Consider the following 55,071-nt stretch of genomic DNA (forward strand, 5'->3'; position numbering starts at 1 on the left):
ACCACCTCGTCCATCGAGCGCAGGCCGCTCCAGACCTTGCCTTCGGGGTCCCGGCGGTCGAACCAGCCCAGGTACGTCCAGTCCCACATGCTGCCTTCCTTGAGGTGGCAGTGGCCTTCGACGAGGCCGGGCATCAGAACCTTGGCCGCGAAGCGCTCGTCCAGCGCGAAGGCGCCCCATGCCTGCATGTCCGCCAGCGAGCCGACGGCCAGCACGCGGCCGTCGCGCACCGCCACGTGGGTGGCATGCGGCTGCATCGGGTTCATGGTGATGATCTTGCGGGCGGGGTAGACGGTGGTTTTTGTTGCTTGGCTCATGGCGACTCTGGAATCGAAAGAGGAGGGTGCGGCAGGCCGTCGACGACGTCGACACGCCGGCAGCGTACCCAGTGATCGGGCGCGACTTCGCGCAAGGGCGGCAGCTCGGCCGCGCAGGCCGGCTCCGCCACCGGGCAGCGCCCGGCGAAGCGGCAGCCGGCGGGCGGGTTGATGGGGCTCGGCGGATCGCCGCTCAGCTTGATGCGGTGGGCCGCGCGCCGGCGCCCGCCGCTCACCGTGGGCACCGCCGACATCAGCGCCACGCTGTACGGATGCAACGGCAGCGCGAAGAAGCTGCGCCGCGGCGCGCGCTCGACGATCTGACCGAGGTACATCACGGCGATGTCGTCGCAGATGTGCTCCACCACCGCCATGTCGTGCGAGATGAAGAGGTAGGTCAGCCCCAGCTCGCGCTGCAGCCGCGACAGCAGGTTCAGTATCTGCGCGCGGATCGCGATGTCCAGCGCCGACACCGGCTCGTCGCACACCACCAGTTCCGGGTTGGTGGCCAGCGCCCGCGCGATGTTGATGCGCTGGCGCTGCCCGCCCGAGAACTGGTGCGGAAACAGGTGCTGCTGCTCGGGCCGCAGGCCGACCGCCTCGAACAGCTCCGCCACGCGGCGCGTGCGCTCTTCAGGCGTGCCGACCCGCATCAGGTCCAGCGGCGCGCGCACCGCGGCGCCCGCGCGCTCGCGCGGGTTCAGCGAGGAAAACGGGTCCTGGAAGATGATCTGCATGCGCGTGCGCGCCTGCCGCAGCGCCTCGCCGCGCAGTGCGGCCAGGTCGGTGTCGCCGAGCTGCATGCGCCCCGAAGTGACGGGCGACAGCCGCATCACCGCGAGCGCGGTCGTGGTCTTGCCCGAACCCGATTCGCCCACCACCGCGAGCGTGGTGCCGCGCCGGATCTCGAAGGACACGCCGTCCACCGCCTTCACCACTTCGGGCGCGCGGCCCCAGCCGGCCTTGCCGCGCGGAAAGTGCACCTTCAGGTCATCGACCGAAAGCAGTGTGTCGGTCTTGCCGATGAATGTCATGCGGCCTCCCGTTGGCGCTGGTCGAGGGTCTGCGCATGCAGCCAGCAGGCCGCGCCGTGCGGGATGCCGGGCGCGATGTCGCCGTGCACCACGAACATGGGCGGCACTTCCGTCGCGCAGCGCGCCAGCGCGCGCGGGCAGCGTTCGCGGAAGGCGCAGCCCGTGCCCAGCTCCCAGATCGACGGCACCACGCCCGCGATCTCGGCCAGGTCCTCGCGTGCGCCGTCGCCGTATGCCGCGCTGCTGCCCAGCTCCGGCAGGCAGTCGATCAGCCCGCGCGTGTAAGGGTGGCCGGGTTCCGACAGCACCTGTTCGGTCGTACCCTGTTCGATGACGCGGCCGGCGTACATCACCATCACGCGGTCGGCCATCTCGGCCACCGCGCCCATGTCGTGGGTGATGAGCATGATGGCCGTGCCCTTGTCGCGCTGCAGCTCGCGCAGCAGGTCGAAGATCTGCGCCTGCACCGTCACGTCGAGCGCTGTCGTCGGCTCGTCGGCAATGAGGATGTCGGGCCGGCAGGCCAGCGCCATCGCGATCATCACGCGCTGGCGCATGCCGCCGGAGAGCTGGTGCGGGTACTCGTCCACGCGCCGCTCCGGCGCCGGAATGCCCACCTGCCGCAGCATCTCGATGGCACGCTCGCGCGCCGCGTGCGCGTTCATGCCCGCGTGCAGCCGCAGCGACTCGCCGATCTGGTCGCCCACGCTGAACACCGGGTTCAGCGAGGTCATAGGCTCCTGGAAGATCATCGAGATGCGGTTGCCCCGCACTTCGCGCATGCGGGCATCGCTGGCCTGCACCAGGTCTTCGCCCTGGAACAGCACCTGCCCGCTGCGGATGCGCCCGGGCGGCGAAGGAATGAGCCGCAGCAGTGCCAGCGCCGTCATGCTCTTGCCGCAGCCCGACTCGCCGACCACGCACAGCGTTTCGCCGGCGCGGATCTCGAAGTCGACCCCGTTGAGCACCAGCGCCTGGCCGCGCCGCGTCTTGAATTCGACGTGCAGGTCCTGCACGCGCAGCAATGCGTCGTCTTGCGTGGCCATCAGCGTTCCCTCAGCTTGGGGTTGAGGGCGTCGTTCAGGCCGTCGCCAATGAGGCTCACGGCCAGCACGGTGATGAAGATCGCCGCGCCGGGGAAGGCCACGGCCCACCAGCAGGACAGGACGTATTGCCGGCTGGAGCCGATCATCAGCCCCCAGCTCATCTGGTTGGGGTCGCCCAATCCGAGGAAGGAAAGACCCGCCTCGAACAGGATGGCGGCGCCGATCGCCAGCGTGGCCGACACCACCAGCGGCGGCAGCGCGTTGGGAAGAATCACCTTCCAGATGATGCGCGCGTCGCCGGCTCCGATGGCCCGTTCGGCCCGCACGAACTCCAGTCCGCGGTACTTCATGAACTCGGCGCGTGTGAGCCGCGCCGTGCCGGTCCAGCTCACGATGCCTATGGCCAGCGTCACCGTCACCAGCGTGGGCGAGAACAGCGTGACCACCACCATCGCGAACAGCAGCGCGGGCAGCACCTGGAAGAACTCGGTGAGCTTCATCAGCGCGGCATCGATCTTGCCGCCGTAGTAGCCGGCAAAGGCGCCGAGCGTGATGCCGATCAGCACCGACAGCAGCGCGGCCACCGCGCCCACCAGCAGCGTGGCGCGCCCGCCGTAGATCAGCGCGGTGAGCACGTCGCGGCCCAGGTAGTCGCTGCCGAGCCAGGCGTCCTCGCTGAACGGCGGTGTGAGCGGCGCGGCCCTGATCTCGAACGGGTCGGCCGGGTAGAGCCACGGCCCGGCAACGGCCACCACCAGCACGATCAGCAACATGGCCATGCCGGCAATGGCGGCGGGGTTGCGCAGGAACATGCGCATCGCCTCCATGCCGGGGTGTTCCACGCGCACCGGCGGCTTGGCGGCGGGTTGGGAGGCGGAAGCAACAGGAGGCATCGCGATGACCTTGCTCATGAGGTCTTGATCCGTGGGTCGATGAAGCGGTAGCACAGGTCGGTGAGCTGGTTCATCACCACCACCACGACGGAAGAGAACAGCAGCACGCCCAGGATGGTCGGGTAGTCGCGCCGCAGCACCGACTCGAAGGCCAGCCGGCCGAGGCCCGGCCAGTTGAACACCGTCTCCACCAGGATGGCTCCGGCCAGCACGTTGCCGAACTGCAGCCCAAGCACCGTGACCACCGGCAGCAGCGCATTGCGCAGCGCATGCTTGTAGAGCACCACGCGGTCGGCCAGCCCCTTGGCGCGGGCGGTGCGAATGAAGTCCGAGCCCAGCACGTCGAGCATCGACGAGCGCGCGAGCCGGCTGTACTGCGCGAGATACACCAGGCTCAGCGTGAGCGTGGGCAACACCAGGTGCTGCGCCACGTCGAGCATGTCCGCGAAGCCGCCGGTGCCCGTCGAGTCGATGGACCGCATGCCCGCCACAGGAAGAATCGGGAACACCGAGGCCAGCAGGATCACCAGCATGATCCCCAGCCAGAACACCGGCGCCGCAAAGCCCACCAGCGACAGCACGGTGATGAACTGCGACAGCCACCCGTTGGGCTTGCGTGACGAAAGCACGCCGAGCGCGGTGCCCGCGAAGAACGCCAGCAGCACCGAACTCAGCACCAGCAGGAGGGTGGCGGGAACGCGCTCGGCGATCATCTGCGTGACCGGCAGGTTGAAGAAGTACGAGTAGCCCAGGTCACCGCGCGCCACCTTGCCCAGGTACACGGCCAGCTGCACCGGCAGCGACTTGTCGAGCCCGTACTGCGTGCGCAGCTGCGCCATCAGCTCGGGCGACATGCCGCCGCTGGCGCCGGCAATGGTTTCCACCGGGTCGCCCGGCGCGGCGTGCACCAGCACGAAGTTGAGCACCACCACCGCGATCACCAGGCCCAGGGCCTGGAGAAGTCGCGAGGCGGCATGGCGCAGAAACGGCAGCATGCCCATGACTCGTCCGCCTTACTTGAAGTACACCTCGTCCAGCGGCGACAACGGCCCCCAGATGGTGACCGGCACGTTGCCCAACTTCCTGCTGGCGACGGTGTGATACGGCACCTGGTTGATGAATTCGATCGGCAATTCGTCGGTCACGATCTTCTGGAAGGTGGCGTAGTAGGCCTTGCGCTGCGTCGGGTCGATCAGGCCGCCGGCGGTGTTGAGCAGCTCGTCGACCTTCGGGTTGGCATACGACTGGGTGTTGGTCCAGACGATGGGCTTGATGTTGGTCGAGAGGTAGGTGCGGTGCACGCCGATGATCGGGTCGCCCCAGTTGAACACCGTGTCCATCGACATGTCGAAGTCGTGCGAGGCCAGCCGCTTGGCCCAGGCCGGGAAGTCGGCCGAGGCGCGCACCTCCACCGTGATGCCCACCTTCTTGAGCTGGCCGCGGATGTATTCGGCCACGTTCTTCTGCTGGTCGTCCACGCCGGGCAGGTAGTCGATGGTGAGCTTGAAGCGCTCGCCGCCCGCGCCCGCCTTGTAGCCCGCGGAGTCGAGCATCTCGCCGGCCTTCTTCAGGTCGAGCGGGTAGCGCACCAGGTCGGGCACGGCGAACGGGCTGCTGGCCACCAGCGGGCCGTCGGACACGGTGGCAAAGCCGCCCATCAGCGCCTTGGTGATGAAGTTCTTGTCGATGGCGGTGGCGATGGCCTTGCGCACCTGCACGTCCGACAGCGGCTTCTTCGCCGTGTTGAATGCCAGCCAGTTGAGCGCGCCGATGCCGTCGTAGCCCTTGGGCGTGAGCGACATCTTCGGGTCGTTGGCCAGGCGCTTCAGGTCGGTGGGCAGCGTGGCGAAGGGCACCATCTGGATGTCGCCGCGCTCCAGGCCGAGCATCAGGCTCGCCGAGTCGGGCGTGATGTTGATGATGACCTTGTCGAGGTAGGGACGCCCGGGGATGAAGAACTTGTCGAAGCGTTCCAGCACCACCCGCTGGGCAGGCTTGAACTCGGCCACGCGGAAAGGGCCGGAGCCGATCACGTCGGTGGTGTTGCGCGGGTGGTTCTTCAGGTCTTGTCCGTCGCCGTAGATGTGCTTCGGAAGAATCGGGCACAGCGCGGGCGACATCGCCAGCACGATGGCGGGGTGCGGCACGCTCATGCGCACGACGGCGGTGTAGGGGTCGGGCGTGTCCACCTTCTCGACCGGGCCCATCATGGTGGTGAAGGGGTGGTTGGCCTTGATGGCCAGGATGGAGAAGGCCACGTCGGCTGATGTAACGGGCTTGCCGTCGTGGAACAGCGCGTCCTTGCGCAGCTTGAGCGTGAGCGACTTGCCGTCGTCCGCCAGCTTCCATGACTCGGCCAAATAGGGCTGCGGGGCCCACTTGTCGTCGAAGCGCAGCGGGCTGGCAAAGATCTGCGTCGACGGCATGGCGGTGGCGATGCCCGACTGCACCGCGCCGTTCAGGTGCCGGGGCGTCTGCGTGCTGCCGATCACCAGCGTGCCGCCGCGCCTGGGCTCGTCGGCCGCGAAGACGGACAGCGGCAGCAGGGTGCCTGCCGCCGCGAGGCTGGCGGACAGCAGGGTGGCTCGGCGCGAGAAAACTGGAAGCTCGGGATTGGGGATCGGCATGACAGGACCTCAGGGGAGTTCGACACAGGCAATCGGATTCGGCCCCGGTAAAGCGAAGGCCTTGGTGTCGAAGATAGGCGCTCGCCGCGTGACGGCGAAGAGCCAACGCGGCGCGACTCGCAGGGCCAGAAGGGGCGGGTTTGCCCCGTTGTGCGGCAGGCTGGTGCATCGGCCTGCGCCACTTCGGGGAATGCGCGCCTGCGCCTACTTCTCGTCGCGCAGCCAGTACCACTTGTAGAGCATGCGCTGCCCGATGCGCCGGAACGGCGCGAACGCGCGCGACTCGACCAGCCCCAGCACATTGGGAAAGGGCAGCGGCGAGCGGTAGATGGGCAGCTCGAACACTTCCTTGCCCGTGTCCTTGCCCGCGACGCGCTCGGCCAGCCGCTTGCCGGCCCAGGTCGAGAAGGAAACGCCGTTGCCGCCGTAGCCCACCGCGTACCAGATCTTCTTGCCGGCGTCGGGCTGCGTGATGCGCGGCATCATGTCGTGGCTCATGTCGACCCAGCCCCACCACGAGTAGTCGATGCGGATGCCCGCCAGCGGCGGGAACTTGCGCGCGATGGCGTCGGTGAGCAGCTTCAGGTGCACCGGGTGTTCGGCGTCGGCGCCGCTCACTGAACTGCGGCTGCCGATCTGCAACCGGTTGCCCTTGAGCAGTCGGTAGTAGAAGCGCAGCGTGCGCGTGTCGGTCAGGAAGGTCTGCGACCTGAAGTTGGTGGCCTGCAGTTCGGCGTCGGTGAGGGGGCGCGTGACCACCGAGTTCGACAGGATCGGCATGATCCGGTTCTTCAGCATCGGGTTCAGCGCCTGCCCGGTATAGCCGCCGGTGCACACCGCCACGCGGCGCGCGCGCACCACGCCCGCGGGCGTGCGCAGGTGGTGCACGCCGTCGACGGTGTGCCAGCCCTGCACCGGGCTCGAGGTGTGCACCGTCACGCCCAGCGCGCGAGCCCGCTGCATCAGTCCGAAGGTGAACTTCAAGGGGTGGATGCCGATGCCCTCGGCCTCATACATCGCACCGACCGTCTCGCGTTCGTCGCAGTAGTCGCGGCGCACTTCCTCGGCGCTCATCATGCGGGCGGCGTAGCCGAACTGCTCGCGCATCAGGCGCGCCTCGGCGTCCAGGATCGGCAGCTTCTCGGGCCGGTGCGCCAGGTAGAGATGGCCGCCGTCGAAGGCGTCGCAGTCGATCTGCGTGGTGAGATGGCGGAAGTTCTCGAAGCCGCCGCGGATCTCGGCGTCCAGCCGCCTGGCGGTGTCGATGCCCCAGCGCGCGATCCACTGCGAGCGCTTGAGGCGGCCGCTCGCGTTCTGGCCCTGGCCGCCGCTGCGGCTGGAGCAGCCCCACGCGGCCTGGTTGGCTTCGAGCACGGTAGCGCGAATACCGTGCTCCTGTGCCAGGTAGAGCGCGGTCGACATGCCGGTGGCGCCCGAGCCGATGATGGCCACGTCGACATCGATGTCGCGCACCAGCGGGCCGTCGTCTTCGGGCGGCGTGCCGGCGCTGGCCACCCACCAAGTCGGCGCGTAGGCGCGGCCGGCGCCGGGGTCGGGGGCGTGCAGCGGGTCGTATTGCGGGTCGTAGGGGCGAAACGGTGCCTGCGTCGGCTGCTGTTGCTGCTCGGGCGATGCGCCGTCGACGGTGGCGCTGGCGGTGGCGAACTGCGCCGTGCCTGTCATGGTCATGAAGGGCTCCAGTAGGAGGAGGAAGGTCGGCTCACTTCGCAGCGGGCAGGTTGGGGCGGGCCTTGCGGAACACGTTCTTCAGGTGGATCTTTCCGTCCCTGAATGTGAAGACGTCGATGCCGTCGGTCTCGATGCGGCTGCCGTCGGCGGCGGTGCCGGTGAAGGTCCACTGCGAGGTGCCGAAGTCGCCGTGCACGAAGTGCTGGCCGTTGATCCATTGCGCGTCGGGCACGGTTGCCCAGGCGGCGGCGAAGGCCTTGCGCACCGCCTCGGTGCCCGTGTGGCGCGTGCCGCAGGCGTCGGGGCCGGCGGCGGTCTGGAAGATGCAGTCGGGCGTCATGAAGCCCATCAGCGCGTCGATGTCGTGGCGGTTCCAGGCGTCGCTGAATGCGGCGAGGGTGTCGGTGGTCACGGGGGAAGAAGAGGAAGCAGGCTGGGCGGTCACGCGGGAACTCCGGAAATTGATGCGGCAAGCGTAGGCAGCCGCCTGGCGCCGCGATAGGGCCAGTTCCGGGGATTCGACCGAGCCAGAACGCCGCCGGGGTGCCGCAAATTGCGGCGGCTGCCCTAAACTGCGGCGCACCATGCCCAACCCGCGAGCCACCCAGTGGGCGCAGCTATTCGCGCTGCCCGACCAGCCGGCATTGCCCCTGCAGGCCCGCTTGCGGGCCGCGGTGGTGCAGGCCATTCTTGAAGAGCACCTGAGCCCCGGCGCGCCGCTGCCGTCGTCGCGCGAGCTGGCCGCGCTGCTGGGGCTGAGCCGCAACACCGTCACGTCGGCGTACCTGCAGCTGATCGACGAAGGCTTTCTGGAAGCGCGTCCGCGCAGCGGCGTGTTCGTGGCGCGCAACGCGCGGCCGCTGTCCGCCGCGCACGCGGAGCCGCTGGTGGGACGCAGCGGGCAGGCCAGCCAGCCGCCGGACTGGCAGGGGCGCGTGCTGCGCTCGCTGGTCGACAAGCCCACGCTGTCGAAGCCCGACCGCTGGCGCGACTACCCGTATCCCTTCGTCTACGGCAACTACGACCCGCAGCTGTTTCCCACCGAGGACTTCCGCGAATGCTGCGCGCGCAGCCTGGCGCGTTCGCAGCTGCCGCACTGGACGCCGGACTTCGAGACCGACGACGTGCCCGACCTCATCGAGCAGATCCGCACGCGTCTCCTGCCCAAGCGCGGCGTGTTCGCGCTGAAGGAAGAGATCCTGGTGACCATGGGCGCCCAGCATGCCTACTACCTGCTGGCCGAGGCGCTGTTCGACGAGCAGACGCGCGTGGGGCTCGAGGAGCCCGGCCATCCGCATGCACGCAACAGCTTTTCGTTGCGGCAGCCCAAGTGGGTGGAGGTCGATGTCGACGAGGACGGGCTGGTCGTCGATGCGCTGCCCGCGGCCGACTACCTTTTCGTCACGCCCTCGCACCAGAGCCCGACGACCGCGACCCTGAGCCTGGAGCGGCGCCAGTGGCTGCTGCGAAAGGCGGAGCTGCAGGACTTCGTGATCATCGAGGACGACTACGAGGCGGAGAACCTGTACGAAGGCACGCCGATGCCCGCGCTCAAGAGCCTCGACAAGACAGGCCGGGTGATCTACGTGGGGTCGGTGTCCAAGAGCCTGTCGCCCGCGCTGCGGCTGGGGTTCATCGTGGCGCCGCGGGCGCTCATCAAGGAACTGCGGGTGATACGCCATGCGATGGTGCGGCATCCGAGTGCGTTCCTGCAGCATGCGTATGCGCTGTTTCTTTCGCTGGGGCACCACGAGTCGCATGCGCGGCGGGTCAACCACGCGATGCAGGAGCGGCTCGCTCTGGCCGCCCAGGCGCTGCGCGACCATCTGCCCGATTTCGAGTTCCGGCTGCCTTCGGGTGGAGCCTCGATCTGGGTGCAGGCACCGACCTGGGTGGATGCCACGGAGCTGTCGCTGATGGCGCGCAACCACGGCGTGCTGATCGAGGCCGGCGATGTGTTCTTCGCGCGGCCGCCGTATCCGTGTCCGTTCTTCCGGCTGCGGCTTTCGTCCATTGCGGCCTCGCAGATTCCGGCGGGCATCCGGGCCTTGGGGATGGCCGTGGAGGAACTGGCTCTGGCGCGAGGCGAGAAGAGGCCTGCCGGCGCGCGGACGCACTGAGCCCTTGTCGATGGGGCCCAGGCTCGCGCGCACCGGTGGCGTGCGCGGCGCACCAGAACGAGGGTAAGTCCCGATCCACTGGCTCTATGCCGACTGCCGCGCTGGTACTTCCTGGCGGCGGGCGATCGGTGCAAAGTCCGCTTCGATTCACCTTCAGGAGAAACAGAGATGACCTTGTCCCGACGTCTTTCCCTCCAGTGCGCAGCGGCCCTCGCGACCGCGTTCACGCTCAGCGGCGCGGTGTTCGCGCAAACCAAGGAAGTCACCTTCGCCCACCAGGACATGCTGGTGCCGCTGCGACTGGTGATGGAATCCGGCGAGGTCGAGAAGGCCACGGGCTACAAGATCAACTGGCGCATGTTCGCGGGCGGCGGCGACGTGATCCGCGCGATGGCTTCGGGCGACGTGCAGATGGGCGAAACCGGCTCCAGCCCGCTCACGGCGGCGGCCAGCCAGGGCCAGGACATCAAGCTGTTCTGGATCTCCGCCGACATCGCGAATGCGGAAGCATTGGTGGCGCGCAACGGCACCAACATCAACAGCATCAAGGACCTGGCCGGCAAGAAGGTGGCCACGCCCTTCGTGTCGACGGCGCACTACCAGCTCATGGCCGGCATGAAGATGGACGGCGTCGACGCCAAGAGCGTGAACGTGATGAACATGCGCCCGCCCGAGATCGCGGCGGCCTGGGAGCGCGGCGACATCGACGCGACCTTCATCTGGGACCCGGTGCTGTCGAAGATCAAGGCCAACGGCAAGACCATCGCCACGTCGGGCAGCATCGGCAAGCGCGGCGCGCCGACCTTCGAGGGCATCGTGGTCAACGCCAAGTGGGCAGCGGCCAACGAGCCTTTCATGGTGGCCTTCGTGAAGGCGCTGAACCGCGCGAACGAGGAGTACAAGGCCACCGGCAAGAGCTGGACGCCCGATTCTCCGCAGACCAAGGCCATGGCCAAGTGGACCAAGGCCGACCCGAAGGACGTCGGGGCTGCGATGGCGCTGTACACCTTCCCGACGATGGCGGAGCAGGTTTCGCCGACCTGGCTGGGCGGTGGTGCCGCGAAGGCGATGGCCAACACGGCGGCGTTCCTGAAGGAACAGGGGCGGGTGCAGGAGGTGAAGCCGGACTACAGCGCGTTCGTTACCACTGCCTATGTCGACAAGGCGATGGGGAAATAGTTTTTTGGGGCGCGCTCACGCCGATGGGGTACCTTGCTCCGCGAATGTCCTCCGGGGCTTCGCCCCTCCTCCTTTATTTCGCTGCGCAAGGCACCCCATCGGCGTGATCGTTCAGAGCACTTGTTGATCGGCCAGCACAAGGACCGCGTCCATCGTGCACAGGGCACCGGGTGCTCCCCGCAGCGAAACAAAGGAGGAGCCCGAAGGGCGGGGGACATTCGCGGAGGGGAGTACCCGGTGGCCTTTGCACGCACCCCGAAAGAAAGACAGCAACCCGCATTGGAGAACTGAATGCCCACGCTAGACATCCGCGACATCACGGTCAACTACGCCGTCAAGGGCGGCACGCTGCAGGCGCTGGCCCCCGTCAACCTCACGATGCACGACGGCGACTTCGTCGTCGCGCTCGGTGCCTCGGGCTGCGGCAAGACCACGCTGCTCAACAGCATCGCGGGCTTTCTGCCGCCTTCCACCGGCGAAATCCTGCTTGACGGCAAACCCGTGTCCGGCCCCGGTGCCGACCGTGGCGTGGTGTTCCAGAAACATGCGCTGATGCCCTGGCTCAACGTGCGCGACAACGTGGCGCTCGGCCTTCGCCTGAGCGGTGTGGGAAAGGCCGAGCGCGACCGCATCGCCGAAGAAAAACTCGGCCTCGTCGGCCTGCAGAAATACGCCGACCGCGCCGTGTATGAACTGTCGGGCGGCATGCAGCAACGCGTGGGCATTGCGCGTGCATTGGCCAGCGACCCGGCCGTGCTGCTCATGGACGAGCCCATGGGTGCGCTCGATGCGTTCACGCGCGAGCAGGTACAGGAAATTCTTCTGCAGGCCTGGTCCAAGTCGAACAAGATGGTTTTCTTCATCACCCACTCGGTGGAAGAGGCGCTGTTCCTGGCCACGCGGCTCATCGTGATGAGCCCGAGCCCGGGGCGCATCTCGCACGTCTACGACGACGTGCCGTTCTCCCGCCAGTACCTGTCGCACGGCGATTCGCGCAAGGTGAAGTCGGAACCCGAGTTCATCCGCATGCGCGAAGAAGTGCTGTCCATCATCCATCACCGCGAGGCCGCCCATGCATGAGGTCGTCACCGTTGCATCGCCCAGCGCCGTCATGACGCAACCGCCACCGTCCAAGCCTGCCGCGCCGCCCGCTCCCGCGGCAGCAGGCGCCAAGCTCAAGACCAGCGCCTTCAAGGTGCCGGGCGAGGGCTCGAGCGTGACCATCAGCGTGGTCACGGTCGTGGCGCTGGTGGCGCTGTGGTTCATCGTCACCAACATGGGCTGGGTCAAGCCGCTCTTCCTGCCCACGCCGCAGGCCGTGTTCCAGCAGTTCTACGAATACCTCACCGGACAGGCCAACGACAAGCCGCTGTGGCAGCACTTCCTGGCGAGCATGTTCCGCGTGTTCTCGGCCTTCTTCCTGGCCTGCGCCACGGCCATTCCCGTGGGCATCGCGATGGGCATGAGCCGCTTCTGGCGCGGCATCTTCGATCCCCCGCTGGAGTTCTACAGGCCGTTGCCGCCGCTGGCCTACCTGCCGCTCATCATCATCTGGTTCGGCATCGACGAACTGCCGAAGGTGCTGCTGATCTTCCTGAGCTGCTTCGCGCCGCTGGCACTCGCCGCGCGCTCGGGCATGCGCAGCGCCTCGCAGGAGCAGATCAACGCTGCGTACTCGATGGGTGCGAGCTACATGCAGGTCATCCGCCACGTCATCTTGCCCTCGGCGCTGCCCGACATCCTGGTGGGCATGCGCATTGCCATCGGCTTCGGCTGGACGACGCTGGTGGCGGCCGAGATGGTGGCCGCCAACATGGGGCTGGGTCAGATGGTGCTGAACGCTTCGAACTTCCTGCGCACCGACATCGTCATCATGGGCATCATCGTCATCGGCGTGGTGGCCTATCTGTTCGACTTGCTGATGCGGTGGCTCGAGCGACGCCTTGTGCCCTGGAAAGGGCGCATGTAGGCGGCGACACCGGCGACGGCGCGGGCATGGGCGGCAGCACCGGGTCACTGTCTTCGGTGACCATCGACTGTTCGAGGAAATCCAGCATCGCCCGCATCGCCGCGCTGTTGTGGCGGCGCTGCGAATACGCCGCGTACAGCCAGTGATCGCGCGGCATGTGCTCGCGCAGCACCGGCACCAGCGCACCGCGCTCCAGGTGCGACTGCGCCAGAGGCTCCGGCACGTAGGCCACGCCCACGCCGCGCAACGCCAGCTCGATCAGCGCCACGGCATCGTTGGCCTCCATGCGGCTGTGCACGGCCACCTCGTGCGCCTTCCCGTCGGTCTCGAAGGGCAGGTGCGTGGTCGGCATCGAGGCATAGCTCAGTACGTCGTGCCGGCCCATGTCTTCCGGCACCTGGGGAATTCCGCGCTGTGCCCAGTAGGCGGGCGAGGCGCACACCACCATGTCGAACTGCACCAGCCGGCGGACGATGAGGTTCATGTCGTCGATGCGCCCGCCGGTCAAGTGAATGTCGATGCCTTCGCCGATCAGGTCGACCTCGCCGTTGGTGAAGACCAGGCTCACATACACATCGGGGTAGAGCTTGATGAACTCGGCGATCACGTCGGACATCCACCCCGCGATCAGCCCGTGCGGCGCGCTCATGCGCAGCCTTCCGCGCGGATGCGAGCCGTGCGCCTGCAGGTCGTTGAGCGTGTTCTCGGCCATCGTCACCAGTTCGGTGCTGCGGTCGAGCAACACCTGGCCGGCGTCGGTGAGGCTCAGGGAGCGGGTGGAGCGGTTCAGCAGGCGCACGCCGCTGCGGGTTTCGAGTTCCGCGACGTAGCGGCTGACCGTGGCTTTCGACATGCCCAGAGAAATCGCCGCGCGGGAAAAGCTGCGCCGAAACGCAACTTCGCGAAATGTTTTGATGAGATCGAGGCCGTCCATGGTGGCCGGATTGTTCCAGCTTCCTGATCCGGGGTTTTTCGCGGGGGCATCGTCTGGCTGGGGCTCGCGGCGGCGCTTGTCTGCCTGCGCCATGGATGCGCCTGCCATGTGCGTCTTGTGGTCCGGAGCTTCCTGAATCAGCTGCCAACCGCCGCCAATTCGCCATCCTCCCGCGGCGAATCTTGAAATGCGTTGACCAGAAAGTCGACCATCACCCGCACCTTTGCACTGAGGTGTCGGCGGCTTGCGTAGATCGCCAAGATGTCGATGGGTGGCATGCGATAGCCGGGCATGACCTCGACCAATCGTCCGGCCTGCACATCGTGGCCCACCACGAAGCTCGGCTGCCAGATGACGCCGACGCCTGCGAGTGCCGCGGCTCGAGCAGTATGGCCGTTGTTGGCCCGCATGGCCCAGCGCACGCGCACGGATTCCAGTGTTCCGCCGGGGCCGGCGAACTGCCATTCGTCGGATGTCGCGCCGTACGTGTAGCCCAGGCACAGGTGCCGCGAAAGGTCCGCCGGGACCTTGGGCATGCCATGGGTCGCGAGGTATTCGGGCGAGGCGCAGACCAGGTTCTGCGAGCGGCCGAGGCGGCGCGCGATGTGGTTTCCCGACGTGGTCCGCGAGATGCGTATCGCCAGGTCGTAGCCCTCTTCGACGATGTCGACCACGCGGTCGATGAGCGCGATGTCCAGCTCGACATCGGGATACTTCGCCATGAACTGCGGCCACAGGGGCGCCAGCACGAGGCTGCCGAAACTCAGCGGCGCGTTGATGCGCAGGCGCCCACGCGGCTGGAGCGACGCGGTGGTGGCCAGCGCTTCGGTCTCCGCCACTTCTTCCAGAATCGACTTCGCCCGGTCGAACAATGCTTCACCCCCTTCGGTGAGCGACAGGCGGCGCGACGTGCGGTTGATCAGCCGTGTGCGCAAGTGGGCTTCCAACTCGTTGACGTAGCGCGTCACGTTGGCCGGGGAGGTGTCCAGCGCGTCGGCCGCCTTGGTGAAACTGCCCCGCGCGACCACCGTGACGAACACCTCGTAAGCACGCAATCGGTCCATGGGCGTCGGTTCCAATCATTCATGAAAGCTGAATGAGTAAACCACTTTTGGGGCCTTTGTGGAAGTGAAGCTGAATCATAAATTCTCCTCACCCCAGACACCGACAGAAAGGATCTCAGCATGACCGATACCCATCCCATCCCCACCCGCCGCGCGCTGCTCGCTGGAGCAATGGCTGCTGGTGCCGCGCTGACCATGGGCGCCACGGCGCACGCCGCACCTGTCGTCGACGCGGTGCCAGGCTTCCGCGCAGGCACGGCAGAGGTGAACGGCACCCGCATCCACTACCGCATTGGCGGGATCGGGCCGGCCGTGGTGCTGCTGCACGGCTACGCCGAGACCGGGCACATGTGGAACCCGCTGATGCCGCTGCTGGCGAAAACGCACACCGTGGTCGTGCCCGACCTCCGGGGCGCCGGCAGTTCGTCGAAGCCCGAGACGGGGTACGGCAAGAAGAACATGGCGGTCGACATCCACGAGCTCGTCCGGTCGCTCGGCATTCGAAGCGCCAGCATCGTCGGCCACGACATCGGCCTGATGGTGGCCTACGCGTATGCCGCGCAGTTTCCTTCCGAGACCGACAAGGTGGTGCTCATGGACGCGTTCCTGCCCGGCATCGGCGAATGGCAGAAGGTCTGGCTCCTGCGCGACCTCTGGCATTTCCATTTCCACGGCAAGACGCCGCTGGCGCTTGTGAGCGGGCGAGAACGCATCTACTTCGAGCATTTCTGGAACGACTTTGCGGCCGACCCGAATCACTCGGTGCCGGAAGCCGATCGCCGGTTCTATGCCAAGGCCTACGCGCAGCCGGGCGGCATGCGTGCCGGATTCGAATACTTCAAGGCCTTCGAGCAGGACGCCGCCGAGTTTGCGGAAATGGGCAAGACGCCGCTGCCCATGCCGATGCTGGTCCTCTCCGGCGAAAAGGCCGGCGGGACTTTTCTTATCGAACAGGGCAAGATGGTCGCAACCAACGTGCAGGGCGTGATCGTCAAAGGGTCCGGGCACTGGCTCATGGAAGAGGCGCCGGACCAGGTCATACCGGCATTGATCACCTTCCTCGGCTAGCCTGAGGGCTCGAACAGTGGAACTCAACGGGCACAAACGTCGAATCGACAAAGGAGAATCAACATGGACCTTCAACTCAACGGCAAGCTCGCGCTGGTGAGTGGCAGCACCGCCGGAATCGGTTACGCCATCGCGCGCACGCTGGCCCAGGAGGGCGCAAGCGTGATCGTGAACGGCAGATCGCAGGCGGCGGTCGACGAAGCGGTGGAGCGCATCCGCTCGGAAACGCAAGGCACGGTGCTCGGCCATGCCGGCGACCTCAGCCGGGCCGACGCCGCCGAGGAGGCGGTGCGCCGTCACCCCGGCATCGGCATCCTCGTCAACAACCTGGGCATCTTCGAGGCCAAGGCCTTCGAAGATATTCCGGATGAAGATTGGCAGCGCTTCTTCGACGTGAACGTGCTGAGCGGCGTGCGCCTTGCGCGCCTGGTGCTGCCGGAGATGAAGCGAGCGAACTGGGGAAGGATCATCTTCATCTCGAGCGAGAGCGCAGTGCAGATACCCACCGAGATGATCCATTACGGCATGACCAAGACCGCGCAGCTTGCGGTTTCGCGTGGGCTTGCGGAATCGGTCGCCGGCACGAACATCACGGTCAACAGCGTGCTTCCGGGCCCGACGAAATCGCGCGGCGTCGGCGACTTCGTGGAAGGCATGGCGCGATCGAGCGACAAGAGCTTCGAGCAGGTCGAAGCGGAGTTCTTCGATCACGTCCGCCCGACATCGCTGATCAAGCGCTTCGCTTCGCCGCAGGAGGTGGCCTCGCTGGTGGCCTACGTGGCAAGCCCGCTCGCTTCAGCAACCACGGGCGCGGCACTTCGCGTCGACGGCGGTGTGGTCAAGAGTGCCTTCTGACCCGAGGCATTTGCGACGGCGATCGGAATCTGTCCGAGCTTGGTGCGCAACAGGCACACACTGAAGATGCCGCCGGGAACATTCAACGTTTGCAAGCTTTTGAAGCTGACCTGTTCGCCCAAGTAGTATCGGAGGCTGGTCTCCAGCGAGCGCCTGATCTGACCGCAGCCAGGCTTGGCAACAAGCCTGCGCGACAGGCCCCGTGCGCTCTCGGGAGGATTGCCGATCCGTTCCCCGAGGGGAGAGCGTCAGTCATGGCGCAACCGACGAAATGCGACAAGTCATCTACTACTCGCTGATGCTCCTGCTGGGCTTCTTCTGGTACCGGTATGGGCAGAAGCTTCTTCGCCAGGGGCCTCGAGACGAGAACGACGAACTCGCCAAGGGGCCATTGGGTCCCGTGGGCCTGCTGATGTCCGCCGGCATTGCCTGCACCCTGTTTTTCTTCATGATGCGCGGATTGATCCGCCGCGAGATCCCGTGTGTTGGAAAAGGCTGCCAGAGCCAGCTTTACACCCTGGCTGCGAATGCGGCCGACTACTGGGCCAACATGTTCTTCCTGCTTTGGATGGTGCTCGGCCTCGGCTATGCGGTGTACGTGACGCTCAGGATCTGGTTGCGGCCGTAGCGCCGTTTCGACCAGGACTTCGCAGGCCATGTCATGCCCTGGCGATCGGCAACGTCACGGTGAATACACTGCCATGCCCCTGCGTGCTGCTGACTGCAACGGTGCCACCGTGCCGCTCCACGACCGTCTTGACCAGGCGCAACCCCAGCCCGTGCCCTCTTGCGGCGTCTGATTTCGTATCGCGTGTCCCGAACTGGCTGTAGCGGTCGAACAGATAGGGCAGCGCCGAAGACGGAATGCCTCCGCCCTGGTCGCTGACCGTCACCACGGCCGCGGCATCCCCTGCCGTACAGGCCAGGCCGAGCTCGGTCCGGCTGCCGGCCGCGCTGTACTTGATGGCGTTTTCCATCAGATTGAAGAACGCCCGTCCCAGCAGGCGCGGCTCCATGAGGAGCCAGCATGCGGAGTCTTCGCTCGCGTCGTTGTCGGGCAGGCTCAGCCGCAGTTCGATGCCGCGGTCTTTTGCAAGCGGCCACGCGCGTTCGAAAACTTCGATCAGCAGTTGCGCCAGGTCGACCTCTTCGCAGACATAGCGCTCGCCCTCCGCGCGCAGCTGCAGCACGAAGTCGTCTGCCAGCCAGAGCGTGGTCTGCACCTGAAGCTCGATGCGCTCGTACAGCATCGCGCTGGCGGGCGTGAGCGGCGGCTGCGTGCGCAGCAAGGCCAACACGGCGGACTGCGGCGCTCGCAGGTCGTGCGACAGCAACTGCAGGGCCTCGGTGCGTTGGCGCTGGGCCTGCTTCTCCGCCTGGAAGCCGCGGTCCAGCGCATCGACCACGTTCTGCCATCCATCGCGCGACGGCTTGGACGGCGCCGGTTGCATCGCGTCGGCGCGCTTGTACAAATCCGCCAGCAGCACCATCAGGCGTCGCCAGCTCCAGAGCACATAGCCGAGCAGCGAACCCGCCAGGCAGATGCTTACCGGAAACCACAGATGACCGCCCAACTGCAGGGCGGTCGTGGTCGCGAGGCTTGCCAGCAAAAACACCGGAAGGCCCAGCAGGGATGTCTGCGGCCCCGAGCGCCAGAGCCACGTCATCCAGCCGAGCAGTGCCAGCGCCGTGACGAGGGTCTGAACCCGAACGCTGACCGGCGCAATCAGCTGTCCGCGCAGAAGGCCGTCCAGTGCGGCAGCACCTATTTCCACGCCCGGCATGAGTCCGGAGCCGCCGGAGACGGTGGTCGGGTGCTGGTCTCCGAGGCCGGTTGCGGTCAACCCGACCAGGATGGTCTTTCCCCGGAGCATGGCATCGGGCACCTCGCCGCTCAGCACGCTGGCGTAAGGCACCGACCGGTAGTGCCCCGGTGGGCCCGAGAACGGAATCAGCATGCGAGAAGTGCGCGACCAGCCCGTGCCGTCCGGCGGTGCGTCGACGCCGCTTTTCGGCACGTCGACGCCGCTGGCCCGCGCGAGCGCGACGGATAGCGAAGGCCAGCGTTGCTCGCGGATGCCTTCCTGCATGTAGAGACTTCGCACCACGTTGTCGCGGTCCACCTCCACGTGGATGTGGCCCAGCCCGGTCACCGCGCTCTCGATCAGGGGCAAGGGGTACAACACCTCGGGCGCGCGCCCTTTCACCAGTGGCGAATGAAGGCTCACCGGAAGGAACACCGGGCACACGTCGCGCAGCGCTGAAAACGCACGCGCGAGCCCGGCATCGGATGCAGGACTGCGGGCGGGCTCGCTGAAGATGATGTCTAACGCCACCGCACGCGGCCTGGCCGCGGCCAGCCGCTGCAAGAGCCTGGTGTGCACATCGCGGGGCCAGGGCCAGCGGCCCAGTGCCCGCAGGCTGGCGTTGTCGATCGCAATGATCAGGATGTCGTCGCGCGTGGGTTGTATGTCGGCGCGCACCAGCGCGTCATAGAGCATCAGGTCGAAGCGCTCCAGCATGTTGGTGCGCTGCATGAGCAGCGCAAAGCCCAGCACCACGATCAAGCACATGAGCCACTCCTGGCGCAGGCGACGCAATGTGGAACGTGCGGCCGCTGCAGGCATCAGCGTGCGCCCTCCACCCACAAGGGCAGTGTCGGCCCGAAGCTCACGCTGCGCTGGCCCTGCGCGACGACTGCGGCGCAGGCGCGCCAGTAGTACTGGCCCGGCGGCAGCGCGGCCACGCGCACGGCGTGGGCCTGGAGACCATCGGCTCTGACGATCATGCGCGAAAAGGCCGGGTCCTCGGCAATCTCCAAGCAGTGCAAGGCACGGGGTACCGGCTCCCATTCGAATTCGATGGCGCCGGCCCTGGCCAGCCAGCGAGCGCTGCCGCCGGCCGGCGACTGTGGTGCGACACCCCTGGAGAAGCTGCCGACGGCCGCGCGTCCCTCGACGCCGTCGGAGTTCACGGCTGCGACGCGCGAGAAGTAGCTGCCCGGCGCGATGCCGTCGAACAGCGCAAGTTCACGCCCGCCCGTACGCGCGGTGCGCTGTTCGGCCACGAGGTCCAGGAAGAGCGCGTCGCGCGCGATCTGGGCGCGATAGCCGCTGGCTCCGTCCACCTCGTGCCAGGCGAGCAGCACGCCTGGCTGGTTCTGCGGTTCCCCCGCGTCGGACAACTCTGGTGCCGGCAGGAGCGGCGTGGCGGCCGCGGTCGGGCGATGGCCTCCCACTACCGCGCCTTCGAGTTCGGAAACGAAGATCTCCGGAAGGCCGCCGGTCTGCACCACCACGCGGCTTTCGAGCACGCTCACAGCCACCTCGTCCTTGTCGGTCACGCTAACGCGGAAGCGGGTGCCCCGGACACCCACGGTTGCGATGCGCGTGCGCACTTGGAACACGTCGCGGCCCGAGGGGTGGGCCTGTGGCGGCACGCGCGACTCGACTTCGCCTGCCTGCAGATCCAGCAGGGCGCCCCGCTGGCCTGATGGCATCGCAAAGCGCAGCAGCCTTACCGACGAATTCGATGGCAGCGTGCAGAGCGAACCGTCGGGCAGGCGCAGCGTGACGAAGCCGTCCGGGCCCGTAGTCACCAGCGCGCCTTTGGCGACGCGCATCGCGGCCATGGCGCCGCCTGTGCCTCTTTCGCCGCCGTGTTCCGACACCCGCACATCGCCGCTCGCCGCGACCACCACGGCATCCGCGCCACCCTCGGCAAATTGCAGCACCGTGCCGATCTGCAATTGCCGCGGCTCGCCCACGCCGTTGCTGTCCCGCACCGCGGGCCAGAGTTGCGCGCGGCCCAGGTGCGTGCGCGCAATCTCCCAGAGCGTTTCGCCAGCACGCACCACATGCGGCGCCAGCCGGGGCGCTGCATCTAGCCCGGCATCAGGCGCCGGAGGCTCGGCCTGCGCCGACAGCGTGCCCGCAAGCCCTGCGAGCAACCACCACCAGCGCGCCGTCATTCGAGGCGATCCAGACGGTAGCCGAATCCATAGAGCGCCTGCAACTGGAAGCCCTTGGCGATCGTCAGGCCCAGGCGGGTCCTGACGCGCGATACGTGCGTGTCGATGGTGCGCGAAGCGGCCTGGCCCGACCACAGCAACTGATTCAGATGCTCGCGCGACAGCGGTTCGCCCAGATGGCGAAACAGCAGCCGCGCGACTTCGAACTCCCTGAGCGGCACGCGGAACTCTTCGCTGCCGTTGCGAATGATCTGGCCCGCCGAGCTGAAATGCCAGCCCTCGATTTCCTCGCCGTCGAACTCGATCGTGCGCGGCTTCGCGTTGCGCAGAAGCACCTGGATGCGCGCGAGCAGCTCGAAGGGACGCCAGGGCTTCACCAGGTAGTCGTTGGCGCCGCCGTTGAGCGCCTGAACGATTTCGAACTCCCCGTCGCGCGCCGTCAGCATCAGCACCGGCACGCTCAGGCGCAGGTCGTCGCGGATGCGCCGGAGCACTGTGTAGCCGGGCAGGTCGGGCACGTTCCAGTCGAGGATGAAGATGTCCACGCTCTCGCGGCGAAGCATTTCCAGGAATGCTTCGCCGCGCTTCTGGTGGATGACGTCATGGCCATTGTTCTTCAGCAGTTCGATGACGGCCTGCGCCTCGGCCGGCGAGTCTTCGAGCAGCGCGATGCGCGCGCACACGGCAGACACCTTGCTCGACGTGTACGTCACGGCCGGGCCGCGAATCAGCCCGCTCATGTCAGGTTGCATCTTCTGGACACCTACTGCTCGCCTGCAATTTCAAGTTCGACACGCCGGTTGGGCTGCAGGCACGCAACCAGCTCGCTTCGCGGCAGGCTGTCAGCACACTGCTTCACCGGCTGCGTCTTGCCGACACCGAAGGAACGCAGCGCATTTTGCGGCAAGCCGCGCGCCACCAGGTAGTCACGCACCGTGGCCGCGCGGGCGATGGACAGCGCCTGGTTGTAGGCATCACCGCCCAGGCGATCCGTGTGGCCGATGACAGTGACGGTGTCGAAGCGCTTGTATTGTCCTTTCAGTTGCTCTGCCAGCGCGTCGAGTTGCCTGCGGCCTTCGGGCAGGATGTCGTTGGCGCCCGATCTGTCGAAGGCGAATAGGGCATCGGCCGCGAGCTTGAAGCGCTGCGTGGCGGTCGCGGGAGCGGGGCGCACCACTTCGGTGACGCGGGGCGCCAGATAGTCGGCGCAGGCAGGATCCTTCCAGTACATCGCGTTGGATACGCCGTCCTTGAAGACCACCTTGTACTGGCAGGTGGCGAACTCGTCGCCCCTGCCGGTGCGCAGGTTGAACACGTAGTCCCACGCGTTTGGCCCGAACAGCCCTTCGGAGAAGTGCGGATAGCTGATGAGTTCGCGGACCTGGTTTTTCGTCATGCCACGGCCGATGCGACGCAACTGCTCCACGTCGACGAAAGTGCCGCCCTTGAGCCATGCGCTGTCCACGGCGGGGAAACTGACCTGCTCTTTGTCAGGCGAGCCGGCCTGCGCCTGATTGGCCGCCTCGACGGTGGAACCTGTGGCTGCACAACCGGCGAGTGCAAGCACGACGCAGGCCAGCGCGAGAGAAGCGAAGGAGGTTTGGTTTTTCATTTGGGTTTTCCAGTCGCGAAGCGGTCAGTCGAAGGAGAAGCCGAAGCCCACGCGCACGATGGCCTTGCCCCCGCCGCTGCCCCAGCCCACACCGGCATGCAGCGTGGTCTGGCCGTTGTCGGAGCGCTTGAGAATGTTGAAGCCGATACCGCTTTCGCCGTTGTAGCCGGCGACCGCGCCACTCACGTGGTAACGCCCGGGCTCCACCGGCGTGACGACCGCCATGGCGGCTGAGGCCGCGATGCCGCCCGAAAGCATTTTTGTGTTCCTGTTGACCTGGTCGCTCAGCGCGTTCACGCGGTTGTTGATGCCAGCCGCCGTGCTGTTGAGTTGCTGCACATTGACCGCGTCGTTGGGCGCGACGCCATTGGCCACGTTGTGAACCGCCACGGGGGCCGTGGTGTTGCTGCCGCCCATGGTCACGCTGTTGTAGTTGGTGGAGCCGTCCGCGTTGGTGTCGTACTTGACGGTCGACTGGTCGATGGCGGCCACGGTCCCCTGCACCGCCTTGAGTTGCGACACGTTCACCGCGTCGCTGTTGGCGGTGCCGGCCGCCACGCCCGTGATCTGGCGGTACTGGCCGCCGGCGGCATCACCGACCGACACGGCTGCCTGCGTGCTGGTGGTGGCGCCGATGGCCGCGCGCTGCGCGTCGGTGGCCGTGGCGGGCACATAACCGGCCAGCCCGGCCGCGGTCGATGCCGTGGAGCCTGCGCCGAGGGCAACGCCGCCTGGCTGGGCCACGCTGCTGCCCGTGCCGATGGCCACGCCGCCCGTCGCGCTTTGCTGCACGACTGCGCCGTTGCCGATGCCGACACCGCTGTCGCCGTTGACGACGGTCCGGGGTCCCACCGCCACCGACTCGGCACCGACGGCCAGCGAATCGGCCGCGCTCGATTTGGCGTGGAAGTACTGGATCGGCGTGACGGCGAAAGACTGCAGCGCGCCCGTGAGCTGGCGCACCGTGACGGCGTCCTGCGCCTGCGTGCCGTCGGCCACGTTGGTGATCTGGCGGTAGCTCGTGGCGTTGCCCACCGAGACAGCGCCGAGCAGGGTGCGGTCGGTCGTGTTGTAGCTGACCAGCGCGCTGCCGGCCGGAATGCTGCCGGTGGTGGGCGCGACGGCGCGGTCCGCCGTGCTGCCCGAGCCCAGTGCCACCGACCCGTCCGTGCTCGCGGAACTCAGCGAACCCAGCGCCAGGCTCCGGCTGCCGGCCGAAACAGCGCCGGAGCCGTAGGCCGCGGAAAGCAGGCCCGTGGCCTGTGTGTCGAGCGTCGTCGTGGTTGCGGAAGGGAAGCCGATACCGGGGACATACGCGTCTTCGCGCGGAACCCCGTCGACCAGATAGACGCGGCTGCCGGTGGCCGTGGCGTAGTTGCCCGTTGCCGCCGAATTGCTGCCGACGGCTGTGGCGGCGGTGCCGGAGGCCGTCGAATTGGCACCCAGCGAAGTCGTGCGGACATTGCCCGCATTCGCCTGGCGGCCCATGCTGATGGCGTAGTCGTTGGTGGCCACCGCGCTCTGGCCCAAGGCCACGGTCGAGAAAGCGCTGGAGGTCGTGGCATCGCCGATGGCCACGGCACCGTTACCCGCGGAATTCGATGCGAAGCCGATGGCGATGCCAAGCCGCACCGATGCGGTGCCGCCGATGGCAATGGTGTTCTGCGCCAAAGATTGCGCGCCCATGCCGATGGCCACGAGCCCGCCGTTGCTGGCGTTTGCACCCTGGCCCACAGCCACGCTGTTGTTACTCGCGGCGTTGGCGCCGAGGCCGACTGCAACCGCGCTGGCGCCGGAAGCCGCGGCGTTGGGGCCGACCGCAATGGCGTTCGCGCCCGTTGCACCCGAGTTCGACAACGTCGAGTTGCCGACCAACGTGGAATTGGTGTGGAAATACGGCGTTTCGTCCGCACTGACCCACTGGCCGCCCTTCCAGACCGCCAGGCCCTGCTGGAGACCGTTGACCCCGTTGCCGGCCGTGGTGTTGAAGACCACCATGCCATCGACCGGTTGGTTGCCGCTCAGGCCCCAGACGGTGCGGTCGGTGAGTGCGATGCGGGTTACCAGGAGGCCGCGGTTGGTGCTCTCGAGTTCCAGCACCGAGCCTGGATTGATCGAGACCGGGTTTTCGCCAATCTTGACCTGGGCGTGCGCCGCACATGCTGTCCCCAGCAGCAGCAGAACCGACATCCGGACCGCCGTGAGCCTTGCGGGCCGGCTGCTTTGTGGGCGGAAACTCCTTCGTTTGGCGGGCGGGACTTGTACGGCAACGGACTCCGCGGGCCGGTCGGAAATGCGCATGACTGCTTCCTCAAAATGTAAAAAAAGGTGAAAAGAGATTTTTTCGGTTCACCTTGTTTCACGACAGTCACGTACACAGTTGTTAACTTTTTATTGATAACTAATGCTCAAAATTTGAGTGGCCGCTATATAAAAAGCATTGGTCTCCTCGAAGTTATTGGTTCTTTAGTACTAATAATTGCATTGCCCGCCCTGCAGGCCGCGAAAGCTTCAACCGCCCGAATTCTTCGCAGGCAGCAACGCCTCCAGCACGAAACGCGTCGGGCCGCTGGTGTCCCTGTCACTGACTGCCAGGCCCAGTTGCCGCCAGAGCGCCGGGCTCAGCGGGCGAACGGCGATGCGCGGATCACGCGCGGGCTCGTGCGACTCCTCGGGCAGCAAGGCCGCCCCGTAGCCGGCGGCGACCAGTGTCCTGATCGCGTCGTTGTAGTTGAGCTCGATGCGCGGGCGGCAGTGGACGCCGGCCGCGGAGAACCATTCCGCGGTCAGGCGGTAGAGGCGCGTGGAGGCGTCGTTCATGATCAGCGGCCGCTGGGCCAGCCACTGCGGTGTCAGCCGCCTGGGTGCTTTCCAATCGGCCGGCAGAAAGGCGACCACGGCCTCGCGCCGCAGAGGCGTGACATGAACACCGCGCACGGGCGCCTGGGGCAGGGCCACGACCGCCAGGTCCAGGCTGCCCGCGGCGAGCCGGGCCATGCTGTCATTGGAAGTCAGCACCTGCACGTTGACTTCGATGCCCGGATGGTTGCGCGCAAGGCGTTCGAGCGCGGGCGGCAGCAGGTGCGCGATGGCACCGGTCGAAGCGCCTACGCGCACGCGGCCGGTCTGGCCGGCGAGCTGGCGTCGAACGTCTTCCACCGCATCGTCCGCGTCCGCCAGAAGCCTTCTGGCGCGTGCAATGAACCGCTCCCCCAACGCGGTCGCTTGCGCAGGCCCGCGCCCGCGAACGAGCAATTGGCCACCCAGGCGCGACTCCAGCTCCGCGATCTGCACGGTGACGGTGGGGGCCGCCAGGTGCAGTGCGCGGGCGGCATTGGCCAGGGAGCCGAGGTCGGCAATGGCGACCAGGGTGCGCAGATGGTCAAGGCTCAGTTCCCGCATGTTGCAGATTCAACTTTTCTTAATTTGGGGTTGCATATATTTAGCTGGAGCTATCTTGGACGCCTATCTACGATCGCGCTCCATGGACCTCAATATTTTCATCGACGGTGATCAAGGCACCACTGGCCTCGATCTGCAGAACCGGCTGCGGGGTGGGGAATTTCTCATCCGCACACTGCCCACGGACTTGCGCAAGGATGCAGCGGCGCGCAGGGCTGCGCTCAACGAGTGCGACATCGCGATCCTCTGCCTGCCCGATGCCGCGGCCCGGGATGCGGTGGCGATGATCGACAACCCGGCAGTGCGTGTCATCGACGCCAGCTCTGCGCACCGCACCAGCCCGGGTTGGGTCTACGGCCTTCCGGAGCTCGATGCGGGGCAAGGCGAACGCATCGCGTCGGCATCGCGGGTCACGAATCCGGGCTGCTATCCCACCGCCGCAGTCGCGCTGCTGCGGCCGTTGACGGACGCGGGTCTGCTGCCGGCCGACTATCCGCTCGTCATCCACGCCGTGTCAGGTTATTCGGGCCAGGGGCGGGCGGGCGCGGAAGCTTACGAGGCTGGGACGGGTGCGCATTCGTTGAAGGTCTACGGGCTTGGCTTGGAGCACAAGCATGTGCCGGAGATCGAGACCTATGCCGGCTTGGCGCAGCGGCCCATCTTCGTGCCGGCCTATGGCAGCTACCGGCAGGGCATCGTGCTCACCATCGGACTGCACACGCGGATGCTTGCCGCAGACGCCTCCGGCGCGCGCATCCACGAATGCCTGATGGAGCGATACCGCGACGCGGCGAAGGTGCGTGTGGTGCCGATGTCTCCGGACGCGCCAGTGACGGAGCTGGACCCGCAAGTCCACAACGGCACGAACGACATGAGCCTGGCGGTTGCCTGCAATGAACGCACGGGACAGATTGTCTTGAGCGCGGTTCTCGACAACCTGGGCAAGGGCGCGGCAGGCGCGGCCTTGCAGAACCTGCGCCTGATGGCCGGGGTCAGACCCCTTCGATGATCCGCAGATCGCGCTCGACGCCGTCTCCCAGCGCGTCAAGCGCGGCCTTGTATTCGGGGCTGTCGTGCGTGGCCGTCGCTTGTTCCAGGCTGTCGAACTCGATCAGCACGGTGCGCTCGGACAAGCCGTGTTCGTAGACCTTTGCGGGAAGGCCGCGCGCCAGGAATCGCCCGCCGCCGGCGGAGATCGCAGGACCTGCCAGCTTCGCGTAGGCCGCGAGCTTGTCGGCGTCCTTGACGGCACGGTATGCACTGACCCAATAGGCTTTTGCCATGGTGATTGCTCTTTGGTTGATCAGCCGGAAATATAGCGTGGCGGCGCGGGCGATGCAGGCGCACCCGGTGCTCAGGCCTCCAGCGCCAGCACGGCAAAGCTGGCCAGCCAGTGTTCGCCCATGTAGTCGCCGGCCACATGGGGCAGGCCCAGTGCGAGATGTTCGTCGGCGGCCTGCAGCGCGGCAATGCGGCGCGCATTGCCCTCGGGCAGCGAAGAAGCGATGCTGCGCCAGCACCAGGCGCGGCTGAGGTTCAGGCCGTCGAGGTGTGCGATCTTGCCGTCGGTGCGGTCCGATACCGACGCCGGGCGAAACAGCGTGGCCGGTTCGCGCGATGCGATGCGCGGCAGGAAACGATCGAGCCACGACACGAACTCGTCTGGCGGCAGCAGGCGCCGCATGCATTCGGCTTCGATCAGCGCGGAAGACTGGAAGTCGTCGCCGCTGGGTTCGCCCCAGGCCGGGCAGTCGGTGTCGTCGCCGTACCAGCGGCTGGCGGTGGAAAGCAGCAACTCGGCCAGCGCGGTGTCCGATGTCGCCTGTGCATAGTCGGCTGCCATCCGGAGGCCGAAAGCCGTATTGAAATGGGTGCCGACGCGCACGGGGTAGGTGGCCAGCGGAAGGAAGTCGCGGTAGCGCTGCGCGAAGGTTTCGGCAAGCGGTGCCATCGCGTTCGACCAGCGTGCGTCACTGTGCTGCGCGAGCTCCGACGCCAGCTTGAGCAGCCAGCCCCAGCCGTACGGCCGCTTGAAGCCGCGGGCGGTGGGCTGCGCGAGGTAGGCGCATTCGGCGGCGATCTTCGCCGGCACGTAGTGTTCGTCGAAGAGCTGTTCGATCCTCGCGGCCGGCGCGATGCCGGGGAAACGGCGCAGCAGGTACGCCAGCATCCAGTGGCTGTGCACGCAGGAGTGCCAGTCGTAGCTGCCGTAGAACACCGGATGCAGCTCGCTCGGCGTGCGTGCGTCCTGCGGGCCGGCCAGCACGTGGTCGGGCTTGTTGGGGTATTCGCGCGTGACATGGCCCAGTGCGATGTCGGCAAAGCGCGCGGCCAGATCTTCGTTGAGGGTCGGTTGCATCCGCGGATGTTGGCATATCGCTCGTTGCGGACGAAGAAGAAGCCGCGCGCTATGCGGACCGGATGAGCAACAGCTACCAGTTCAGTCCACAGGTCTACGGCAGCAGGTCATTGGGGATCGACGACATCGAACTCGAACTGCACCGGCGCGGAGCCTTCGACGTAAGCGGTGATCAGGTAGTGGCCGGCAGGATCGCCCTGGGCCACGTCCCAAGACTTCGAAATGGTGCCGTCGTAGACGTTCAGGGTCACGTCCATCGAGATGGTCTTGCGATCCGCCGACATGCCGTGAGGCTGGCCACCGGTGCCCCATGTCTTCGGGGTTTCCGGCAATGTCATGCGTTCGAGAACGCGGACCTTGCCGGACTTCTGGTTGAGTTTCAGGATCCAGCCGTAGTTCTGGCTGACCGTTCGAGGAACGGTGTTCGAAGCCCTGAATTCCAGCACGTTGTTGTTGGGTGCGAGCTTGAAGAGGCCGAAGACCGCGTCGAGGGGACACGCGCCATTCGTTTTCGGCGCGGCGGCGCAGGCTTTGAACACGGCGGCATTGGATTCGGCCATGGACGCATGCGACGTTGTGCCTATCGTTTGAGCGCCGATGTGTATCGACGTGAGCGCGGCGGAAAGAGCAACAAGGTGGCGGAAATGGTTCATGGCAAATGAGGTCCTTCAAGCGGCTGTCGAACAGTCAAGCCTTGGATGTCTTGTGTACGCGGCAGTGGCTGGCTTGCGTCAATCAAGCATACCGGGCGCAATTAATCCCAAGCGTCCGCTTTCGAGAACGTATGGTGGCCGATTCGGGGCTGGTCTCGCAGGCGGTGCTTCGACTAAAGTCGGCCAGAATCGATCTTTCGCCATGCCCGCACAAAGCGACGAAATCCGGCCTTACTGCGGCCCAGCGACTTTATAACCGACCCGGTTCGCATCAAACAGCTTTCAGTGGCTCACGCGCATCTTCGTTCTGCGAAGCGGTACGTCTCCCTGTGCCTGCCATCGAGCCTGCCGGATAGCCGTGCCGCTCTCCTCGAACCAGGCATTGAGTTGGTACGACGATCTAATAAATCCATGCAAAAGGTGCACACGCTCCGACCAGCAGTTCGCGCAGTGCTTTTTGATCTGGACAACACCCTGGTGCATCGCAACCAAAGCATCAGCCGGTACGCGAGCCGCTTTGTGGATGACTTTGCCCACTCACTGGCGTCCGTTTCGCCAGATACGGTGGCGTGGTTGGTCAACCGGCAAGACAACGGCGGCTACCTGCCAAGCGATAGTCCATTTCCAACGGTGCGAGCAGCTATAGCTCACTCGCTGGTCCTTGACTTGCCTTGGCGGCAGATCATTCAACAAGAAGAAATTGCCACTCATTGGGCAAATTGCTTCCCGGAGTGCACTGTTGAAATGGAAGGCGCCGATGCGCTCTGCGATCGATTGGTCGCGCTCGGAATGCGCATCGGCATTGTGTCAAACGGCGCCGAGAAGTCACGGCTGGCAACGGTTGAACGACTTTCCTTTCGCGATCGCTTGTCATCTGTTTTAAGCTCGGAAAGGGCCGGCGTTCGAAAACCGAATGCTGCCATTTTTCAAGCTGCGGCCCGTCAACTCGGTGTTGCCAACGATGAGTGCGTCTATGTTGGCGACCACCCTATCAACGACATTGCTGGTGCTCTGTCCGCAGGAATGGGTGCTATATGGCTTGAAGGCTTTCATCCATGGCCGGGAGAGGTTTCGGTCAACGTACCTTCGGTCACTTCGCTGTCGCAGGTCCTCGACTTTGTTGTCGAAATCAGCGCTAGAGTCACTCGCGGACCGTCGGCGAGAGCGTTCTCGGCCACGACCATACGTACACCCACAGGACCCAGCAATGAGCAATGAGCCGCAGACTTGGCCGTTCGATAGTCCGCCCAATGTGGCCTGCTTCACAGTGCGGTCCATCGTTGACGGACTGAAGCCAGTCCTCATGGCATCGCGCGATGAGGACGATGGAGCGTGGCAATTTCTTACCGGCGATGCGTTCGACAAGGCGGAAGCGATGCTGGTCTCGTTGGAGAGCATGGTTGCGCGGGACTGTAGCCTGCTCCAGCTTGCAGACATTCAACCGGGCTGGATGGCTTGGCGGGAGAGTCCCGACGCTCCCTGGAGCCGGCAGGCTGAAGCTGAGCAAACGAAGGAGTGATGCGGCGGGACGAAAGCGGCCAAGAGCCGACTTCCACCTCGTCCCCTCGATTTCGACCACCAAAAGCAATCCGTGAATTCATCATCGACTGCAGTGAGCTCAACGACGAAGCAGATTCTTGGACGGCCTACCTGTCACTGACGTTATGCGCCCTTGGCGGGACGGCAATTTCTATCGCACGCAGCAAAAAATCGCGCTCCGTTCGAGGACCATCCCCATCCGTATGGACTCGGTTTCAGAGTGCTGCGAGGCATGAGGCCTTGCGGCCAACAGCCGTCGTTGGCGAGGGGCTTGCGACTTAGAGCGCCGCCGGGTGGTCCTCGAGCGGCACGAAGGAATTGCCGGAGGCTGCCAGGGCCACGATGGAGCCGGACTCGATGTCATACACCCATCCGTGTAGCGTCAGCTTTCCTTGCGCCAGCGCGAGCGCCACGGAAGGATGGGTGCGCAGGTTGTTCAACTGTGCGATGACGTTCTCACGCACCATGCTGTCGATGCGCGCTCGCGCGGTGTCGTGGTGCTTCGATTCGTTGATCATGCGGGCCGCGTCCGCATAGCGAAGCCAGTTCTTCACCGCCGGCATGTGGTCCAGGCACGCGCAGGTGGCAACGGCAGTCATCGCACCGCAGTCGGAGTGGCCGCATATGACGATGTCCGTGACCTTCAAGGCGGCGACCGCGTATTCGACCGTTGCCGACACGCCCCCAGGTTCAGGACCGAAGGAGGGAACGATGTTGCCGGCGTTGCGGATGACGAACAAGTCGCCGGGCTCGCGCTGTGTCACCAGCTCAGGGACCATGCGGCTGTCCGAGCAGGAAATGAACAGCGTCGTCGGCTCCTGCTTGTTTGCGAGCTTCTGGAAGAGTTCTCTGCGAGCGGGAAACACCTCTCGCTGGAACCGCAGGAATCCGTCTACAACGTCACGCATCAAATCTCCAACTGATGATGAATTTTACCAATGAGCGGGTGCGGCCCGGCAAGGCGCTGTTTCAGGGAGACCGGGCAGGCTCCTTCGCGATGAAATCGACTGGTTGGATTTCGTCGCCGGAGCAGGTGTGCCCGTGGCCAGCATGCTTCTCGTGCGTCCGGCCTCTTCCAAGTCTTGGCCTCGGGACCACCGCGCCATCCGGTCAGAATGGGAGCCTATGCCGATGCCTATGCAGCCCCTGTTCGACGCAATCGCTTCAATGTCCGCACCGGTGGATGCGCAGCGCATCTTCCACGGGCGCGGCGGGCTTCATCCCGAGTGCGCTCACTTGTCGCTGGACTTCTTCCCGCCGGTTTGGCTGTTGACCAGCTTCAAGCCCGCGACCGACGACGAACTGGCTGCAATCGGCGCCGCGCTGGAGCGCCGCTGGTCGCAGTTGGCACCGGGTGAAACGCTGCAATGGGTGTTTCAGTGCCGGGATGAAGGCCAGAGCAGCACGCAACTCATGAGCGGCTCGCTGCCCGACCCGCATTGGGTCACCGAGGAGGGTGTTCGCTATCGCGTCAACGTGGCCCGGGGCCAGAACCACGGGCTGTTTCTCGACATGGCCGAAGGGCGGCGCTGGGTTCGTGCGTTTGTGAAGGCGCGCCCGGACGCCCGGTCGCGCGTCAAGGTGCTCAACCTGTTTGCCTACACCTGCGCATTTTCCGTGGTCGCATTGCAGGCAGGAGCCCGCCACGTCACCAACCTGGACATGAGCAAGGGCGCACTGGCCGTGGGGCAGCAGAACCACCGCGCCAACGGCGTGCTCGAAGGCGCGAGCTTCCTCCCCCATGACCTTTTCAGTTCGTGGGGAAAAATCACGCGCGCAGGCCCTTACGGGCTGGTCATCGTCGACCCACCGAGCTATCAAAAGGGGAGTTTCGTTGCGACCAAGGACTACGCCCGGCTGATCAAGCGCTTGCCTGACCTGCTCGCGCCCGATGGCCATGTCCTGCTATGCCTCAATGCGCCAGAACTGGGACCCAAATTCCTGCAGGAGCAAATGGGCGAACTGGCGCCGGAACTGGATTTCGTGGAGAGACTGGCGAATCCGAGCAGCTTTCCCGACGTGTCCGACGAGCGGTCGCTGAAGGTGCTGGTGTACCGGGCGCCGCCGGATGTCCGGACCTGAGGTCTGAAGCGACCGGCCTGCTTTTTCTTCCCTATCTTTCCTCGCTCGTAGTGCCACTTGATGGCGATGAACATGCCCGTGCCGGACACGATCGCGCTGGTGCGAACCGGCGTCGCTGCTCGGCGGTGATGCACTGGAAATTACAAAGCACCTTTTCATGCCTTGATGCATGCCGCGAAGCGTGCGCTCCTAAACTGGGAAAAAGCATTCCGCATCCCATTCAGGAGACATCCCATGCCAGTCCGGAAGCGCCTTGGCGGCTTTCTGCTCGGTCTCGTCCTCGCCGTCGGTGCGGCGCAGGCCCAACAACCCTTGCGCATCGTCGTTCCCTTCGCGGCCGGCGGCGGAACCGATCAGTACGCGCGGCTGCTGGCCTCCGAACTCACCAGCCGCGGCACCCAGACGATCGTGGAGAACAAGCCGGGCGCCAGCGGCATCGTGGCGGCGGACAACGTGGCGCGTTCCAAGCCCGACGGCACCACGTTGCTGATGAGTTCGCTGAGCATTCTGGCCAGCAACACCGTGATGTACGACAAGCTGCCCTACGACCCGGTGACCAGCTTCACGCCGGTCACGCAGATCGCCTACCAGCCGACCATCATCGTGGGGCGCTCGGACCTGCCCTACAAGAACATCAAGGAAATGGTGGCCTATGCCAAGGCGCATCCGGACAAGATCAACCGCGGCTCGCCCGGCGCATCCATCCTGACCAACCTGGCGCCCCTGGCCTTCGAGAGCATGGCGGGCATCCGCACGATGCACATTCCCTTCAATGGCGATTCGCCCGGCCTGCAGGCCATGCTCGGCAGCCAGATCGACATCCAGGGAACCTCCATCACCGGCCCGCTGCAGCATGTCAAGGCGGGCAAGATGCGTGTGCTGGGCGTGATGGACGTCAAGCGCCTGCCGCAGGTGCCCGATGCGCCCACCTTCAAGGAGCAGGGCTACGACATCGAGGCGCTGCTGTGGTACGCGCTTTCCGCACCCGCCGCCACGCCCAAGGACATCGTCGACAAGCTCAACCGCGCGGTCAACCAGGTGCTGGTCGATCCCGCCTTCATCGCGCGCGCCCAGACCATAGGGATGGAGCCGCGAGGCGGCACACCGCAGGCGCTGGCCGACTACGTGAAGGCCGAGACGCAGCGCTGGATCCCGCTGCTGCAGCGCCTGGACCTGCCCAAGCAGGGGCACTGAATGAGCCCCTTGTTCGACGACACCGTGGCCCTGGTCAGCGGTGCGAGCCAGGGCATCGGCTTCGCGATTGCCACCCGCCTGCTCGAGGCGGGCTGCCGCGTGGCACTGACAGACCTCGACGCCGACAGCACCCGGGAAGCGGCCCGTCGCACAGGCCGCGCGGCGGACCGCGTCCGGCCCTATGCGCTGGACGTGCGCGATGCCGCGCAATGCGAAGCCGTGGTCGCCGATCTGCAGGAAGCCTGGGGGCCCGTGGGCGTGCTCGTGAACAACGCGGGGGTGAGCGGCCGCAGCGCCGTGTTCGAGGCACAGGCACTCTCGCAGGACATCGACCACGTGATGGCGGTGAACGTCAAGGGCGTGCTCAACCTGTCCGTGGCCTGCACACGGGGCCTGCACCGGACCCGTGGCGCCATCGTCAACGTGGCATCCATCACCTCGCTGGTGGCGACCTCGGCGCACATCGCCTATGGCGCCTCCAAGGGGGCCGTCGCCCAGCTGACCAAGTTCCTGGCGCGAGACTTCGGGCCGCACGGCGTGCGCGTCAACGCCGTCGCACCCGGACTGGTGATGACGCCCATGACCGCCCACATCGCGGATGACGCCGAACGCCGCGAGCGGATGGTGCGCCGTACGTATCTGCGCCGCGCGGCGGATCCGCAGGACATCGCGGGCCCCGTGGTGTTCCTGGCTTCGGAGCAGGCGCGCTACGTCACCGGCACCATCCTGCCGGTGGATGGCGGCTACACAGCCAACTGATGCCTTCATTGCGGGAAGACCACATGATCCGAGATCCCTCTGCATTCGACGAAACCCTGGCCGCCTTGCGGCGCTATGTGCGGGAGCAGCTGATTCCACGCGAGGCGGAGGTCGAGCAGCGGGACGAGGTTCCGGCCGACCTCGTCGACGACATGGCGGCGCGCGGCTTCTTCGGCTGGTCCATTCCGCAGGAATGGAACGGCGCCGGAATGACGACCGAAGAACTGGTGCTTGCCGCGATGGAGCTGTCCCAGGCCTCGGTCGCGTTCCGGGCGCGGGTGGGCACGAACACCGGCATCGGCTCCGAGGCGCTGGTGGCCGACGGCACGCCGCAGCAGAAGGCGCGCTACCTGCCGCTGCTGGCCAGCGGCGCCTTGACCGGCGCGTTCGCATTGACGGAGCCCGATGCCGGCTCGGATGCGACCGCGCTGAAGACGAGCGCCGCACGCGACGGCGAGCACTACGTGCTCAACGGAACCAAGTGCTTCATCACCAATGCGCCGATCGCGGGGCTGTTCACCGTGCTGGCGCGCACCGATCCGCAGGACCGCTCCGCCCGTGGCATCTCGGCCTTCCTGGTCGAGCGCGGCACGCCCGGGCTTTCGACGGGAGATGCCTACCGCAAGATGGGGCAGGCCGGATCGCCCGTGTCCGAGGTGCTTCTGAGCGACTGCCGCGTGCCAGCCGACAGCCTCATCGGCGGCGTGGAGGGCATGGGTTTCAAGACGGCGATGAAGGTGCTCAACAAGCAGCGCATCCACCTGGCGGCGCTGTGCACGGGCCCGGCCATCCGCATGCTGGATGAAGCCGTCGCGTGGACCTGCGAGCGCCGCCAGTTCGGCCAGCCGGTGGCCGGCTTCCAGCTGGTGCAGGCCCTGATCGCCGACTGCCAGACCGAAATCCAGGCGGCGCGCGCGCTGATCCTGCAGACCGCGCGCCAGCGCGACGCCGGCGAGGACGTGACCATGCAGGCGTCGATCTGCAAGTACTTCGCCTCGGAGATGTGCGGGCGCGTGGCGGACCGCTGCGTGCAGATGCTGGGCGGCACGGGCTTCATCCAGGGCCATCCGGTCGAGCGCTTTTACCGCGACGTCCGGCTGTTCCGCCTCTACGAAGGCACGAGCCAGATCCATCAACTGAACATTGCCAGGCGCACCATCGCGGCGGCGGGCTACCGGCTGGGCGACTGAGCGAGCGGTATCAAAGAAAGCAAGATCCGGGAATATCGAATGAACCACTCTTCTTCCATGCAGCCGCTTGCCGGCGTGCGTGTGCTGGACCTCTCCAGGGTCATGGCGGGCCCGCTGTGCGGCATGGCGCTGGCCGACCTGGGCGCCGACGTGATCAAGGTCGAGCACCCGGAGCGCGGCGACGACACGCGGGACTGGGGCGTGCGCATCGGCAGCCACAACACGTCCTACTTCAACAGCTGCAACCGCAACAAGCGTTCGATCTGCGTGGACCTGCAGGACAAGGACGGCCAGGAACTCGTGCGCAAGCTCGCGGCGCAATGCGACGTGGTGATCCAGAACTTCAAGTACGGCGGCGCGCAGAAGATGGGGCTGGGCTATGAAGACCTGCGCAGCATCAACCCGGAGATCATCTACTGCTCGATCTCGGGCTATTCGGTGCTGAGCGACGAGAAGGCGCGGCCGGGCTACGACCTGGTGATCCAGGGCGAGACCGGCTTGATGGCCATGAATGGCGAAGAAGGGCAGGGGCCGCTGAAGTTCGGCATTGCCGCGGTCGACATGTTCACCGGCATGTACTCGGCCCAGGCCATCCTGGCCGTGCTGTACGAGCGCACGCGCACCGGCGAAGGCCGCCACATCCAGATGTCGCTGTACGACAGCGGGATGATGATCACGTCCTACTACGGCCTGACCGCCTGGCTCAACCGGGGGGACCCGGCGAAGTTCGGCAACTCGCATCCGTCGATCGTGCCGTACGGCGTGTTCGAGGCCGCGGACGGACCGCTGGTGATAGCGGTCGGAAACAACGGCCAGTTCAAAAAGTTCTGCGACGAGGTGATCTTCTGCCCGGAACTGCCTGTCGATCCGAAGTTCGCCACCAACACCGAACGCTCCAGGCACCGGCACGAACTGCTGCCCATCCTGCTCGGCAAGATCGGGCGGTTCTCGCGCGCCGATCTCATCGGCCGCATGAACAAGGCCGGCATTCCCTGCGGCGAGGTGCTCGGCCTCTACGAGGCGCTGCAGTCGGAGCGCACGGCGCAGACGCAGGTCTGGCACCGCTTCGAGGACACGCAGGCGGGAGCGCAGGCCGTCCACGCGCCGCCCTACATCATCGACGGCGCGCGCGCCGGTGTGCGCCATCCTCCGCCGCACCTGGGGGAGCACACGGCCGAAGTGCTGCGCGAGCTGCTCGACATGGGCGAGGCGCAGCTCGAAGCCCTGGGCAGCAGGAGCATCATCAAGTAGGCGGGCAGGGCCCGAGGGCCCTGCCGCCTACTGCGCCTGCTTGGGCAGGTTGAGGCTTTGCAGCAGCGGAACCCAGCGGTCCGCCTCGGCCTTGATGAACTTGCCCAGCTCTTCGGGCGTGCCGCCCTGGGGCTCCATGCCGATCGCATGGGCCCGGGCCACGAACTCGGGGTCGGCGATCACCTTGTTCACGGCCTTGTTCAGGCGGTCGATCGCCGGCTTGGGCGTGCCGGCAGGCACCGAAAGGGAATACCAGAGCCTGGCTTCCATGTCGAAGCCCTGCTCCTTGAAGGTGGGCGCATCGGGCACCTGCGGCAGGCGCTGCGAGTCCATCACGCCCAGCACGCGCAACTTGCCCGACTTCACATAGGGCAGCGATCCGGTGATGGAGGTGCCGTGGATGTCGATCTGGTTGCCCAGCAGGGCCTGGAGCGCAGGGGCGTCGCCGTTGAACGGAATGTGCAGCGTGCTGAAGCCCTGTTCCTTCTCGAAGGCGAGGGGAGCCAGGTTCGTCAGGATCGCCGCCCCCGGCGAACCCCGGTTGATCTTGCCCGGGTTCTGCTTGGCGTAGGCCACCATTTCCTTGATGTTCTTGTACGGCAGGTCGGTGCGGCCCACGACGATGGCGGGTTGGTAGGCGATCTGCGTGACCGGCGAGAAATCCTTCGCGGGGTCGTAGGGCAGCTTGTCGTAGAGAACGCTGTTGTTCGCGAGCGTGCCGAGCGAGGACACAAGCACCGTCTGTCCGTCCGGCTTCGCGCGGGCGACGTAGTCGGCCGCGAGGATGCCGCTGGCGCCGGGCTTGTTCTCGATGATGACGTTGAGCCCCTGCTTGTTGAGCTCCTGGGCCAAAATGCGGCAGTACTGGTCGGTGCCGCCGCCGGCCGCGAAGGGCACGACGATGCGGGTCACCTGCTGTGCGAGGGCGAGGGTGGGGGCGATGGCGCACGCACACAGTGCCAGCCCCATGACGAGTTTGCGATAGCTCATTTTGTCTCCAGCTTCGGTCCGGATCCGGACTCTCGAATCAGTCTAGATGGCCGCCCGGCGTGTGGATCGGCAGGGAATGAAAAGCAGCTTTGCGCGATCCGCAGCCGGGACCCCCCGGCCCGCCCACACACTTGGCCGATGACCGTGAAGATCACCAGAGTCGGGACGACCAAAGACCAATTGGGCGAGAGCCCCTGCTGGGATGCCGACGCCCAGGCCCTGACCTGGATCGACGCACTGCCCGGCACGCTCTGGAGGCTGCCCCTGGATGCCGTGCAGGCCGAACGCCACCAGCTGCCCGCGCCCGTGGGCTCGATCGCGCCCTGCCGCAGCGCGGCCGTCGTGGTGGCCCTGCGCAACAGCTTCGCGCGCTATGACTTCGCCACGCGCAGGCTGGAGCACCTGGCCGGCATTCCCGTGGACCATCCGAAGGTTCGCTTCAACGACGGCAAATGCGATGCGGCCGGCAACTTCCTGGCGGGCACCATGCACATCGACCGCCAGGCCGGCGAGCCCGTGAAGGGCGGGCTCTACCGGCTGCGCACCGACTGCCGGGTGGAACAACTGGCCGACGACATCGGCTTTGCCAACGGGCCTTGCTTCAGCCCCGACGGCGCCGTGCTGTACCTGGCCGACAGCCTGGAGCGGATCATCTGGGCCTACGACTACGACCCGGACGGTCCCCTGCGCAACAAGCGCGTCTTTGCTCGCACGCAGGCCTTCGACTCCGGTCCCGACGGCGCAACGACCGATTCGCAAGGGTTTCTCTGGACCGTGCTGACCCGCGCCGCCAGGCTCGCGCGCTACGCGCCGGACGGCGAACTGGACCGCGTGATCGAGCTGCCGGTGAGCTATCCGACGAGCATCTGCTTTGGCGGGCCGCGCCTTGAACACCTGTACCTCACGAGCATTTCGCGCAGCACGCGGCTGGAGGGCACGCTGGCGCAGGACGGCGGCCTGTTCCAGCTTGAGGGTCTTCCCGCGGCGGGACGACTGCCCCATCACTTCGGAGATTGCTAGCCGGTCTCGCTTCTCATCGCGTCCGCCACGTAGTCCACGAAGGCCCGCACCTTCAGCGGAAGCACACGGCTTTGCCGGAAGACGGCGAAGATGCCGTTCGAGAAGGCCCGCACCGCGAATCGGTATTCGGGCAGCAGCCGCACCAGGGCGCCTTCGCGCAAGTCGTCCCGAACGGTGGCCTCGGACAGCAGCGCCACGCCCATGCCGCCGATGGCGGCCAGCCGCAGCACCTCGCCGTTGTTGGCGCTCAGCACGCCCTGGATGAGCAGCTCCTGCTGCTCTCCGGCCTGGTCGATGTACTTCCAGGTGGTGATCTCGCGGTCGCGCCGATAGGTGAGGCAGCGCACCTGCGGCAAGTCGGAGGGATGCCGGATGCGGGAGTAGGTCTTCAGGAAGGCCGGGCTGGCCACCAGCACCTCGTCGCTCGACAGCAGCCGCTTGATGACGAATCCCGAATCGTTGGACTCACCGGTGCGGATGTCGACATCGAAGTCCTGGTCCACCAGGTTGATCGGATGCTCCGAGAGTTCCAGCTCGACTCGGATGTCCGGATAGAGCTCCGCGAAACGCGGCAGCAGCGGTGCCAGCACCCGCAGGGCGATGTGTGTCCGGGAGTGCACGCGCAGGCGGCCTTCCGGCCGTTCGCGCGCGCTGTGCACGGCCTGCTCGGCCTCGTTCATGAGCTCCAGCATCGCCTCGGCCCGTTCCAGGAAGGCCTGGCCCGCTTCGGTCACCTTGAGGTTGCGGCTGGTGCGGTCCACCAGCTGCACGCCCAGTTCTTCTTCCATCGCACTGATGCGCCGCGAGATGGTCGCCGGCGAAAGACTGAGGCTGCGGGCCGCGGCCGAGAGGCTCCCCTTGCGCTGGGTGGCGACAAAGATGCGCAGCGAATCGAGCGCTTTCATTTCGAAAGACGCAAAGAAGCTGTGCATGCGCTGGTGATCCAGCGAGGGCTCGTGTTCCTACGATTGGCCTCGATCAGAACCAGCCAACCAGGAGCAACAGCGATGGACTTCGGAATCTTCATTTTGATGCAGCAACGGAACAAGCATAAGACGTCCCACCAGATTCTGCGCGACGCCGTCGAGCAGACGCGCCTGGCGGACGAACTGGGCTTCGGTGCCGCTTGGTACGCCGAGCACCACTTCAGCAACTACGGCATGTGCTCGTCGCCGCTGACCATGATCGCGCACTGCGCCGCGGTCACGCGCAACATCCGCCTGGGGACGGGCATTGTCGTCGCTCCGCTGTACACGCCGGCGCGCCTGATCGCGGACGTGGCGATGGTCGACCAGCTGTCCAACGGCCGCCTGAACCTGGGCATCGGCTCTGGCTACCAGCACTTCGAGTTCGAGCGCTTCGGCGTGTCGCTGGAGTCGGCCAAGGGCCGCACCTTCGAGATGCTCGACATGCTCGAAGCCGGCCTGCGGCAGCCCAAGTTCAGCTATGACGGCGAGTACTACCAGCAGCCCATGAGCGCGATCAGCCAGCGCGCGGTGCAGCGGCCGATGCCGCCGATGTGGATCACCAGCGTCGACCCGGCCTTCCTGTCGCGCGCCGTGAAGTCCGGTCACCACGTGTTCGTCTCCGGCGGCGACGGCGGGCTGGAGAAGCTGGCGAGCACCCGTGGCCTCATCGACAAGGTGGCCGCGGCCGAGGGCAAGGACCCCGCGGGCGTGCAGGTCGGCCTGCTGCGCGCGGCCTTTGCGAGCAACGACAAGGCCGAGGTGGAAAGCTACCTCGAGTGCGCGCGCTACCAGCGCCGCATCGCCGTCAGCCTGAAGCGCCGCACCGCGCAGATCGCCGACGACTACCAGGTCGAGGAAGGCATCGTCGAAGGCGAACCCTCGCTGGACGAGATGCGCGCGCTGCTGCCCGTGGGCGACATCGACACCGTGATCGAACGCGTGGTCAACGAGATCCGCACGCTCAAGCCGGTGCACTACTGCTTCCAGACCCAGATGGGCGACTTCGACCACCCGACCATGCTGCGCCAGCTCGAGGTGTGGGGCAAGGTCATCATTCCGACGGTGCAGCAGGAGATCGCCAACGATCCGCCGCACCGGCCGGCGGCCAAGGCCGAACTCGCAGCGGCCTGAGCCCGCGTGCCTGGAGACGCCATGTCCGAAGCCGCCGAAGGCATCCGCTCCCTCATCGAGCCTGCCCAGTTCCGCCAGCTGCTCGGTTGCTTTCCGACCGGCGTGGCCGTCATCACCACGCGCGCACCCGACGGGCAGCCCGCGGGCCTGACCTGCAACTCGTTCAGCTCGGTGTCGCTGGATCCGCCGCTGGTGCTGTTCAGCCTGCGCAATGCCAGCCGCCTGCTGTCCACCTTCCAGGCTGCGGACGGCTTTGCCATCAACATCCTGTCCGAGCAGCAGGACGCGCTGTCGGGCCGCTTCGCGTCGAGCAAGATCGAGGACAAGTTCGACGGCGTGCCTTGGCGCGCCGGCTCGCTGGGCATGCCGTTGATCGACGACTGCCTGGTGGGCTTCGAGTGCAGCGTGCATGCCGCGCACGAGGCGGGCGACCACACCATCTTCATCGGCGAGGTGCGCCACCTGAGCGCCGGGGCGTCCGAGCAGGCGCTGGTGTTCTACAAGGGCGCCTACATGAAGCTGGCCGAGTCGCTGCGCAAGCTGGTCGTGGAAGGGCGGCTGGGAGACGCCGACATCGACGAGGCCTACCGCACGCTCTACGGCACGCTGCTGCGCCTGGCCAGCGAACGCGCCACCGGGGCCGAGCTGGACGCGGTGCACGAGGCCGCCGACACCATCGAGGCGCACCCCGACGACGCACCGCTGAAGGAGCGCATTGCCTCCGCCAGCGCGTTCTTCGCCTCGATCGCGGCCGCAGGCCACAACGAGGCGCTGACGCTGATGGCGCAGACCATGACCAGCGTGCTGCGCGAGCGCATGACGCACGTGCTCTCGGTGCGTCCGCGCCCCGACCTTTTTCCGCTGCGCCGCAAGGTGGCGCACAACCTGCGCCGGCGCGATGCCGACGGCGCCGCGGCCGCCCTGGACGAGCTGATCACGCAGTTGCGCAGGGGCTGAGCCTTTCCGTCATTCCACAGGAGACAAGATGTCCATCGACTACGCCGGCTTCCGGCGCGAACTCGAATCGTTCGCGCGCGATGCCTGCCCACCCGAGATCCGCGCCGTCGTCGCGGCCGGGCAGAAGATCACCAAGCGCGAGTACCAGGCCTGGCAGAAGATCCTCGCCACCCGTGGCTGGGGCGCGCCGAGCTGGCCGGTCGAAGCCGGCGGCACCGGATGGGACATCCGCCAGCGCCTCATCTTCGAGGAGGTGATGGCCGAGAACGACTGTCCGCCTCTCTATCACCACGGGCTGGGGCACATCGGCCCGGTGATCATCCGTTTCGGCACGCCCGAGCAGAAAGCCCGGTTCCTGCCGCGCATCCTCGACGGCTCGGACTGGTGGTGCCAGGGCTATTCGGAGCCGGGCTCGGGCTCCGACCTCGCCTCGCTGTCGACCAGTGCGCGGCTCGACGGCGGCGAGTGGGTCGTCAACGGCCAGAAGATCTGGACCTCGCATGCGCACGAGGCCAGCATGATCTACATGCTGGTTCGCACCTCGAAGGAGGCGAAGAAGCAGGAAGGCATCTCGCTGCTGCTGGTGCCCATGGACAGCCCGGGCATCACCGTGCGCCCCATCAAGACCATCGACGGCTGGCACCACCTGAACGAGGTGTTCTTCGACGAAGTGCGCGTGCGCGCCGACAACCTCGTGGGCGAGGTCGGCAAGGGCTGGACCTGCGCGAAGTTCCTGCTCGAGCGCGAACGCCTGCCGCCGGCCAACGTGGCGCGGCTGGAGCTCATGCGCCGCCAGGTCACGCAACTGGTCGAGGAGGCGAGCCGCGCCGCCGCGGGCCGGCGCGACTTCGGCGGGCTGCACCACAAACTGTTGCTGTGCGAGGCCGACGTGAAAGGCGCCCGCGTGATGATGGCGCAGGCCACCGACGACCTGATCCACCAGCGCCCGCTGGGCGTGCAGCCCTCCGTCATCAAGATGACCTGCGCCGACGTCGCGCAGCGCCTGACGACCATCGCGCTGGACGCGGTCGGCCCCGATGCGGCCCATCGCTTCCTTGCCGATGCGGGGGATGACGTGCCCGACGCCACCTGGATACAGAACTACATGTTCACGCGCGCCCGCACCATCGCCGGCGGCACCTCCGAGGTGCAGCGCAACGTCGTCGCCAACGAACTGCTGGGAGCCTGAGCCATGTCCACATCTTTCCCATCGCTCTTTCCCGGCATGCTGCTGGATTCGGCGAGCCGTTATGCCCAGGATCACGCGGACCGGGCGCTGCAGGGCGACCCCGTGCGCGAACTGGGCTGGACGGCCACCCTCGTGCCCGAAGAGGCCGGCGGCGTCGGCGGCGGGCTGAGCGATCTCGCGTCCATCGTCGAGGGGCTGGCCACGCATGGCCTGCAGCTTCCGGTGGTCGAGACCTGCGCCGTCGTGCCGCTGCTGTTGCAGGCGGCGGGTGCAGAGACGGCCGGGCGCTGGCTGGAGGCCGTGGCCGAGGGCAGCGCGCAGGTGGCGCCGCTGACCGCGCTGTCCGGCATGCGCGACGACAGCGCCCTGGCGGCCAGGCACCTGGACATCGGCTACGAGCTGGCCGGCACGGTGCAGGGCGTCGACGTCACGCTGCCTGCCTCGCACTACCTCGTGCCCGCGCGGGTCGATGGCGAGGACGCCATCTTCCTGGTCGACGCCGAGCGCGTCGGCGCACCGAAGGCCCGCTACAGGACCATGGAAGGCCGAGAGGGCGCGGACTTCGTGCTGCAGGGGCTCGCCGTGCCCGAGGGCGCGTGCATCGCGCGTGGCGCTGCCGCCCGCGAGGCGCTGGAGAAGGCCACCGATGCCGCCTTGCTGCTGACCGCCGCCGACACGGTGGCCGCGATGGCCACGCTCATACGCGAGACCGTCAGTCACCTGAAGGAGCGGCGCCAGTTCGGTGTGGCGCTTTCCACTTTCCAGGTGCTGCGCCATCGCGTGGCCGACATGTACGTGAAGTACCTGGGCGCCAAGGGCCTGGTGATCCATTGCTTCCACGAACACGAGCAGCACGCGGCCGGCCTGCGCCGCACGCTGCGCCTGGCCAAGGTGTCGCTGGCCGAGTCGGCGCGCGCCTGCGCCGAATCGGCCATCCAGATGCACGGCGGCATGGGCGTGAGCGAGGAGGTGCTGGCCACCCGCACCGCGCAGCGCCTCATCGCCTCGGAGTTCCGCTACGGCGACCGGCTCCTGCATGTCGCCCGGTTGCTGGCGCCGCAGGCGTGCGCCACGCCGATCCCTTCTCTTTCCAACCAAACCGGGAGTGTGCGATGAGCATCAATCTGGAAGTTTCCGACCACATCGCCGTCATCCGGCTGGACAAGCCGCCGGTCAATGCGCTCGACCGCGCCACCCGCCGCCGCCTGATCGAGATCTTCGACGAGGTGTCCGAGCGCGCCGACGTGCGCGTGGCGATCCTCACGGGCACCGGCAAGTTCTTCTGCTCCGGCGCGGACCTCAAGGACCGCCCCGACGCCGGGAAGGCGGGCGACTTTCTCGACCACAACCGCTGGACGCGCGAGACCGGCAACGCCATCCGCGAATGCGCCAAGCCGGTGATCGCCGCGGTCAACGGTCCCGCGCTGGGGGCGGGCTTCGGCCTCATGGCCGCCTGCGACATCTTCCTGGCGAGCGACGACGCCACCTTCGCCATGCCGGAGATCAACGTGGGGCTCGCGGGCGGTGTCTCGATGCTCAGGACCATGTTCGGGCGTTCGTTCACGCGCCGCATGTTCTTCACCGGCATGAAGGTGTCCGCGGCCGAGCTGTACCGCCGTGGCGTGCTCGACGAGGTGGTGCCCGCCGGGGAGCTGATGCCGCTGGCCATGGAGATCGCGCAGGAGATCGCCTCCAAGGCACCGATGGCCGTGGCCTATGCCAAGCAGGCCGCCAACATGATGGACCTGATGCCGCAGCGCGACGGCTACCGCTTCGAGCAGAACATCACCATGGCCCTGTCGCGGACCGAGGATGCGCAGGAGGCCCGCAAGGCCTTCCTGGAGAAGCGCAAGCCCGTCTACAAGGGGCGCTGAGATGCGGGCCGTGGAAGTGGGGCGCGGCATGGACGCGCTGTTCAGCCCGCGCTCGATCGCCATCTTCGGTGCGTCGGACGACGTCACCAAGATCGGCGGCCGTCCGCTGCAGTTCCTGCTGAAGTATGGCTACGCGGGCGGCATCTACCCGATCAACCGCAAGGGCGGCCTGGTGCAGTCCCTGCCGGCCTATGCGGGCGTGGACGACGTGCCTGAAGTACCCGAGCTGGCCGTGGTCGCCGTGCCGCCCGCGGGCGTGCTCGACGCGGTGCGCGGCTGCGCCCGGCGCGGCGTGAAGGCCGCGGTGATCCTGTCCGCCGGATTCTCCGAGATGGGCGACGAGGGCCGCCAACTGCAGGAGCAGATCGGCGAGGTGGCCCGCGCCGCCGGCATGCGCGTGGTAGGCCCGAACTGCCTGGGCGCGATCGGCGTGCCCGACAGGAGCATCGCCACCTTCTCGGTGGCGCTGGAGTCGTCGTTTCCCGTGGCCGGCTCCGTGGGCATCGTCTCGCAGAGCGGCAACCTGGGCAGCTTCACGCTGCGCCTGGCCGGCGAGCGCGGCCTGGGCGTCAGCCGCATGCTGACCACGGGCAACGAATGCGACGTGGACATCGCCGACGCCATCGCGTCTCTGGCGGGCGACCCCGGCACCCGCGTGATCCTGTGCTGCATGGAAACCTGCCGCGACGGCGACAAGCTGATCCGGGCCATGGCCATGGCCCGCGAGGCCGGCAAGCCGCTGGTGGTGCTGAAGGTCGGGGTCTCCGAGGCAGGCAGCGAGGCCGCGGCCTCGCACACCGGCGCGCTGGCCTGCTCCGACGCCGTGTTCGACGCCGTGCTGCGCAAGGGCGGCGCCATTCGCGTGCCCAGCATCGAGCAGTTGCTCGAAGTGGGCCACGCGCTGTCCGTCGTCGGGCCGGCGCATGTGCCGGGCGGCAACCGCGTGGCCGTGCTCACCGCCTCTGGCGGCTTCGGCGTGCTGCTGGCCGATGCGGCCAGCGCGCAGGGCCTGGCTTTGCCCAAGCTGGCCGCGCACACGCAGGAGCGCATCCTGTCGGTGGTGCCCTTCGCTTCGCCCTCCAATCCGGTGGACATGACGGCGCAGGTGTCGAGCCGGCCCGAAGTCCTGGCGCAGATGCTCGATGCCGTGGCGCGGGATGCCAGTTGCGACGCGCTGATCCTGCAGTCGGCCAACGCCTTCCACCTGCCCCGCCTGCGCGATGTGTTTCTTTCCGCGCTGGAACAGGTGCGCAAGGACCATCCCTCGCGCCTGATCCTGCTGTGTGCCCGCGCGCCCCAGGAGGTGCGGGCCACGCTCAACGGCATGGGCTTCCCCGTGGTGGAGGGCATCGATGCCGCTTGCGCGACCCTGGCCGCGCTGTTGCGCTTCGGCGCGCGAGGCACCACGGAGACCGCCACGGCGGCCATTGAGCGCATGCCGCTGGCGGCGGAAGCCTTCGCCACCGAGGCAAGCGCCAAGGCCGTGCTGTCGCAAGCCGGCCTGCCCGTGCCGCAGGAGGTGATCGCAGCCAACCGTGACGAGGCGCTGGCTGCGGCTCGTGCGCTGGGCTTTCCCCTGGTGCTGAAGATCGTCTCGCCCGACATCGCCCACAAGACCGAGGTCGGCGGCGTGTTCGTCGGCGTGCGGTCCGAGGCGCAACTGCTCGAGGAATACGCGAACCTGCTGGCGCGCGTGGCGCAGAAGGCGCCCGAAGCCCGCATCGCCGGCGTGCTGGTCGCGCAGATGGTGCAGGGGGGTGTCGAGCTGATCCTGGGCACCAAGAAAGACCCGGTGTTCGGTCCGATGGTGATGGTCGGGCTGGGCGGCATCTTCGCCGAGATCTTCAAGGACGTGGCGCTGCAGCCGGCCCCCGTCGACGAGGCGCAGGCCACCGCCATGCTGCGCTCGCTCAAGGCCTTCGCGCTGCTCGACGGCGCGCGCGGGCGGCCCCGGGCCGACGTGCAGTCGGCCGCCAGGGCCGTCGCGGCGCTGTCGCGATTCGCCATGCGCCATGCCCATGACGTGTCGGAGATCGATATCAACCCCTTGATGGTGCTGGAGCAGGGGCGCGGCGCCCATGCGCTGGATGCGCTGCTCGTGCCCGAGGAACAAGCCATGAAAGCCAAGCCATGAACATGTCTCTTTCAGGCCGTGCGGCCTTCATCAGCGGCGCCGGCCACGGCATCGGCCGCGCCACCGCGCGCGCCATGGCGCGCCTGGGCGCGACCGTCGGCATCAACGACCTGAAGCCGGAATTCGTGGAAGAGGCCGTGGCCGAGATCCGCGCCCTGGGCGGCCAGGCCATCGGGCTCCCGTGCGACGTGTCGACGCGCGAAGGGATGCGCGAGGCGGTGGCGCAGTTCGCCAGCGACGCGGGGCGGCTGGACATCATGGTCAACAACGCCGCCTGGGTGCGCTACCAGCCGCTTGCCGAAATCACCCCGGAGGTGATGGACCGCATGGTGGAGATCGGCTTCAAGTCGGTGATCTGGGGCATCCAGGCCGCAGCGGAGGCGATGGACCCGCAGCGCGGCGGCTCCATCGTCAACGTGGCATCCATCGCGGCTTTCAAGTCGCCCATGCGCTCGGTGGTCTACAGCGGCATCAAGGCCGGCGTCCTTGGCATTACACGGGCTTCGGCCGCCGACCTGGGCGCCCGCAACATCCGCGTGAACGCGGTGGCGCCCGGCGCCATCCCCACCGAGGGAACGGCCAAGCATCGCAATGCGGAGCTCGACGCCAAGCGCATCGGCCGCACGCCGCTGGGCCGCCTGGGCACGGTGGAAGACATTGCGGACGCCATCTGCTTCCTGGCCGGCGACGAATCGCGCTTCTTCAATGCGGACGTGCTGCGCCTGGACGGCGGCGCCTCGGAGACCTCGCTGTGAGCGGCGCGGTGCGACCGCCCAAGCGGGTGCAGAACGTGTTCGTCGCGGCAAGGGATCCCGCCAGCCTGCATGGCTTCTACGAAGGCGCGCTCGGCCTGCCGACGAAGTTCCGCGATGGCGACCGCTGGATCCAGTACGGCGCGGGCAATACCAACGTGGCGCTGGCCTCCCTCGAGGAGGCCGCGCCTGCCACCGGCGGGCTGGTGATGGTGCTGGAGGTGGACGACTTCGAGGGGGCGCCGGAGCGCATTGCGGCCGCCGGTGGACAGGTGCTGGGCCTGCGCGACATGGGCGCCCACGGCGCCGTGCTGTCGCTGCGCGACCCGGAAGGCAACCTGCTGCAGCTGTTCCGGCGCGCCGCGCCTGCCGCCGCATGAGCGAGCCGCAGACCCTGCCGGCAGCCTTGCAGTCGTTGCTGGACCGCGAAGCGATCCGCGACTGCCTGCTGCGCTATTGCCGGGGCATCGACCGTTGCGACGAGGATGCCTTGCGTTCGGCCTACTGGGAGGACGCCACCGATTGCCACGGGGCCTGGAACGGCAGCGCCGCCGGCTTCATCGCGCAGGCGCTGCCCAGGCTGCGGCAGGGCGGGCGCCGCGTCCACCAGATCACCAATGTGCTGATCGAACTGCACGGCGACGTGGCCGCCGTGGAAAGCAGCTTTATTGCATTGCAGTCCACGGCCGCGCAGCCGGATCGCGAGACTTTTCTTTGCGGCCGCTATGCGGATCGCTTCGAGCGTCGCGGCGGCGAATGGCGCGTGGCCGCGCGAACCGTGGTCTATGACTGGATCGAGGAGCGCACGCGGCCCGAACTGGCGCAGGACGACGCGGCCCTGTTCGGCGCGCGCCAGCCCGTCGGCGGCCGTGCACCGCACGATGCGGTGTATGCGCTGCTGCACAACGTGCGAGGCGGCTGATGGCTGGATCTTCCAGCGCGCTGATCACCGGCGCAGGCGCCGGCATCGGCCGCGCCGCGGCGCTGGGCCTGGCGCGCGCGGGATGGCGCTGCGTGCTGGTCGACGCCGACGCGGCCGCATTGGAACGCACCGAAGCGCTCTGGCCGGCCGGAGCCCGGCGGCCGCTGGGCCTGGTGGCAGACCTGACGGACGCGGCCCGCATCGAACGCCTGCGCCAGGAGGTTCCGCCGCTCGATGCGCTGATCAACAACGCGGGCATGTCGGCCGGCGGCGCCGAGGCGACATCCGGCCATGACGACGGCGGCGCGGCGCGCCTGCTGGCGCTCAACCTGGCGGCACCGGCGCGCGTGGTGCAGGCGTGCGCCCCGCATTTGCGGCCAGGGGCGCGCATCGTCAACGTGGCTTCCGGGGCGGGCCTGCGGGCCATTCCCTGGCGCGGCCTCTACAGCCCGAGCAAGGCCGGATTGATCGGGCAGGGCCGCGCGCTGGCGCACGCCAGGCCCGACTGGACGGTGACCACCCTCGCACCGGGTTTCGTGAGAACCGAACTCGTGCAACGCCTGATCGACGGTGGACGGCTGGACCCCACGCAGGCGGCGTCGAAGATTCCCATGGGCCGCATGGCCGAGCCCGAGGAGATGGCCGACGCCTTGTGCTTCCTGGCCAGTCCGGGCGCGCGCGTGCTCACCGGCCGGCTGCTGGTGCTGGACGGCGGCTCGTCCGTGTGCGGGGGCAGCCAGCCGTTGCCGCCTTGCGAACGTCCGCCCCTGGCGTTCGATGCGCCCTTGCGCCCGAGCTGCGAGGCGGTGCGCGAACCGCTGTGGCGCGCCGCCCTGGACAAATGGGTTCGCTCGCATTCGAGCCATGCGGGCCATGCGGGCTCCTCGGACTACGCGGGTGTTGCCGATGCGCGCGCGCTGGATGCGCCGCCGGGCTCTCGGCTCGATGCGGTGCTCGATGCGGCGCGCTGCTTCCGCGCGCGCCATGCAGCGCTCGCCAGCCTCACGCTGCTGATGCCTGCGCCCGAACCGGGGCTCGACTGGCAGATGGCCGGCGATGCCGATGCGGCACGGATGCTGGTCGCCACGCTGGCCGCCGAATGGGGCTCGCACGCGCTGCGCATCAACGCGCTGGAGCTGCCGCGCGATCTTGCGCCCGACGCCTGCCTGCCGCTGCTCGACTACATGGCCGGCCCCCGGGCGCAGTTCCTGACCGGCCAGGTGCTTCGCCTCGGCGCCGCCGCGGCCCGAGATCACAACAAGGAGACTCCTGCATGATTCCACCGACCATTTCGCGCCGCCACCTGCTGGCGGGCGCGGGGCTGCTCGCCCTTCAGGGCCAACCATGGGCCAGCGAAGCCGGCGCCTGGCCGGCGCGCCCGATCCGCCTAGTGGTGCCCGGCCCTCCGGGTGCCGGCTCGGACATCTTCGCGCGCCTGCTGTCCGTGCCGCTGCAGCAGGCCCTCGGGCAGCCGGTGGTCGTGGACAACAAGCCCGGCGCGAACGGCCTGATCGGCAATGACACCGTCGCCAAGGCGGCGCCCGATGGCTACACCATCCTGCTGTCGCCGTCCTCGGCGATTGCGATCAACCCGGTCATCCAGCCGAAGATGCCCTACGACACGCAGAAAGACCTTCTGCCCATCGCGCAGGTCGGCGCCGCCGGCATTCTGCTGGTGGCGAACCCGGCGACGGGTATCCGCTCGCTGGCAGACCTGGTTCGCCAGGCCAGGGCCAACCCCGACAAGCTGGCCTGCGGCTCCTGGGGCAACGGCTCGACCGGCCACCTGGTGCTGGAGGGCATCAAGGCCCAGTACGGCATCAGCATCGCGCATGTGCCCTACAAGGGCGTCTCGCCGCTGGTGACCGACCTGCTGGGCAACATCATCGGCGTGGGCTTCGTCGACATCGCATCGCCGGTTCCGCACATCCGCAGCGGCAGGCTGATCGCACTCGGCAGCACCGGCTCCGCCCGCGGACCCGCGCTGCCGGAAGTGCCCACGCTGACCGAGCAGGGCTACCGCTCCGACGTGGACGGCTGGTACGGCATCTTTGCGCCGGCGGCCACGCCGCGCGAGGTGGTCGCGCGCCTGAACCAGGAGATCAACCGCATCCTGTCGACCGAAGAGATCATCCAGAAGTTCGCCGCGCAGAACATGCCGCGCCCGCCGATCAAGAACGCGGAGCAGTTCGGCGCCACCGTCCACCGGGACCTCGCGGTCTGGCAGTCGCTGGCGAAAGTCGCCAGGTTGCGGGTGGACTGACCTGGGCCGGCTCAGCCTGCCGGGCGCTTCATGCGCAGCGCGGTCTGGACCACCGCGCCGCGCAGCGATTGCACCGTGGGGTGCGCTTCGAGCTCTTTCAGCGTGAAGAAGCTCACCGGCGGCAGGTTCCAGCTCAGCCGGTAGGGCAGCGCGGCGCAGTGGCCCGCGTCCTCCATGCCGGCTAGCACGTCGCGCGCGAAGATGGTGATGACGTTGGGCTCCTGGCGCAGCACGGTCTGGATGCTCCGGATCGCGGTGGTCTCCAGGATGGGCAGCGGCGGCTGGACGCCGGCGCCGACGAAGATGGCGTTGTAGGTCCTGCGCATGGGTGTGTTGGGCGGCGGCAGGATCCAGTCAAGCTGGGCGAGCCGGGCCCAGTCCAGCGGCCCTCGCGACAGCCGCTTGACGTTCTTCGCACCTACCACGAGGCAGGGCTCCTGCTCGTGGATGGCCTCCTGCACCAGCCCGCTCGCGTCGCCGTCGTAGGAGCGGCCGATGGCGCAGTCGAGCTCGCGCGCGACGAGGCCGGCGACCAGTTCGTCCGTGGTGCCTTCGCGCACCATCACCGAAATGCGCGGCGAACGGTCGAGCAGATGCGTCAACGCGGCCGACATGAGCTGCTGCGGCACCTGCTGCGTGAAGCCCAGCCGCAGGCGGCCGCTGCGGCCCGCCTCCAGCGAGGTGAGCACGCGCGTGGTCGCCTCGAGCTCGGCAAGCCAGCGCCGCGCGTAGTGCAGCACCGCGTCACCCGCGGCGGTGGGCACCAGCCCTCTGCTGGAGCGCTCGAAAAGCGTGCTGCCGAAGATGTCCTCGACCTCGTGCAGCGCCTTGGTGATCGCTGGCTGGCTGAGCTGCATTTCGGCGGCGACGCGGCTGAGGGTGCGATGCCGGTCGATGGCCTGCAGCAGCGAGAGTTGCCGCAGCTTGAGGCGGGAGAGCAGTGTGCGGTGCAACTCGGCGGCGGGGTCTCGGGCGGTGGGCAAGGCCATAACTCCTGGGTTATCGAGCTATCAGAAATTATTTCACTTTGGTGAATTGCTGGTCCTAGACTTTTCCCCATGGACACGCCCACTGCACCGAAGACCACCGCCATCACCGCCGGGTTTCTGGACTCGCTGGCCGAGGCGCCGAACGCTGTCGAGGCGCTGCGCCGCATCGACAGCCGTCGTTTGCTGATCGCCCCGGGCAGCATCTTCAGCATCCAGCAGAACGTGACGACCGGGCACGATGCGGCCGGCCAGGTCCTGTTGCGCCGCTTCTATTCGTCGGAGGCGTCGAGCTTTCCCGTGAACGGCGCCAAGCGAAAGACCATGACGCGCTGGACCGAATGCCTCTTCGTGCAGGGGCGTGTGTTCGTCGGCGAGGGCGAGCATGTGCTTGCGCAGACCTTCGACGATTTCGAGCAGATGCAGGCCTACGCGTTGCGCAGCGTAATCAACGTGCCGCTGATGCAGGGGACGCTCTGCTACGCCACCTTCAACGTCTTCGGCACCCGCACCCGCTGGCAGCCGGAGGAGGTGCTTGGCATCCGCTTGCTGGCGCTGGCCGCCGCGCGCTGGGTGCCTTCCGTGCCCGGGCTCGCCTACAGCTTCGAGGAAACGCCATGCCTGTGACTGCCTTGCACCACTTCACCATCCGCTGCACGCCGGACGAACTGCCGCCGCTGGTGGACTTCTACACCCGGGTGATGCGACTCACGGTCGGCGCGCGGCCGGAGATCCCGGCGCCCGGCGCATGGCTGTATGCCGACGGCCAGCCCATCGTGCACCTGTACGCGCACCTGTCGGCTCCGGACCGGCCGGGCGAGCCGGGCGGCCCTGTCACGGGCCACGTCGACCACATCTCGTTCCGCTCACGCGGCCTGGCCGAAATGCGCGCGCACCTTCGCGCACTGAGCGTTCCCTTCGTGGAGGCGCCGATCCCGGGCTGGGCGATTCACCAGCTCTTCCTGCAGGATCCTCGCGGTCTCAAGATCGAGATGACGTTCTGGATGGATCAGGAAGAAGGAGGCGTCGCATGACGCACTTCGTCCAGGTCGGCGACCAGCGCATCGCCTTCGACCGTGAAGGCGAAGGCTCGCCGCTGGTGCTGATGCACGGCGCGGAGGCGTCGCGGCAGATGTTCGCGGCGCTGGTGCCGCGGCTGTCGGGGCAGTTCACAGTGATCGCCTATGACCAGCGCGACTGCGGCGAGACCGAGGGGCCCGAGCACGCCTCGACGCTCGCGGACCTGGCGGACGATGCGCAGCAGTTCATCAAGGCCCTCGGCTTCAAGCGCGCCCATGTCTTTGGCTCGTCCTTCGGCGGGCGGGTTGCGCAGGCGCTGGCGGTGCTGCACCCGCGCTCGGTCGACCAGCTCGTGCTGGGCAGTACCTGGCCGCTGCCCAGGCCCTACGAGGAGCTGTGTCCGGATGCACGGCGCCTGGCTGAATTGCGACGCGGACTGCCCGGCACCGCACAGGAGCTGGCGACCTGGTTCTTCCCCGAGGCCTTTCTCGATCAGCACCCGGATCTGCGTCGCATGTTCGCGAAGGCGCGGCCGGAGTCGCCACGGTCCGCGCGGCGCGCAGCGACCGTGCAGACCGCGCTCGAGCGAGGCGTGGCAGACATCGTCGCGCCCACGCTGGTGCTGGCCGGCGAGCTCGACCGCGTGGTGCCGCCGAGCGTGACGCTGTCGATGGCCGGCCGCATTCGCGGCGCCGATGCGGTGCTGCTGCCCGGCATCGGCCATGTCACCGCGATGCAGGCGCCGCAGGTCCTGGCGCATCACATCGTCCGTTTCCTGAGTCCCGAAGGAGCCAAGCCATGAGCATGAGCAGCACGAACCATCAGCGCGCGCGCGGGCGCCCCGACTACATCCGCATCGAAGGGCTTTCGAAGCACTTCGGCGATGGCGGCGAAGGCGTGCTCGCGCTGAAGGACATCGACTGCGCCATCGAGGAGGGCAGCTTCGTGACCATCGTGGGCCCCAGCGGCTGCGGCAAGAGCACGCTGCTGCGCATCCTCGCGGGGCTGCTCGACTACGGCACCGGCCGCGTGGTGCTCGACGGGCAGCCGATTCAGGGCACGCGGCGCGATGTGGGCGTGGTGTTCCAGAGCTCCATCCTGCTGCCCTGGCGCACCATCCTCGAGAACGTCATGCTGCCGGCCGAGGTGCTGGGCATTCCGGCGAAGCAGGCGCGCGAGCGCGCCATGCAGCTGCTGCACATGGTCCGGCTCGACGGCTTCGAGCACAAGCTGCCGCGCCAGCTGAGCGGCGGCATGCAGCAGCGTGCCTCGATCGCGCGGGCGCTGCTGCACGACCCGAAGATCCTGCTGATGGATGAGCCCTTCGGTGCGCTCGATGCGATGACGCGCGAGCGCATGAACCTTGAACTGCAGCGCATCTGGATGGAAAGCGGCAAGACGGTGGTGCTGATCACGCACTCGATTCCGGAGGCGGTGTTCCTCGGCGACAGGGTGTTCGTGATGTCGCCACGCCCCGGCACGCTCGAACGCGTGCTGCCCATCGACCTGCCGCGTCCGCGGGCCATGGACGTGATGTCGCACCCCGCTTTCGCCGCCGCGTCGCTCTCTATCCGCGAACGCTTCTCGCACGCCGCCTCGTTCGACTGACAGGAAGTTCCAGATGACCACCGCCATGCTCGCCAAGACCGATTCCGTTGCATCGCCCGACGACCGCGCCCCGCTTGCCGCCACTGCGGCGATCAAGGCGAACCCGAAGCGCCGTGCGAACCCGCTCGCCTCGACGCGGGTGCAGTCGATCCTTCTGCTGGCTGCGCTGCTCGGCGCTTGGGAGGCGGGCGTGCGCCTGTTCAAGGTGCCGCAGCACCTCGTGCCGCCGGTGAGCGACATCGCGGTCGCGCTGTGGCGTGGCCTGGCCACCGGGCCGCTCGCGAAGGACGGCTTCTGGTACCACGGCGGCGTGACGGTGACCGAGATCCTGCTGGGGTTCCTCATCGGCAGCGGCATCGGCCTTGCGATCGGCATCGTGGTGTCGCAGATGCCGAAGGTCGAAGCGCTGCTGGCGCCCTACGTCGCCGCGTTGCAGAGCGTGCCCAAGGTG

The 55,071-nt window shown here is 67.3% G+C and carries 55 protein-coding genes (2 of these 55 running past the window's edge); 32 read left to right on the plus strand and 23 right to left on the minus strand.

Features of this window, described 5'->3' with window-relative positions:
* From QRN67_RS06975 to QRN67_RS07010, 8 genes are all read right to left on the minus strand, one after another.
* A protein-coding gene (locus QRN67_RS06975) for an amidohydrolase (protein WP_285411220.1) crosses the window boundary here: on the minus strand, nt 1-317 show its 5' portion. 1,363 nt of this gene lie to the left of the window's left edge; only the first 317 of its 1,680 coding nucleotides appear in the window; the start codon lies at nt 315-317; its stop codon lies off the left edge, out of view.
* Entirely contained in the window at nt 314-1,351 is a 1,038-nt protein-coding gene (locus tag QRN67_RS06980; RefSeq protein ID WP_285411221.1) for an ABC transporter ATP-binding protein, read from the minus strand. Before QRN67_RS06980 ends, QRN67_RS06975 begins: the two co-directional genes overlap by 4 nt.
* On the minus strand, nt 1,348-2,397 hold the full coding sequence (locus tag QRN67_RS06985) for an ABC transporter ATP-binding protein (RefSeq protein ID WP_285411222.1): 1,050 nt from the start codon (nt 2,395-2,397) through the stop codon (nt 1,348-1,350). Before QRN67_RS06985 ends, QRN67_RS06980 begins: the two co-directional genes overlap by 4 nt.
* A complete protein-coding gene (locus QRN67_RS06990; protein ID WP_285411409.1) occupies nt 2,397-3,290 on the minus strand; it encodes an ABC transporter permease in 894 nt (297 codons plus the stop codon). Before QRN67_RS06990 ends, QRN67_RS06985 begins: the two co-directional genes overlap by 1 nt.
* A gap of 14 nt (nt 3,291-3,304) precedes the next feature.
* Nucleotides 3,305-4,291: an ABC transporter permease gene (locus QRN67_RS06995; RefSeq protein WP_253819827.1), complete on the minus strand. Its 987-nt coding sequence runs from the start codon at nt 4,289-4,291 to the stop codon at nt 3,305-3,307.
* A gap of 12 nt (nt 4,292-4,303) precedes the next feature.
* Nucleotides 4,304-5,917 carry an ABC transporter substrate-binding protein gene (locus tag QRN67_RS07000; protein ID WP_285411223.1) on the minus strand — a complete coding sequence of 538 codons (1,614 nt, stop codon included), beginning with the start codon at nt 5,915-5,917 and terminating at the stop codon, nt 4,304-4,306.
* 204 nt (nt 5,918-6,121) lie between these two features.
* On the minus strand, nt 6,122-7,606 hold the full coding sequence (locus tag QRN67_RS07005; protein ID WP_285411224.1) for an NAD(P)/FAD-dependent oxidoreductase: 1,485 nt from the start codon (nt 7,604-7,606) through the stop codon (nt 6,122-6,124).
* 31 nt (nt 7,607-7,637) lie between these two features.
* A complete protein-coding gene (locus QRN67_RS07010; RefSeq protein WP_285411225.1) occupies nt 7,638-8,051 on the minus strand; it encodes a nuclear transport factor 2 family protein in 414 nt (137 codons plus the stop codon).
* A gap of 139 nt (nt 8,052-8,190) precedes the next feature.
* On the opposite strand from QRN67_RS07010, the gene pdxR reads away from it, so the two are divergent.
* From pdxR to QRN67_RS07030, 4 genes are all read left to right on the plus strand, one after another.
* Complete coding sequence (pdxR, locus tag QRN67_RS07015; RefSeq protein WP_285411226.1) at nt 8,191-9,726, plus strand: MocR-like pyridoxine biosynthesis transcription factor PdxR; 1,536 nt, start codon at nt 8,191-8,193, stop codon at nt 9,724-9,726.
* 168 nt (nt 9,727-9,894) lie between these two features.
* Entirely contained in the window at nt 9,895-10,905 is a 1,011-nt protein-coding gene (gene tauA, locus QRN67_RS07020; RefSeq protein WP_081267582.1) for a taurine ABC transporter substrate-binding protein, read from the plus strand.
* Between the two features lie 291 nt (nt 10,906-11,196).
* Entirely contained in the window at nt 11,197-11,985 is a 789-nt protein-coding gene (locus tag QRN67_RS07025) for a taurine ABC transporter ATP-binding protein (protein ID WP_285411227.1), read from the plus strand.
* 31 nt (nt 11,986-12,016) lie between these two features.
* Nucleotides 12,017-12,874, plus strand: coding sequence for an ABC transporter permease subunit (locus QRN67_RS07030; RefSeq protein WP_285411410.1), 858 nt, complete (start codon nt 12,017-12,019; stop codon nt 12,872-12,874).
* Here the strand turns inward: QRN67_RS07030 and QRN67_RS07035 are convergent.
* Both QRN67_RS07035 and QRN67_RS07040 read right to left on the minus strand, forming a co-directional pair.
* Nucleotides 12,792-13,808, minus strand: coding sequence for a LysR family transcriptional regulator (locus QRN67_RS07035; protein ID WP_285411411.1), 1,017 nt, complete (start codon nt 13,806-13,808; stop codon nt 12,792-12,794). The two genes, QRN67_RS07030 and QRN67_RS07035, sit on opposite strands and share 83 nt — an antisense overlap.
* A gap of 137 nt (nt 13,809-13,945) precedes the next feature.
* Nucleotides 13,946-14,872 (minus strand): LysR family transcriptional regulator, encoded by a 927-nt coding sequence (locus tag QRN67_RS07040; protein WP_285411228.1) that lies wholly within the window; start codon nt 14,870-14,872, stop codon nt 13,946-13,948.
* A 120-nt stretch (nt 14,873-14,992) separates the two neighbouring features.
* On the opposite strand from QRN67_RS07040, the gene QRN67_RS07045 reads away from it, so the two are divergent.
* The 3 genes from QRN67_RS07045 (at nt 14,993) to QRN67_RS07055 (ending at nt 17,423) form a co-directional block, all read left to right on the plus strand.
* Complete coding sequence (locus QRN67_RS07045; RefSeq protein ID WP_106938250.1) at nt 14,993-15,940, plus strand: alpha/beta fold hydrolase; 948 nt, start codon at nt 14,993-14,995, stop codon at nt 15,938-15,940.
* Between the two features lie 63 nt (nt 15,941-16,003).
* A complete protein-coding gene (locus QRN67_RS07050) occupies nt 16,004-16,795 on the plus strand; it encodes an SDR family NAD(P)-dependent oxidoreductase (protein WP_081267585.1) in 792 nt (263 codons plus the stop codon).
* 271 nt (nt 16,796-17,066) lie between these two features.
* A complete protein-coding gene (locus QRN67_RS07055; protein WP_106938251.1) occupies nt 17,067-17,423 on the plus strand; it encodes a hypothetical protein in 357 nt (118 codons plus the stop codon).
* Nucleotides 17,424-17,454: 31 nt separating this feature from the next.
* Here QRN67_RS07055 and QRN67_RS07060 read toward each other — a convergent pair whose 3' ends face one another.
* From QRN67_RS07060 to QRN67_RS07085, 6 genes are all read right to left on the minus strand, one after another.
* Nucleotides 17,455-19,368, minus strand: coding sequence for a CHASE2 domain-containing protein (locus QRN67_RS07060; RefSeq protein ID WP_285411229.1), 1,914 nt, complete (start codon nt 19,366-19,368; stop codon nt 17,455-17,457).
* Nucleotides 19,369-19,421: 53 nt separating this feature from the next.
* A complete protein-coding gene (locus tag QRN67_RS07065; RefSeq protein ID WP_285411230.1) occupies nt 19,422-20,765 on the minus strand; it encodes a FecR domain-containing protein in 1,344 nt (447 codons plus the stop codon).
* Entirely contained in the window at nt 20,762-21,505 is a 744-nt protein-coding gene (locus tag QRN67_RS07070) for a response regulator transcription factor (protein ID WP_159053788.1), read from the minus strand. The genes QRN67_RS07065 and QRN67_RS07070 overlap by 4 nt, the downstream gene beginning before the upstream one ends.
* Nucleotides 21,506-21,528: 23 nt before the next feature.
* Nucleotides 21,529-22,377, minus strand: a complete 849-nt coding sequence (locus QRN67_RS07075) for an OmpA family protein (RefSeq protein ID WP_285411231.1) — start codon at nt 22,375-22,377, stop codon at nt 21,529-21,531.
* Between the two features lie 24 nt (nt 22,378-22,401).
* Nucleotides 22,402-24,567, minus strand: coding sequence for a YadA family autotransporter adhesin (locus tag QRN67_RS07080; protein ID WP_285411232.1), 2,166 nt, complete (start codon nt 24,565-24,567; stop codon nt 22,402-22,404).
* 321 nt (nt 24,568-24,888) lie between these two features.
* Nucleotides 24,889-25,779 carry a LysR family transcriptional regulator gene (locus tag QRN67_RS07085; RefSeq protein ID WP_285411233.1) on the minus strand — a complete coding sequence of 297 codons (891 nt, stop codon included), beginning with the start codon at nt 25,777-25,779 and terminating at the stop codon, nt 24,889-24,891.
* Nucleotides 25,780-25,861: 82 nt separating this feature from the next.
* Between QRN67_RS07085 and argC the strand changes: the two genes are divergently transcribed.
* A complete protein-coding gene (gene argC, locus QRN67_RS07090; protein WP_285411234.1) occupies nt 25,862-26,788 on the plus strand; it encodes an N-acetyl-gamma-glutamyl-phosphate reductase in 927 nt (308 codons plus the stop codon).
* Here the strand turns inward: argC and QRN67_RS07095 are convergent.
* From QRN67_RS07095 to QRN67_RS07105, 3 genes are all read right to left on the minus strand, one after another.
* On the minus strand, nt 26,772-27,062 hold the full coding sequence (locus tag QRN67_RS07095) for a DUF1330 domain-containing protein (RefSeq protein WP_081267589.1): 291 nt from the start codon (nt 27,060-27,062) through the stop codon (nt 26,772-26,774). The two genes, argC and QRN67_RS07095, sit on opposite strands and share 17 nt — an antisense overlap.
* Before the next feature lie 71 nt (nt 27,063-27,133).
* The gene (locus QRN67_RS07100; RefSeq protein WP_285411235.1) at nt 27,134-28,138 is read right to left on the minus strand and encodes a DUF2891 domain-containing protein; all 1,005 of its coding nucleotides are present in this window, start codon (nt 28,136-28,138) and stop codon (nt 27,134-27,136) included.
* Between the two features lie 107 nt (nt 28,139-28,245).
* Complete coding sequence (locus QRN67_RS07105; protein WP_285411236.1) at nt 28,246-28,791, minus strand: PM0630 family protein; 546 nt, start codon at nt 28,789-28,791, stop codon at nt 28,246-28,248.
* Between the two features lie 411 nt (nt 28,792-29,202).
* On the opposite strand from QRN67_RS07105, the gene QRN67_RS07110 reads away from it, so the two are divergent.
* Both QRN67_RS07110 and QRN67_RS07115 read left to right on the plus strand, forming a co-directional pair.
* Nucleotides 29,203-30,009, plus strand: a complete 807-nt coding sequence (locus QRN67_RS07110; RefSeq protein WP_285411237.1) for an HAD family hydrolase — start codon at nt 29,203-29,205, stop codon at nt 30,007-30,009.
* Nucleotides 29,999-30,310 (plus strand): hypothetical protein, encoded by a 312-nt coding sequence (locus QRN67_RS07115; RefSeq protein ID WP_285411238.1) that lies wholly within the window; start codon nt 29,999-30,001, stop codon nt 30,308-30,310. The genes QRN67_RS07110 and QRN67_RS07115 overlap by 11 nt, the downstream gene beginning before the upstream one ends.
* A gap of 298 nt (nt 30,311-30,608) precedes the next feature.
* Here QRN67_RS07115 and QRN67_RS07120 read toward each other — a convergent pair whose 3' ends face one another.
* The gene (locus tag QRN67_RS07120; protein WP_285411239.1) at nt 30,609-31,238 is read right to left on the minus strand and encodes a carbonic anhydrase; all 630 of its coding nucleotides are present in this window, start codon (nt 31,236-31,238) and stop codon (nt 30,609-30,611) included.
* Nucleotides 31,239-31,467: 229 nt separating this feature from the next.
* Here QRN67_RS07120 and QRN67_RS07125 point away from each other — a divergent pair, with 229 nt between their 5' ends.
* From QRN67_RS07125 to QRN67_RS07145, 5 genes are all read left to right on the plus strand, one after another.
* Entirely contained in the window at nt 31,468-32,412 is a 945-nt protein-coding gene (locus QRN67_RS07125) for a class I SAM-dependent methyltransferase (RefSeq protein ID WP_285411240.1), read from the plus strand.
* A 234-nt stretch (nt 32,413-32,646) separates the two neighbouring features.
* Complete coding sequence (locus QRN67_RS07130; protein ID WP_285411241.1) at nt 32,647-33,606, plus strand: Bug family tripartite tricarboxylate transporter substrate binding protein; 960 nt, start codon at nt 32,647-32,649, stop codon at nt 33,604-33,606.
* Entirely contained in the window at nt 33,607-34,365 is a 759-nt protein-coding gene (locus QRN67_RS07135; protein ID WP_285411242.1) for an SDR family NAD(P)-dependent oxidoreductase, read from the plus strand.
* Between the two features lie 23 nt (nt 34,366-34,388).
* Nucleotides 34,389-35,555, plus strand: coding sequence for an acyl-CoA dehydrogenase family protein (locus QRN67_RS07140; RefSeq protein ID WP_285411243.1), 1,167 nt, complete (start codon nt 34,389-34,391; stop codon nt 35,553-35,555).
* A gap of 39 nt (nt 35,556-35,594) precedes the next feature.
* Nucleotides 35,595-36,806: a CaiB/BaiF CoA transferase family protein gene (locus QRN67_RS07145; RefSeq protein WP_285411244.1), complete on the plus strand. Its 1,212-nt coding sequence runs from the start codon at nt 35,595-35,597 to the stop codon at nt 36,804-36,806.
* A 27-nt stretch (nt 36,807-36,833) separates the two neighbouring features.
* Here QRN67_RS07145 and QRN67_RS07150 read toward each other — a convergent pair whose 3' ends face one another.
* A complete protein-coding gene (locus tag QRN67_RS07150) occupies nt 36,834-37,796 on the minus strand; it encodes a Bug family tripartite tricarboxylate transporter substrate binding protein (RefSeq protein WP_285411245.1) in 963 nt (320 codons plus the stop codon).
* Between the two features lie 138 nt (nt 37,797-37,934).
* Here QRN67_RS07150 and QRN67_RS07155 point away from each other — a divergent pair, with 138 nt between their 5' ends.
* Nucleotides 37,935-38,816: an SMP-30/gluconolactonase/LRE family protein gene (locus tag QRN67_RS07155; protein ID WP_285411246.1), complete on the plus strand. Its 882-nt coding sequence runs from the start codon at nt 37,935-37,937 to the stop codon at nt 38,814-38,816.
* Here the strand turns inward: QRN67_RS07155 and QRN67_RS07160 are convergent.
* On the minus strand, nt 38,813-39,748 hold the full coding sequence (locus QRN67_RS07160; protein WP_234383057.1) for a LysR family transcriptional regulator: 936 nt from the start codon (nt 39,746-39,748) through the stop codon (nt 38,813-38,815). The two genes, QRN67_RS07155 and QRN67_RS07160, sit on opposite strands and share 4 nt — an antisense overlap.
* 75 nt (nt 39,749-39,823) lie before the next feature.
* Here QRN67_RS07160 and QRN67_RS07165 point away from each other — a divergent pair, with 75 nt between their 5' ends.
* From QRN67_RS07165 to QRN67_RS07215, 11 genes are read left to right on the plus strand one after another with little or no spacing between them, the layout of a single operon-like run.
* A complete protein-coding gene (locus QRN67_RS07165) occupies nt 39,824-40,915 on the plus strand; it encodes an LLM class flavin-dependent oxidoreductase (RefSeq protein ID WP_081267615.1) in 1,092 nt (363 codons plus the stop codon).
* Nucleotides 40,916-40,936: 21 nt separating this feature from the next.
* Nucleotides 40,937-41,872 carry a flavin reductase family protein gene (locus tag QRN67_RS07170; RefSeq protein ID WP_285411247.1) on the plus strand — a complete coding sequence of 312 codons (936 nt, stop codon included), beginning with the start codon at nt 40,937-40,939 and terminating at the stop codon, nt 41,870-41,872.
* Between the two features lie 28 nt (nt 41,873-41,900).
* Nucleotides 41,901-43,061, plus strand: a complete 1,161-nt coding sequence (locus tag QRN67_RS07175) for an acyl-CoA dehydrogenase family protein (protein WP_081267617.1) — start codon at nt 41,901-41,903, stop codon at nt 43,059-43,061.
* Between the two features lie 3 nt (nt 43,062-43,064).
* Nucleotides 43,065-44,177, plus strand: coding sequence for an acyl-CoA dehydrogenase family protein (locus tag QRN67_RS07180; protein ID WP_285411248.1), 1,113 nt, complete (start codon nt 43,065-43,067; stop codon nt 44,175-44,177).
* Nucleotides 44,174-44,935 (plus strand): enoyl-CoA hydratase/isomerase family protein, encoded by a 762-nt coding sequence (locus tag QRN67_RS07185; protein ID WP_081267619.1) that lies wholly within the window; start codon nt 44,174-44,176, stop codon nt 44,933-44,935. Before QRN67_RS07180 ends, QRN67_RS07185 begins: the two co-directional genes overlap by 4 nt.
* A gap of 1 nt (nt 44,936) precedes the next feature.
* The gene (locus QRN67_RS07190; protein WP_285411249.1) at nt 44,937-47,069 is read left to right on the plus strand and encodes an acetate--CoA ligase family protein; all 2,133 of its coding nucleotides are present in this window, start codon (nt 44,937-44,939) and stop codon (nt 47,067-47,069) included.
* Nucleotides 47,066-47,824 carry an SDR family NAD(P)-dependent oxidoreductase gene (locus tag QRN67_RS07195; RefSeq protein ID WP_081267621.1) on the plus strand — a complete coding sequence of 253 codons (759 nt, stop codon included), beginning with the start codon at nt 47,066-47,068 and terminating at the stop codon, nt 47,822-47,824. The genes QRN67_RS07190 and QRN67_RS07195 overlap by 4 nt, the downstream gene beginning before the upstream one ends.
* Nucleotides 47,821-48,201 carry a VOC family protein gene (locus QRN67_RS07200; protein ID WP_285411250.1) on the plus strand — a complete coding sequence of 127 codons (381 nt, stop codon included), beginning with the start codon at nt 47,821-47,823 and terminating at the stop codon, nt 48,199-48,201. Before QRN67_RS07195 ends, QRN67_RS07200 begins: the two co-directional genes overlap by 4 nt.
* Complete coding sequence (locus QRN67_RS07205; protein ID WP_285411251.1) at nt 48,198-48,743, plus strand: nuclear transport factor 2 family protein; 546 nt, start codon at nt 48,198-48,200, stop codon at nt 48,741-48,743. The genes QRN67_RS07200 and QRN67_RS07205 overlap by 4 nt, the downstream gene beginning before the upstream one ends.
* Nucleotides 48,743-50,020 carry an SDR family oxidoreductase gene (locus tag QRN67_RS07210; RefSeq protein ID WP_285411252.1) on the plus strand — a complete coding sequence of 426 codons (1,278 nt, stop codon included), beginning with the start codon at nt 48,743-48,745 and terminating at the stop codon, nt 50,018-50,020. Before QRN67_RS07205 ends, QRN67_RS07210 begins: the two co-directional genes overlap by 1 nt.
* A complete protein-coding gene (locus QRN67_RS07215) occupies nt 50,017-51,006 on the plus strand; it encodes a Bug family tripartite tricarboxylate transporter substrate binding protein (RefSeq protein ID WP_285411253.1) in 990 nt (329 codons plus the stop codon). The genes QRN67_RS07210 and QRN67_RS07215 overlap by 4 nt, the downstream gene beginning before the upstream one ends.
* A gap of 11 nt (nt 51,007-51,017) precedes the next feature.
* Here the strand turns inward: QRN67_RS07215 and QRN67_RS07220 are convergent, their stop codons facing one another.
* Entirely contained in the window at nt 51,018-51,989 is a 972-nt protein-coding gene (locus QRN67_RS07220) for a LysR family transcriptional regulator (protein ID WP_285411254.1), read from the minus strand.
* A 75-nt stretch (nt 51,990-52,064) separates the two neighbouring features.
* Between QRN67_RS07220 and QRN67_RS07225 the strand changes: the two genes are divergently transcribed.
* The 5 genes in view from QRN67_RS07225 to QRN67_RS07245 are tightly spaced (at most 13 nt apart) and all read left to right on the plus strand, a layout consistent with a single transcriptional unit that may run on beyond the window.
* Entirely contained in the window at nt 52,065-52,619 is a 555-nt protein-coding gene (locus QRN67_RS07225; RefSeq protein WP_106938274.1) for a GAF domain-containing protein, read from the plus strand.
* Nucleotides 52,610-53,026 carry a VOC family protein gene (locus tag QRN67_RS07230; protein WP_285411255.1) on the plus strand — a complete coding sequence of 139 codons (417 nt, stop codon included), beginning with the start codon at nt 52,610-52,612 and terminating at the stop codon, nt 53,024-53,026. The genes QRN67_RS07225 and QRN67_RS07230 overlap by 10 nt, the downstream gene beginning before the upstream one ends.
* The gene (locus QRN67_RS07235) at nt 53,023-53,814 is read left to right on the plus strand and encodes an alpha/beta fold hydrolase (protein WP_285411256.1); all 792 of its coding nucleotides are present in this window, start codon (nt 53,023-53,025) and stop codon (nt 53,812-53,814) included. The genes QRN67_RS07230 and QRN67_RS07235 overlap by 4 nt, the downstream gene beginning before the upstream one ends.
* Nucleotides 53,811-54,620, plus strand: coding sequence for an ABC transporter ATP-binding protein (locus tag QRN67_RS07240; RefSeq protein WP_285411257.1), 810 nt, complete (start codon nt 53,811-53,813; stop codon nt 54,618-54,620). Before QRN67_RS07235 ends, QRN67_RS07240 begins: the two co-directional genes overlap by 4 nt.
* Before the next feature lie 13 nt (nt 54,621-54,633).
* Nucleotides 54,634-55,071 carry the start of an ABC transporter permease gene (locus tag QRN67_RS07245; RefSeq protein ID WP_106938277.1) on the plus strand. The gene runs 465 nt beyond the window's last position, so the window shows 438 of its 903 coding nt (coding positions 1-438); it begins with the start codon at nt 54,634-54,636; its stop codon lies off the right edge, out of view.

Source organism: Variovorax sp. efr-133-TYG-130, from assembly GCF_030208835.1.
Taxonomy (GTDB): Bacteria; Pseudomonadota; Gammaproteobacteria; order Burkholderiales; family Burkholderiaceae_C; genus Variovorax.

What these genes read in the sequence shown, in the direction of transcription:
- QRN67_RS06980 (WP_285411221.1), bottom strand. Translation starts at nt 1,351, where the DNA reads ATGACATTCATCGGCAAGACCGACACACTGCTTTCGGTCGATGACCTG.
- QRN67_RS06985 (WP_285411222.1), bottom strand. Translation starts at nt 2,397, where the DNA reads ATGGCCACGCAAGACGACGCATTGCTGCGCGTGCAGGACCTGCACGTC.
- QRN67_RS06990 (WP_285411409.1), bottom strand. Translation starts at nt 3,290, where the DNA reads ATGCCTCCTGTTGCTTCCGCCTCCCAACCCGCCGCCAAGCCGCCGGTG.
- QRN67_RS06995 (WP_253819827.1), bottom strand. Translation starts at nt 4,291, where the DNA reads ATGGGCATGCTGCCGTTTCTGCGCCATGCCGCCTCGCGACTTCTCCAG.
- QRN67_RS07000 (WP_285411223.1), bottom strand. Translation starts at nt 5,917, where the DNA reads ATGCCGATCCCCAATCCCGAGCTTCCAGTTTTCTCGCGCCGAGCCACC.
- QRN67_RS07005 (WP_285411224.1), bottom strand. Translation starts at nt 7,606, where the DNA reads ATGACCATGACAGGCACGGCGCAGTTCGCCACCGCCAGCGCCACCGTC.
- pdxR (WP_285411226.1), top strand. Translation starts at nt 8,191, where the DNA reads ATGCCCAACCCGCGAGCCACCCAGTGGGCGCAGCTATTCGCGCTGCCC.
- tauA (WP_081267582.1), top strand. Translation starts at nt 9,895, where the DNA reads ATGACCTTGTCCCGACGTCTTTCCCTCCAGTGCGCAGCGGCCCTCGCG.
- QRN67_RS07025 (WP_285411227.1), top strand. Translation starts at nt 11,197, where the DNA reads ATGCCCACGCTAGACATCCGCGACATCACGGTCAACTACGCCGTCAAG.
- QRN67_RS07030 (WP_285411410.1), top strand. Translation starts at nt 12,017, where the DNA reads ATGACGCAACCGCCACCGTCCAAGCCTGCCGCGCCGCCCGCTCCCGCG.
- QRN67_RS07035 (WP_285411411.1), bottom strand. Translation starts at nt 13,808, where the DNA reads ATGGACGGCCTCGATCTCATCAAAACATTTCGCGAAGTTGCGTTTCGG.
- QRN67_RS07040 (WP_285411228.1), bottom strand. Translation starts at nt 14,872, where the DNA reads ATGGACCGATTGCGTGCTTACGAGGTGTTCGTCACGGTGGTCGCGCGG.
- QRN67_RS07045 (WP_106938250.1), top strand. Translation starts at nt 14,993, where the DNA reads ATGACCGATACCCATCCCATCCCCACCCGCCGCGCGCTGCTCGCTGGA.
- QRN67_RS07050 (WP_081267585.1), top strand. Translation starts at nt 16,004, where the DNA reads ATGGACCTTCAACTCAACGGCAAGCTCGCGCTGGTGAGTGGCAGCACC.
- QRN67_RS07055 (WP_106938251.1), top strand. Translation starts at nt 17,067, where the DNA reads ATGCGACAAGTCATCTACTACTCGCTGATGCTCCTGCTGGGCTTCTTC.
- QRN67_RS07060 (WP_285411229.1), bottom strand. Translation starts at nt 19,368, where the DNA reads ATGTGCTTGATCGTGGTGCTGGGCTTTGCGCTGCTCATGCAGCGCACC.
- QRN67_RS07065 (WP_285411230.1), bottom strand. Translation starts at nt 20,765, where the DNA reads ATGACGGCGCGCTGGTGGTGGTTGCTCGCAGGGCTTGCGGGCACGCTG.
- QRN67_RS07070 (WP_159053788.1), bottom strand. Translation starts at nt 21,505, where the DNA reads ATGAGCGGGCTGATTCGCGGCCCGGCCGTGACGTACACGTCGAGCAAG.
- QRN67_RS07075 (WP_285411231.1), bottom strand. Translation starts at nt 22,377, where the DNA reads ATGAAAAACCAAACCTCCTTCGCTTCTCTCGCGCTGGCCTGCGTCGTG.
- QRN67_RS07080 (WP_285411232.1), bottom strand. Translation starts at nt 24,567, where the DNA reads ATGTCGGTTCTGCTGCTGCTGGGGACAGCATGTGCGGCGCACGCCCAG.
- QRN67_RS07085 (WP_285411233.1), bottom strand. Translation starts at nt 25,779, where the DNA reads ATGCGGGAACTGAGCCTTGACCATCTGCGCACCCTGGTCGCCATTGCC.
- argC (WP_285411234.1), top strand. Translation starts at nt 25,862, where the DNA reads ATGGACCTCAATATTTTCATCGACGGTGATCAAGGCACCACTGGCCTC.
- QRN67_RS07095 (WP_081267589.1), bottom strand. Translation starts at nt 27,062, where the DNA reads ATGGCAAAAGCCTATTGGGTCAGTGCATACCGTGCCGTCAAGGACGCC.
- QRN67_RS07100 (WP_285411235.1), bottom strand. Translation starts at nt 28,138, where the DNA reads ATGCAACCGACCCTCAACGAAGATCTGGCCGCGCGCTTTGCCGACATC.
- QRN67_RS07105 (WP_285411236.1), bottom strand. Translation starts at nt 28,791, where the DNA reads ATGAACCATTTCCGCCACCTTGTTGCTCTTTCCGCCGCGCTCACGTCG.
- QRN67_RS07110 (WP_285411237.1), top strand. Translation starts at nt 29,203, where the DNA reads ATGCAAAAGGTGCACACGCTCCGACCAGCAGTTCGCGCAGTGCTTTTT.
- QRN67_RS07115 (WP_285411238.1), top strand. Translation starts at nt 29,999, where the DNA reads ATGAGCAATGAGCCGCAGACTTGGCCGTTCGATAGTCCGCCCAATGTG.
- QRN67_RS07120 (WP_285411239.1), bottom strand. Translation starts at nt 31,238, where the DNA reads ATGCGTGACGTTGTAGACGGATTCCTGCGGTTCCAGCGAGAGGTGTTT.
- QRN67_RS07125 (WP_285411240.1), top strand. Translation starts at nt 31,468, where the DNA reads ATGCAGCCCCTGTTCGACGCAATCGCTTCAATGTCCGCACCGGTGGAT.
- QRN67_RS07130 (WP_285411241.1), top strand. Translation starts at nt 32,647, where the DNA reads ATGCCAGTCCGGAAGCGCCTTGGCGGCTTTCTGCTCGGTCTCGTCCTC.
- QRN67_RS07135 (WP_285411242.1), top strand. Translation starts at nt 33,607, where the DNA reads ATGAGCCCCTTGTTCGACGACACCGTGGCCCTGGTCAGCGGTGCGAGC.
- QRN67_RS07140 (WP_285411243.1), top strand. Translation starts at nt 34,389, where the DNA reads ATGATCCGAGATCCCTCTGCATTCGACGAAACCCTGGCCGCCTTGCGG.
- QRN67_RS07145 (WP_285411244.1), top strand. Translation starts at nt 35,595, where the DNA reads ATGAACCACTCTTCTTCCATGCAGCCGCTTGCCGGCGTGCGTGTGCTG.
- QRN67_RS07150 (WP_285411245.1), bottom strand. Translation starts at nt 37,796, where the DNA reads ATGAGCTATCGCAAACTCGTCATGGGGCTGGCACTGTGTGCGTGCGCC.
- QRN67_RS07155 (WP_285411246.1), top strand. Translation starts at nt 37,935, where the DNA reads ATGACCGTGAAGATCACCAGAGTCGGGACGACCAAAGACCAATTGGGC.
- QRN67_RS07160 (WP_234383057.1), bottom strand. Translation starts at nt 39,748, where the DNA reads ATGCACAGCTTCTTTGCGTCTTTCGAAATGAAAGCGCTCGATTCGCTG.
- QRN67_RS07165 (WP_081267615.1), top strand. Translation starts at nt 39,824, where the DNA reads ATGGACTTCGGAATCTTCATTTTGATGCAGCAACGGAACAAGCATAAG.
- QRN67_RS07170 (WP_285411247.1), top strand. Translation starts at nt 40,937, where the DNA reads ATGTCCGAAGCCGCCGAAGGCATCCGCTCCCTCATCGAGCCTGCCCAG.
- QRN67_RS07175 (WP_081267617.1), top strand. Translation starts at nt 41,901, where the DNA reads ATGTCCATCGACTACGCCGGCTTCCGGCGCGAACTCGAATCGTTCGCG.
- QRN67_RS07180 (WP_285411248.1), top strand. Translation starts at nt 43,065, where the DNA reads ATGTCCACATCTTTCCCATCGCTCTTTCCCGGCATGCTGCTGGATTCG.
- QRN67_RS07185 (WP_081267619.1), top strand. Translation starts at nt 44,174, where the DNA reads ATGAGCATCAATCTGGAAGTTTCCGACCACATCGCCGTCATCCGGCTG.
- QRN67_RS07190 (WP_285411249.1), top strand. Translation starts at nt 44,937, where the DNA reads ATGCGGGCCGTGGAAGTGGGGCGCGGCATGGACGCGCTGTTCAGCCCG.
- QRN67_RS07195 (WP_081267621.1), top strand. Translation starts at nt 47,066, where the DNA reads ATGAACATGTCTCTTTCAGGCCGTGCGGCCTTCATCAGCGGCGCCGGC.
- QRN67_RS07205 (WP_285411251.1), top strand. Translation starts at nt 48,198, where the DNA reads ATGAGCGAGCCGCAGACCCTGCCGGCAGCCTTGCAGTCGTTGCTGGAC.
- QRN67_RS07210 (WP_285411252.1), top strand. Translation starts at nt 48,743, where the DNA reads ATGGCTGGATCTTCCAGCGCGCTGATCACCGGCGCAGGCGCCGGCATC.
- QRN67_RS07215 (WP_285411253.1), top strand. Translation starts at nt 50,017, where the DNA reads ATGATTCCACCGACCATTTCGCGCCGCCACCTGCTGGCGGGCGCGGGG.
- QRN67_RS07225 (WP_106938274.1), top strand. Translation starts at nt 52,065, where the DNA reads ATGGACACGCCCACTGCACCGAAGACCACCGCCATCACCGCCGGGTTT.
- QRN67_RS07230 (WP_285411255.1), top strand. Translation starts at nt 52,610, where the DNA reads ATGCCTGTGACTGCCTTGCACCACTTCACCATCCGCTGCACGCCGGAC.
- QRN67_RS07235 (WP_285411256.1), top strand. Translation starts at nt 53,023, where the DNA reads ATGACGCACTTCGTCCAGGTCGGCGACCAGCGCATCGCCTTCGACCGT.
- QRN67_RS07240 (WP_285411257.1), top strand. Translation starts at nt 53,811, where the DNA reads ATGAGCATGAGCAGCACGAACCATCAGCGCGCGCGCGGGCGCCCCGAC.